General features: G+C 52.8%; 37 protein-coding genes, 1 tRNA gene and 3 pseudogenes. 26 read left to right on the plus strand and 15 right to left on the minus strand.

The features are described from left to right. Positions 1 to 43: 43 nt before the first annotated feature. On the minus strand, positions 44 to 1,096 hold the full coding sequence (gene phoE, locus ENTMO_RS0105385) for a phosphoporin PhoE (RefSeq protein ID WP_010427906.1): 1,053 nt from the start codon (positions 1,094 to 1,096) through the stop codon (positions 44 to 46). A gap of 304 nt (positions 1,097 to 1,400) precedes the next feature. Between phoE and proB the strand changes: the two genes are divergently transcribed. The 6 genes and pseudogenes from proB to ENTMO_RS0105420 all read left to right on the plus strand — a co-directional run bounded on the left by proB (position 1,401) and on the right by ENTMO_RS0105420 (position 6,013). Then, on the plus strand, positions 1,401 to 2,504 hold the full coding sequence (gene proB, locus ENTMO_RS0105390; RefSeq protein WP_010427908.1) for a glutamate 5-kinase: 1,104 nt from the start codon (positions 1,401 to 1,403) through the stop codon (positions 2,502 to 2,504). 11 nt (positions 2,505 to 2,515) lie between these two features. Then, positions 2,516 to 3,770 (plus strand): annotated as a pseudogene (gene proA, locus ENTMO_RS23860) (glutamate-5-semialdehyde dehydrogenase). A gap of 111 nt (positions 3,771 to 3,881) precedes the next feature. Beyond that, a tRNA-Thr gene (locus ENTMO_RS0105400) sits at positions 3,882 to 3,957 on the plus strand. A 314-nt stretch (positions 3,958 to 4,271) separates the two neighbouring features. Further along, positions 4,272 to 4,814, plus strand: coding sequence for a type IV secretion protein Rhs (locus ENTMO_RS0105405; RefSeq protein ID WP_010427910.1), 543 nt, complete (start codon positions 4,272 to 4,274; stop codon positions 4,812 to 4,814). Positions 4,815 to 4,816: 2 nt separating this feature from the next. Further along, the gene (locus ENTMO_RS0105410) at positions 4,817 to 5,173 is read left to right on the plus strand and encodes a putative T6SS immunity periplasmic lipoprotein (protein ID WP_010427912.1); all 357 of its coding nucleotides are present in this window, start codon (positions 4,817 to 4,819) and stop codon (positions 5,171 to 5,173) included. 525 nt (positions 5,174 to 5,698) lie between these two features. Further along, a complete protein-coding gene (locus ENTMO_RS0105420) occupies positions 5,699 to 6,013 on the plus strand; it encodes a hypothetical protein (protein ID WP_010427914.1) in 315 nt (104 codons plus the stop codon). Here ENTMO_RS0105420 and ENTMO_RS25080 read toward each other — a convergent pair. Continuing rightward, positions 6,010 to 6,357 (minus strand): annotated as a pseudogene (locus ENTMO_RS25080) (DUF4225 domain-containing protein); the annotation flags it as partial. The gene ENTMO_RS0105420 and the pseudogene ENTMO_RS25080 sit on opposite strands and share 4 nt — an antisense overlap. A gap of 238 nt (positions 6,358 to 6,595) precedes the next feature. On the opposite strand from ENTMO_RS25080, the gene ENTMO_RS0105425 reads away from it, so the two are divergent. Beyond that, positions 6,596 to 8,110 (plus strand): RNA-directed DNA polymerase, encoded by a 1,515-nt coding sequence (locus tag ENTMO_RS0105425; RefSeq protein ID WP_010427918.1) that lies wholly within the window; start codon positions 6,596 to 6,598, stop codon positions 8,108 to 8,110. A gap of 3 nt (positions 8,111 to 8,113) precedes the next feature. Beyond that, positions 8,114 to 8,707: a hypothetical protein gene (locus ENTMO_RS0105430; protein ID WP_010427919.1), complete on the plus strand. Its 594-nt coding sequence runs from the start codon at positions 8,114 to 8,116 to the stop codon at positions 8,705 to 8,707. Between the two features lie 174 nt (positions 8,708 to 8,881). Here the strand turns inward: ENTMO_RS0105430 and catA are convergent, their stop codons facing one another. The 7 genes from catA to ENTMO_RS0105465 form a co-directional block, all read right to left on the minus strand. Then, positions 8,882 to 9,559: a type A chloramphenicol O-acetyltransferase gene (catA, locus tag ENTMO_RS0105435; RefSeq protein WP_029484988.1), complete on the minus strand. Its 678-nt coding sequence runs from the start codon at positions 9,557 to 9,559 to the stop codon at positions 8,882 to 8,884. Positions 9,560 to 9,615: 56 nt separating this feature from the next. Further along, entirely contained in the window at positions 9,616 to 11,547 is a 1,932-nt protein-coding gene (locus ENTMO_RS0105440; RefSeq protein WP_010427921.1) for a bifunctional diguanylate cyclase/phosphodiesterase, read from the minus strand. Positions 11,548 to 11,564: 17 nt separating this feature from the next. Beyond that, the gene (locus ENTMO_RS0105445; RefSeq protein WP_010427922.1) at positions 11,565 to 12,059 is read right to left on the minus strand and encodes a putative pterin-binding protein; all 495 of its coding nucleotides are present in this window, start codon (positions 12,057 to 12,059) and stop codon (positions 11,565 to 11,567) included. Between the two features lie 318 nt (positions 12,060 to 12,377). Continuing rightward, positions 12,378 to 12,962 (minus strand): cytochrome b, encoded by a 585-nt coding sequence (locus ENTMO_RS0105450; RefSeq protein WP_010427923.1) that lies wholly within the window; start codon positions 12,960 to 12,962, stop codon positions 12,378 to 12,380. Next, on the minus strand, positions 12,959 to 14,032 hold the full coding sequence (locus ENTMO_RS0105455; protein ID WP_010427924.1) for a catalase family peroxidase: 1,074 nt from the start codon (positions 14,030 to 14,032) through the stop codon (positions 12,959 to 12,961). The genes ENTMO_RS0105450 and ENTMO_RS0105455 overlap by 4 nt, the downstream gene beginning before the upstream one ends. A gap of 342 nt (positions 14,033 to 14,374) precedes the next feature. After that, positions 14,375 to 16,159, minus strand: a complete 1,785-nt coding sequence (locus tag ENTMO_RS0105460; RefSeq protein ID WP_010427925.1) for a diguanylate cyclase — start codon at positions 16,157 to 16,159, stop codon at positions 14,375 to 14,377. Between the two features lie 112 nt (positions 16,160 to 16,271). Continuing rightward, entirely contained in the window at positions 16,272 to 17,381 is a 1,110-nt protein-coding gene (locus ENTMO_RS0105465; protein ID WP_010427927.1) for an AI-2E family transporter, read from the minus strand. 167 nt (positions 17,382 to 17,548) lie between these two features. Here ENTMO_RS0105465 and ENTMO_RS0105470 point away from each other — a divergent pair, with 167 nt between their 5' ends. The 14 genes from ENTMO_RS0105470 to ENTMO_RS23865 all read left to right on the plus strand — a co-directional run bounded on the left by ENTMO_RS0105470 (position 17,549) and on the right by ENTMO_RS23865 (position 30,301). Next, a complete protein-coding gene (locus ENTMO_RS0105470; protein WP_010427929.1) occupies positions 17,549 to 17,932 on the plus strand; it encodes a GFA family protein in 384 nt (127 codons plus the stop codon). Positions 17,933 to 18,185: 253 nt separating this feature from the next. Then, positions 18,186 to 19,586 carry an S-methylmethionine permease gene (gene mmuP / locus ENTMO_RS0105475; protein WP_010427931.1) on the plus strand — a complete coding sequence of 467 codons (1,401 nt, stop codon included), beginning with the start codon at positions 18,186 to 18,188 and terminating at the stop codon, positions 19,584 to 19,586. After that, positions 19,573 to 20,505, plus strand: a complete 933-nt coding sequence (gene mmuM, locus ENTMO_RS0105480; protein WP_010427933.1) for a homocysteine S-methyltransferase — start codon at positions 19,573 to 19,575, stop codon at positions 20,503 to 20,505. The genes mmuP and mmuM overlap by 14 nt, the downstream gene beginning before the upstream one ends. Positions 20,506 to 21,100: 595 nt before the next feature. Continuing rightward, on the plus strand, positions 21,101 to 21,616 hold the full coding sequence (locus tag ENTMO_RS0105485; RefSeq protein ID WP_010427936.1) for a fimbrial protein: 516 nt from the start codon (positions 21,101 to 21,103) through the stop codon (positions 21,614 to 21,616). Positions 21,617 to 21,827: 211 nt separating this feature from the next. Beyond that, on the plus strand, positions 21,828 to 22,256 hold the full coding sequence (locus ENTMO_RS0105490; protein WP_237702312.1) for a fimbrial protein: 429 nt from the start codon (positions 21,828 to 21,830) through the stop codon (positions 22,254 to 22,256). A gap of 1 nt (position 22,257) precedes the next feature. Next, the gene (locus ENTMO_RS0105495; RefSeq protein ID WP_010427940.1) at positions 22,258 to 24,741 is read left to right on the plus strand and encodes an outer membrane usher protein; all 2,484 of its coding nucleotides are present in this window, start codon (positions 22,258 to 22,260) and stop codon (positions 24,739 to 24,741) included. Between the two features lie 30 nt (positions 24,742 to 24,771). Continuing rightward, positions 24,772 to 25,518, plus strand: coding sequence for a fimbria/pilus periplasmic chaperone (locus tag ENTMO_RS0105500; protein WP_029484989.1), 747 nt, complete (start codon positions 24,772 to 24,774; stop codon positions 25,516 to 25,518). Positions 25,519 to 25,534: 16 nt separating this feature from the next. Continuing rightward, positions 25,535 to 26,116: a fimbrial protein gene (locus ENTMO_RS0105505; RefSeq protein ID WP_010427944.1), complete on the plus strand. Its 582-nt coding sequence runs from the start codon at positions 25,535 to 25,537 to the stop codon at positions 26,114 to 26,116. Further along, a complete protein-coding gene (locus ENTMO_RS0105510; protein ID WP_010427946.1) occupies positions 26,109 to 26,585 on the plus strand; it encodes a fimbrial protein in 477 nt (158 codons plus the stop codon). Before ENTMO_RS0105505 ends, ENTMO_RS0105510 begins: the two co-directional genes overlap by 8 nt. A 13-nt stretch (positions 26,586 to 26,598) precedes the next feature. After that, the gene (locus ENTMO_RS0105515) at positions 26,599 to 27,465 is read left to right on the plus strand and encodes an MrpH family fimbial adhesin (protein ID WP_029484990.1); all 867 of its coding nucleotides are present in this window, start codon (positions 26,599 to 26,601) and stop codon (positions 27,463 to 27,465) included. A gap of 5 nt (positions 27,466 to 27,470) precedes the next feature. Beyond that, a complete protein-coding gene (locus ENTMO_RS0105520; RefSeq protein ID WP_010427950.1) occupies positions 27,471 to 28,271 on the plus strand; it encodes a cyclic diguanylate phosphodiesterase in 801 nt (266 codons plus the stop codon). A 163-nt stretch (positions 28,272 to 28,434) separates the two neighbouring features. Beyond that, the gene (locus ENTMO_RS0105525; protein ID WP_010427952.1) at positions 28,435 to 29,172 is read left to right on the plus strand and encodes a winged helix-turn-helix domain-containing protein; all 738 of its coding nucleotides are present in this window, start codon (positions 28,435 to 28,437) and stop codon (positions 29,170 to 29,172) included. Next, a complete protein-coding gene (locus tag ENTMO_RS0105530) occupies positions 29,135 to 29,620 on the plus strand; it encodes a hypothetical protein (protein WP_010427954.1) in 486 nt (161 codons plus the stop codon). The genes ENTMO_RS0105525 and ENTMO_RS0105530 overlap by 38 nt, the downstream gene beginning before the upstream one ends. Positions 29,621 to 29,710: 90 nt before the next feature. Next, positions 29,711 to 30,301 carry a hypothetical protein gene (locus ENTMO_RS23865; RefSeq protein WP_041951368.1) on the plus strand — a complete coding sequence of 197 codons (591 nt, stop codon included), beginning with the start codon at positions 29,711 to 29,713 and terminating at the stop codon, positions 30,299 to 30,301. A gap of 46 nt (positions 30,302 to 30,347) precedes the next feature. Here ENTMO_RS23865 and fbpC read toward each other — a convergent pair whose 3' ends face one another. The 6 genes and pseudogenes from fbpC to ENTMO_RS0105565 all read right to left on the minus strand — a co-directional run bounded on the left by fbpC (position 30,348) and on the right by ENTMO_RS0105565 (position 38,145). Beyond that, the gene (gene fbpC / locus ENTMO_RS0105540) at positions 30,348 to 31,394 is read right to left on the minus strand and encodes a ferric ABC transporter ATP-binding protein (RefSeq protein ID WP_010427958.1); all 1,047 of its coding nucleotides are present in this window, start codon (positions 31,392 to 31,394) and stop codon (positions 30,348 to 30,350) included. Between the two features lie 4 nt (positions 31,395 to 31,398). Continuing rightward, positions 31,399 to 33,477 (minus strand): ABC transporter permease, encoded by a 2,079-nt coding sequence (locus tag ENTMO_RS0105545; protein ID WP_010427960.1) that lies wholly within the window; start codon positions 33,475 to 33,477, stop codon positions 31,399 to 31,401. Positions 33,478 to 33,542: 65 nt separating this feature from the next. Continuing rightward, positions 33,543 to 34,574: pseudogene (locus tag ENTMO_RS23870) on the minus strand (ABC transporter substrate-binding protein). Between the two features lie 13 nt (positions 34,575 to 34,587). Then, complete coding sequence (gene uhpC / locus ENTMO_RS0105555) at positions 34,588 to 35,889, minus strand: MFS transporter family glucose-6-phosphate receptor UhpC (RefSeq protein WP_010427961.1); 1,302 nt, start codon at positions 35,887 to 35,889, stop codon at positions 34,588 to 34,590. An 85-nt stretch (positions 35,890 to 35,974) separates the two neighbouring features. Next, positions 35,975 to 37,516, minus strand: coding sequence for an MASE1 domain-containing sensor histidine kinase (locus ENTMO_RS0105560; protein WP_010427963.1), 1,542 nt, complete (start codon positions 37,514 to 37,516; stop codon positions 35,975 to 35,977). Further along, positions 37,516 to 38,145: a response regulator transcription factor gene (locus ENTMO_RS0105565; protein ID WP_010427966.1), complete on the minus strand. Its 630-nt coding sequence runs from the start codon at positions 38,143 to 38,145 to the stop codon at positions 37,516 to 37,518. The genes ENTMO_RS0105560 and ENTMO_RS0105565 overlap by 1 nt, the downstream gene beginning before the upstream one ends. Positions 38,146 to 38,385: 240 nt before the next feature. Between ENTMO_RS0105565 and tauA the strand changes: the two genes are divergently transcribed. Genes tauA through tauD form a run of 4 tightly spaced genes read left to right on the plus strand, consistent with a single transcriptional unit; the run spans position 38,386 to position 41,795 of the window. Then, positions 38,386 to 39,348: a taurine ABC transporter substrate-binding protein gene (gene tauA, locus ENTMO_RS0105570; protein WP_010427968.1), complete on the plus strand. Its 963-nt coding sequence runs from the start codon at positions 38,386 to 38,388 to the stop codon at positions 39,346 to 39,348. A 10-nt stretch (positions 39,349 to 39,358) separates the two neighbouring features. Continuing rightward, the gene (tauB, locus tag ENTMO_RS0105575; protein ID WP_010427970.1) at positions 39,359 to 40,126 is read left to right on the plus strand and encodes a taurine ABC transporter ATP-binding subunit; all 768 of its coding nucleotides are present in this window, start codon (positions 39,359 to 39,361) and stop codon (positions 40,124 to 40,126) included. Beyond that, positions 40,123 to 40,950, plus strand: coding sequence for a taurine ABC transporter permease TauC (tauC, locus tag ENTMO_RS0105580; protein WP_010427972.1), 828 nt, complete (start codon positions 40,123 to 40,125; stop codon positions 40,948 to 40,950). Before tauB ends, tauC begins: the two co-directional genes overlap by 4 nt. Next, positions 40,947 to 41,795, plus strand: a complete 849-nt coding sequence (gene tauD, locus ENTMO_RS0105585; protein ID WP_010427974.1) for a taurine dioxygenase — start codon at positions 40,947 to 40,949, stop codon at positions 41,793 to 41,795. Before tauC ends, tauD begins: the two co-directional genes overlap by 4 nt. Positions 41,796 to 41,817: the final 22 nt, after the last annotated feature.

Consider the following 41,817-nt stretch of genomic DNA (forward strand, 5'->3'; position numbering starts at 1 on the left):
ATAAAAAAACCGGCATCAAGCCGGTTTTTTTATTTCCACAAAATCAGAACTGGTAGGTCATACCCAGCGCGACGATATCATCGCTGCTTACACCCAGTTTATTGTCGTCATCAATCTGGTTGATTTTATAATCAACAAACGCGGACATATTTTTGTTGAAATAATAGGTTGCGCCCACGTCGATATATTTCACGATATCTTCGTCGCCAATGCCTTCGATGTCTTTGCCTTTAGATTGCACATAGCCAACGGATGGACGCAGGCCAAAGTCAAACTGATATTGCGCAACCACTTCGAAGTTTTGCGCTTTATTCGCGAAACCACCGGAGATTGGGGCCATATTGCGGGTTTCTGAATAGATAGTAGCCAGATAAATATCATTGGCATCATATTTCAGACCGGTTGCCCAGCCTTCGGCTTTTTTACCTTCACCGCGCGTCAGCAGGTTCTGCTCGTTGGTGCGATCGGAGTTAGCATAAGCACCAATGACAGAGAAATCGCTGCCGCCGAAGTCATAGCTCAGAGACGTACCGAAGCCATCCCCGTTCTGCTTTTTCACGTCGCGGTTTTCATTTTTGCCCTGGTATTGCAGGGTCATATCCAGACCGTCCACCACGCCAAAGAAGTCGGTGTTACGATAGGTGGCAAGACCGGAGGCACGCTTGGTCATAAAGTTGTCGGTTTGCGCCAGACCATCGCCGCCGAACTCAGGGAACATATCGGTGTAGGATGCGACGTCATACAGCGCCCCGAGGTTACGACCGTAATCCAGAGAACCAAAGTCTTTTAATTTAAGACCGGCAAACGCCAGACGCGTTTTCTGAGAAGAGTCGCTCTCTGCTTTGTTTCCGGCAAATTCTGCTTCCCAACGGCCATAGCCCGTCAGCTGATCGTTAATCTGCGTTTCACCTTTAAAGCCGAAACGCACGTAAGTCTGGTCACCGTCTTTAGCGTCATCATCACTGAGGTAGTGCATTGCTTTTACTTTGCCGTACACGTCCAGTTTATTACCGTTCTTATTATAAACCTCTGCTGCGTGAACAGATGCGGAAGCCACAACGCCCATTACCACTAATGCCAGAGTGCTCTTTTTCATTTTCAATCCTGAGTTTTATATACGCGCTAATATTCGCTGAACGCTAAGCCGACGCTTATGTTCCGTGAAAAAACAGGAAGGGTTTTATCGTCCGCGGGTGAACGTTTTATGACAATTTAAGAATATGTTTAAAAAAGTATGTTTTAATTTTTCAGTAATAAATTTGTCAAAATCAGCCGCTACGCTTCCTGATCCCGCGCAACAAAGTGTTTTGCTTTGTGCTAAGGCAGTTGGCAACGGGGCTGAGTCCTGTTAAAACGTTCGTTCGACATCATTTTCCCTTATCGTTGAACGGCAGAGAATCATGAGTGACAACCAGACGCTGGTGGTAAAACTCGGTACCAGTGTGTTAACAGGCGGATCGCGCCGCCTTAATCGCGCCCACATTGTTGAGCTTGTACGTCAGTGCGCTCAGCTGCATGCCGCAGGGCATCGTATTGTTATCGTGACCTCCGGGGCGATTGCCGCCGGGCGTGAACATCTGGGTTACCCCGAACTCCCCGCGACGATAGCCTCTAAACAGCTGCTGGCCGCCGTGGGACAAAGCCGACTCATTCAACTCTGGGAACAGTTGTTCTCTATCTATGGTATTCACGTCGGGCAGATGCTGCTGACGCGTGCAGATATGGAAGACAGAGAGCGTTTCCTGAACGCCCGCGATACCCTGCGCGCGCTACTGGACAACAATATCGTTCCGGTTATTAATGAAAACGACGCCGTGGCCACCGCTGAAATTAAAGTGGGTGATAACGATAACCTCTCTGCGCTGGCGGCGATTCTGGCCGGTGCCGATAAACTCCTGCTTCTGACCGATCAGCAGGGGCTGTTCACCGCCGACCCGCGTTCTAACCCGGAAGCCGAACTGATTACCGATGTTCACGGCATTGACGATGCCCTGCGCGCCATCGCCGGTGACAGCGTTTCAGGTCTCGGAACCGGTGGAATGGGCACCAAGCTGCAGGCCGCCGACGTCGCGTGCCGTGCCGGTATCGACACCATCATTGCTGCGGGCAGCCGTCCGGGCGTGATTGGCGACGTGATGGAAGGCATCTCTGTCGGCACCCGCTTCCACGCCCAGGAATCCCCGCTGGAAAACCGCAAACGCTGGATATTTGGCGCGCCTCCTGCGGGTGAACTCGTTGTCGATGAAGGGGCCACTGCCGCGATTCTGGAACGAGGAAGTTCATTACTTCCTAAAGGAATTAAAAGCGTGACAGGCAACTTCTCCCGTGGTGAAGTGATCCGCATCCGTAGCCTTGAAGGCCGCGACATCGCACACGGCGTAAGCCGCTATAACAGCGACGCGCTGCGCCGCATCGCGGGACACCATTCGCAGCAAATCGATGCCATTCTGGGCTACGAGTATGGTCCGGTTGCCGTACATCGCGATGACATGATTATTCGTTAAGGAGCCAGAATATGCTGGAACAAATGGGCGCAGCCGCGAAGGCCGCCTCTTACAAACTGGCGCTCCTTTCCAGCCGCGAGAAAAACCGTGTGCTGGAAAAAATCGCTGATTATCTGGAATCACAGTCCCAGGAAATTTTGCTCGCCAACGAGCAGGATCTGCTGGAAGCCCGTCGCAACGGTTTGAGCGAAGCGATGCTTGACCGTCTGGCGCTGACGCCGGCACGCCTGAAAGGCATTGCCGACGATGTCCGTCAGGTCTGTAATCTGGCCGATCCGGTAGGGCAGGTCATTGATGGTGGGCTGCTCGACAGCGGTTTACGTCTTGAGCGCCGCCGGGTGCCGCTCGGCGTTATCGGCGTCATTTACGAAGCCCGCCCAAACGTCACCGTTGACGTCGCCTCTCTGTGCCTGAAAACCGGTAACGCCGCTATTCTGCGCGGTGGAAAAGAGACATGGCGCACCAATGCCGCGACGGTGAAAGTAATTCAGCAGGCGCTGGAAGAGTGTGGCTTACCGGCGGGGGCCGTACAGGCGATCGAGAGCCCGGACCGCGCGCTGGTCAACGAAATGCTGCGCATGGACAAATATATCGACATGCTGATCCCACGCGGTGGCGCAGGCCTGCACAAGCTGTGCCGCGAGCAGTCGACGATTCCGGTGATCACCGGAGGTATCGGCATGTGCCATATCGTGGTCGACGACAGCGCTGAGATTGAACCGGCGCTGAAGATTATCGTAAATGCCAAAACCCAGCGTCCAAGCACCTGTAATACGGTAGAAACGCTGCTGGTGCATCAAGATATTGCGAACACCTTCCTGCCAGCTCTGAGCAAGCAGATGGCAGAGAGCGGCGTGACGCTGCATGCTGACGCCAACGCGCTCGCGCTGCTGCAGGATGGCCCGGCTAACGTCGTTCCCGTCAACGCGGAGCAGTACGACGACGAATTTCTGTCGCTGGATCTGAACGTGAAAGTGGTTGCGGATCTTGACGACGCCATTGCGCACATTCGTGAACACGGCACCCAGCATTCGGACGCGATCCTGACGCGCACGCTGCGCAATGCCGATCGCTTCGTGAACGAAGTGGATTCCTCAGCGGTGTATGTGAATGCCTCCACCCGCTTCACCGACGGTGGACAGTTTGGTTTGGGCGGCAGAAGTGGCGGTCAGCACGCAAAAACTGCACGCGCGCGGTCCGATGGGACTGGAAGCGCTGACCACGTACAACTGGATCGGCTTCCGTGACGATACGATTCGTGCGTAAATAATCACGGGTGATGCAAAAGTAGCCGTTTGATTCAAAAGGGCATTGACGCATCACCCGGATAGATCTAACCTTTTGCCCCGTGGTTACACTCGTAACCGGCCTCTCAGGGCCGATATAGCTCAGTTGGTAGAGCAGCGCATTCGTAATGCGAAGGTCGTAGGTTCGACTCCTATTATCGGCACCACCTAATAAAATCAATCAATTAGCGTAAAATATCTCACGGATTGTATCTTCAATTATCATCCTTGATAACATTTGGTAAGCGCTTTTGCGTTGTATCGGCTCAAGTATTGTACAACGTACTGGCGGGTAGTTACGAGGCTCAAGCCCAAACAGCATTAGAAATTATGCTATCCGTTGAAGCTGAAAGAGTTGCCGCAAGCGGTTAACAACATGTTTTAAACTACTGATCACTACGCTAAATGGCTAATGTTCGCGTATAGACTATTTCGACTTATGATTTTACGATGTAGATAAATCATACAAGGAGGATAGTTTATGAGCGCACAGGCAGAGGAAGGAACATTACGCCGGATGACCTTAGGCGAGATTGCAATGGCTCGCAGAGTGTTCGGTGATTCGATAGTGTATAGCCGTGTCTGGATTCATTGCGACAGCTATTTACCGTTCGGCCTACAGAAACAGAACTACGCGATGACTCCCAACGGGGAGTTGTGGTACAGAAAATCGATGTACAGAGAAGACTTTTCCGCAAATTCGGTTTTCGTCGAAGATAAATACGTTTTCATCCATGAATTGGGGCATGTGTGGCAACACCAACACGGACAATGGGTGAGAATGCGGGGGGCGTTTAGCTGGGCTGCTGAATATACCTACATGCTGGATAAAGAAAAGCTCACTGATTACTCTCTTGAGCAGCAAGCCTCTATTTTAGCTGATTACTGGTTACTGCTGGTTTATGGAATTAGTAAGTGGTCTTACTATCAGAGGCCTGGGCGCATGGGGATGTACAGAGGCGTAGATATGTTGCAGGATGTCCCTTCGCTTTACCAAAAAATCGTAACAGGGAAGGGGCGTTAAACATGAAGAACAAAATGTTGCTGGGTGTTGTATTCCTCTTAACAGGATGCCCCGGGCCTGGTGATCGAATGGTAGATCGTGAATCTACAACGGCATTTATCAAAGGTAATCAAGTTTGTGTGGTGTCGCCACTGGAGCCACAGGAACGGATCACTGCTATCCAAATCAACAGCGATAGTAGCGACACCCTTCACAAGATTTTTGATGACAAGCCTGTGTATGTTCAAAAGGGTGACTGTCTTCCTGTATTCGGATTTAAGTTTACACCTGGAGAGCGGTATAACTTCGCGTATGACGTCCAATCTGGTAAATCAGAATCGCATTTAGTCACCGCTGAATTTTCTTATCCCAAAAAATAAGGGGGCAAATCGCCCCCTCTGTGTCACTTCAACGCACGTATGTAATCAAGCACTCGATCAGGTACAAAGCGTGAGCAGTCTACACGAATCGCTATCAACTCGACGCTGATGACGCTGCCAACGTCTCTAAATCCTCCCGAAACAGATTGATCACACACATTTAAGCCCGATGTGTGGCCTTGGTTGTCCGGTCACGAAGTGATGACGCTTTGTGTCACCGTAGAACGGCCTTGTAGCTGCGTAAACAGGTGAATAGTGGAAACGACATGCAGGCTCTGCCAGCGCTTCACTCACGCTCTGAAAGGTACACGAGCATCCTGATAAGGTGTGATCCCTCTGACAATCTGATGAAGTCGCTGCGCTCCGCTTGTTGCTTGTACCACTCACGGGGCTTTATGGCTTCTATTGTCTGAAATCTGATACATTGCACAAACATCATGTGGATTGCTTTAAAGTTCATCAGTATGATTGCTTACACAATCAGCGATTGGGAAAACACTTCTGGAAGATAAGGGACGAGACGATATGAAAGTGACTGATGAGGCTTTGTTACGTTCAGGGTTTACGCAGCCCGAATTGCAGAAGATAAAAAGTAATATTGAAAAATATGGAGGAACGCTTGGAGAGGCTATAAATGACCTCGCCAGGCGATTTGTTACCTTGGCGGGAGTAGTGGCTGTGTGTGCCTTAATCCTACTGCTACTTATCATCTTCATCTCACCTGATAGAGCAGTTGCATGGGGGCTGGCGATGATCTTTGGGGCTGCCATTATGTCCTTCGCACAGCCGCCGGTAATTTCCTATAAATCCTGGCGTTACCGAAAAACTATCAAGGATTAACTAGTTCCATTTTCTGTTGTCAATAGATCGAAAATCACTTTTGCTTTAACACCATAACCGACAATCTTCATTGTTAGCTTAGGAGTGTTCATTGTGCTGACTTTGCGATAGTAATCGTGTGGAAGCCAGCGGAATAATCTCTAGGCTCCAGTTTTTCGAGCAAGTCCTACAATGCTGTACACATTGGCACCAAGAGAAACACCATTATAGAGAGCCAAGCCCGTGTTAGGATTAAATCCCATGAACTGGGCCGTATGCATCGCGGAGTCAGCAATGATACCTTGCGAGGGTTTATGTCCTGCTGGCTGATCAAAGTTGAGCACTTCTTTCGTTAATCCGTTCATTTGTAAAAAATCCTAGCTGAAAAATTTTTGCGAACTAAAAACCGCAGGCGGGTGCGGTGTAGTGCGATTTTGGTCAGGGAAGTATTTTTTGTCAGTATGACGCATTGCATGCTTTTAATGTGTTGATAAAAAATCAATGTCCGTCAGTAACTATGGTGATGTGTCACTTGAAAAATGTTGTAGAATAAAACTACCATTTTCATGTTAAAACAATAACGTTTTAGTAGGCGGGGGTTGTATGCTGGTTAGGGAGCACTATCTTGAAACTAAAAAGCTTCTCAATAATATTAAGCCAAAAGTAGTTGGTCGATGGTTATTGAATGATGGCTATTTTCCAGAGGAATACGTTTTACCCCCTAGTTTCAAAGTCGGAGGGGTTAAACTAAATCGAGAGCCGTATTTTGATAACCTAAATAATCTCAAAGAGAAAGAGATTGTTAATGTGTCATATCCTAAAACATCACTCACTCATCGTATTTTTGGTATACAGCATCCCAAGTTTTATCATGATATGGTCTACTGGCTTGTCAAAGATTGGCAGTTAGTAGTGAACCATCTTTTTAATGATGAAACTAAAATTTTTACATACAGTTTGCCTATTCCTGTTACTAAAACTGAGGGGGGGGCTCTGTCACCCATACGTTCTGGAAGGATGATATATGAGTGGATTGAGATGGCTGAAAGGGATCTGATTGTTGATGCAGTAAACTATAGTTACTTAGTTAGAACTGATATTACCAATTTTTATGCCTCAATATACACTCACAGCATCCCTTGGGCATTACATGACAAAAATATATCACGTAACGATAAAGAGTACACTCTGTTAGGTAATAAGCTTGATAGATTGCTACAATACTCAAATGATAAAAAAACAAATGGTATATCAGTAGGGTCTGCTCTAAGTGATTTGATTGCGGAAATAATTCTTTCCAAAGTTGATAGAGATGTATCATTAAAGCTCAAGGATATCGACTTTGTTGGTGTTAGATTTAAAGATGATTATCGAATTCTCTGTAATAGTGAATCTGATGCTAAGAAAGTATTAAAAAATATTTCTGATGAACTGAATAAGTACAACTTAAATATCAATGAGTCCAAAACAAAAATAAATAAGCTACCAAATGGGCTTTACAGAGAGCATTCTAAAAAATATTACCCGTATTCATTGTCAGGAGCAGAGTCTTTTTCATTCAGAGAGTTTGAGCAAGCGGCACTCAAGGCGTTGGATATTCATTATGAGTATCCTGGCACAAGTATACTAAATAAATTTATTTCTGAATTAACTAAAAAAGATAGATTGAAGATTATTTTCTCCAAAGATAAGGCCAAGAAACTCAAGGAAATCAAAAAATTAATAAGCCTGCTTTTTATGATAAAAAGAGAGTCTGAAAAAGTAATGGGGAATGTTCTTGCTATTATCGATCTTGTTTTTCTAGAGCATAAAAAGTCACACCCTGAAATAAAAGAATTTATTAAAAGCATTATTATCGATGATGTTAAACGTTCCTCAGCAAAAGATTCTGTTTTCGATGTACTTTGGTTAGTGTTTTTTACCAAGTTCAGGCAATTTGGAATGGGTGATGTATCTAAGTATGTTGATAGTGTGCTTATCAATAGCAATAAATTTTATCAATGCCTTGTTAATAATAAACCCATTTTTAATGATGACAAATACACATTATTTAAAAAACCTAAAGATCTTAATGAAATCATGTTGATTGAATATGTTGATTTGTTTAAAAGGGATTGATCAATGCATAACGATGAGAATTATAAAAAATGGGCGAGAATATTAGAGCCAAAAGCATTAAAGGAAAGAGTTATTTCTTATTCTATTTTTATTGCATCCTTTGAACTTCTAAAAGAAATTGTAATTGGAAAGTTAGAGCGCTTTTACTTAAGTTTTGGAAACGAAGATGAATTCGTAGAGTACAGGGAAAAAGTTTTAAATAGAAATAACAGTAGGCTTTATGCATCGATAAGCTGGTTGACGGAACATAACGCTTTAGAACAGTGTGATATCGAAACATTTGAACGCCTAAAAAAAATCAGGAATAAACTTTCTCATGAAATGTTTGATTTAATTCCTGAGGCTGATTTACTTAATGTAACCGATGAGATTAATACAATAATTTCTCTCACACGAAAGATTGAGTTATGGTGGTTTTATAATCTTGATATGGCCATTGACCCAGATAGCTATCCCGCAGATCTGGATCTTGATGAAGTGATGCCTATGACCGTACTTCTCTTACAGGTCATGCGCGAAGTTGCGTTAGGAGATGAGCAGGCTGCTCACAATATGTTTGTCGAGTTTACCCGCAACTACAAGAGAGACCATACTTGATCATAATGCCCCTAAGCAGTAACCCATCGGGGGCATTTTGAAGGTGCGTAAATTAAAAATATAATAAAAACAATTGGTTAGATTGGCGTTTTTGCGCCTATTATCTTTTTAACGCAGCCTTCTGACAATCAAATAAATGACATTTTCCCCCTTGTCAAAGAGATTTATGGCAACTCAGCCATTACATCCCACTGACAGCTCCGGCAAACCATCACACATCTCCTGCAACTCATTAAACATCCTTGCCACATGGAAACCATCGCACACGGAATGATGGACCTGTACCGCCATAGGCAACAACACTTTCCCATCCTGCTCGTAGTATTTTCCAAACGTGAACATAGGGGAGAAGAAATTCTTCATGTGCGCAATGTTCATAGTAAAGTTAGTAAACGTTACCCAGGGAATTGACGATACGAAAAAGACATTTTCCCGTGACTCTTCTTTCGGCCAGTAAGAAAGGTTATTGCCATAGCGCGCAACGTCTTCTGCATAGGTGTTCTGGAAGTGTTGCATATTGCCGTCGTAGTGGCTCCACAATGACGAAAAGGTCTCCGTTTCGGGATGGAAAATGGTATAGCTTGGATGGATTTCATTCCATATAACCAGCTCATTGTCCTTCATGGCCATACGGAATTCCGGATGCCGGTTCATGATTTTAGAAAGGAGGAAAATAATCGTCGGGTAAAACTTCCAGCCGACCTCTTTGATATGTTTTCGCAGCACGGTAATGTCGATCAGAACCGTTTGGTTAATTGTACACTCAGCAAATGACTGGAATACCTCAAAATGTTCTTTCCTTGCCCAACGAGATAAATCAACAGGCGTATATTCCGGCATTGTCTTTTTCATTTTTAACCCTTTGATTATTAAAATGGATTTAGGTCATAAACAGCCCTAACACCCATTCAACTGCACCTGATTACCTCGTTAACCTCAGGCTGAGGTTTTCCGAACAGGTATCCCTGCACGAGATCGCAGCCAAGCACCTGAAGACGTTCAAGCTGCTCTTCGGTTTCAACGCCTTCAGCAATGACCCGCATATTGAGGCTCTTGGCCATGCCGGTAATCAATTTAACGATATTCAGTGCTTCATTTTGCGTGGATATAGAATTCACAAAGGATTTGTCTATTTTGATTTTGTCAAAATTCAGTTCACTCAGTCTTGAGAGTGAAGAATATCCCGTCCCGAAATCATCGATAGAAATTTTTACCCCCAACGATCTCAGCTTTTTAAGAATACTGATCGGCATGTTGCTGTCGCTGAAGAGCGAAGACTCGGTAACCTCTAGCTCAAGGCGGTTAGCCGGTAGTCCTGTCTCTTTTAGAATGGACTGCACCATCGTCGTAAACGATTTGCTGCCCAACTGAATCGGTGAGACATTCACAGAAATTCTCGCCGGAACGGCCCAGGAAACCGCTTCACGGCAGGCAATCTCAAGCACAATTTTGCCAATTTCATTGATCTTGCCGGTTTTTTCGGCAACGGAGATGAAGCTATCCGGCGACAGAATTCCCCTCACAGGGTGTTTCCAGCGAATAAGCGCTTCATAGCCGTAAATTTCATTGCTGAATGAATCGACAATAGGCTGGTAATAAACAACGAACTCATTGTTATCAAGTGCCAGCGCCATATCATGTTCGAGGGTTCTGCTTTCCTGCAATTTTTGCAGCATCCACTGACGGAAGACTTTTATCTGCTGTGAACCCTCTTTTTTGGCCTCGTAGAGCGCCAGATCGGCAAATTTATAAAGATAATCAGAGCGCCGTTCATTATCAGATAAAACGATACCCACACAGGTGGCAATTTTTATCAGTTGGTTATTAATGGTATAGGGCTGGCTAATATGATTACTGATTTCTTTTGCGCGCGAAACGGCTGCCGTTTCGGTGAGGCCACTCGACAGAAGGGCAAATTCGTCTCCGCCCAAACGGTAAAAGGTATCAGTGGCACTGCTCATTGAGGTGAGCCGTCTGGACACCTGATTCAACAGTAAATCACCGGCATCATGGCCATAGGTATCGTTGACCTCTTTGAACCGATCTAAATCAAATAACATCACCGTGACAGGGATGTGGTTTTTGTCTGCCTGAAGATTAATTTTGCTGAGATCGTCCCAGAAGAAAAGGCGGTTTTTCATGCCGGTCAGGGAATCATGATAAACATCATACTCCAGCTTCGCGTTCTGTATTTGCAGCTTTTCTTTTGATATCTGAAGTTCGTCAGCAAGGCTTTTAACCTGCATGTGTGCTTTAAGAATGTTTTTATTCTGGTAGATCATTAAGAACCCCAGAATAAAGCTTAATATCACCAGAAGTAATGAAAGTGCAGAATAGATATAATAGAGTATTTGTATTTTTCTATTGGATTCATTAATCGTATTAATATCTTTTGTTAACGCACTTGAAGAGAGTTGGCTGAGTGGCGCGTCGAGCAGATGCATATTAGACAAATATTTTTTTAACTCTGCATGGCTCATTTTTTCCAGATGACTATCCAGATAAGAAAGTATTTCTTCCAGGCGCGCAGCGAGCGCCTGATGCGTTTTATCGCTTTCAATATAGCGACCTAAATCTCCCCCCTTCATTAACTCACCCTGGCTGAGCATAATTTCGAGGCGCATGCGGGCCTGGTCTATCGTAACCTCATCGGTATCGGTTGCGTACAGACCAAGCCATGATTCAAATCGGTAATACTCTGATACCAGTTGAGCCACGGACCAGGACTCAGTGTAGTGAGTCAGTTTTTGCAACTCTTGCTGACGATCGTAAACAAGAAATGCAATGTATCCTGTCGTGATAAAAAGAGAAAAAATGATACCAACCAGTATCCTGTTCATTATGTTCTCCCGAACTGCTATTCAATCTTCATTTTGCTAACCTGCCATGCCGAGCGCGAGTAATAAATCTGATTATTCAATTCAGGAAGACTGTCATAAGGGTAAACAATGAATGATGGGCCTTTATCGCGAATGCGCATATATTCGCCATTGATCTTTAAAGCAAGTATGGCATTGTATTTTTTAAAGTCGCTGAGAGGGATCTCGGTAGCGTAATCATTGAGCGCAATAACATTAACGACAGAACCCTTCGCGCCAACATAATCCATGAGTTTGCCCATTGGGACACCCTCAAATTTTGTACGACCAGTGTACCAGGGAGATGTCGTCTCAAAACTCACCATACCCAGTTTTTCAAGGCTGGCGAGATCAAACACTGCTTTTCCCTCTTCATTGGTATTTTCTATATTACCGTAAATCGTCAAAATGGGTTTTCCAACGGGTTTTGGCAGTTCGCCAGCCCAGGCTAAACTCTGTACCAGACAGCATACCAACATTAGGGTTAATCGCATTATGGCCTCCACTTTTGAACAGAAGTATAAGAATTATAATTTAGATATCACACTAGTTTTTATATTTTGTTGATGAACAATGATTTTTACAGAACATGGCTCATGTAAATGCTGTAAAATCAATTGGTTATGTTTTTCGGAGACAGGGTGAACGCAGGGAGAGCTACGCTTAAGTTTTTGAATCAAGACAACGTGGTTTGAAGAAGCGCTCATACATTTAAAAATCGATCGCTTTAATTGATTAATATTTTCTCAGAGCGGATATTTTACAGGCAGGGAAAAGCCGGCTTTGCAGGCCGGACTTTATTAGCGTCGGTTTCAGGACTTCTGCGTTGGTTTTCTCACAGACTTGCCGCTTTTTGCCATGCTGGCAAAAACGCAGTCGCGATAGATCCACGCATGGACTAACGCTGCCGAGATATGCGCCAGCACAACAGCAAAGAGCAATTTTGCCAGAAGGCTATGTGCGTCGTGGCACCATGCATAGAGTGCCGGACTCGTCGGTACAATGGGAGGAAGGTTAATTCCATTAAACATTATGACCGGCGCACCTGCGGCCGAGACTTGTGCCCAGCCTAATAATGGCATGCTTAGCATTAATGCATACAACACCCAGTGTGAGGCCTTTGCGGCAAGCGTTTGCCAGTATGGCATCTCAACAGGAAGTGGCGGTGTCCGGCTAACGATCCGGTTGATCAGGCGAATCAGTGCCAGCAGCAAAATAGCGATACCCAATGGGCGATGCAGATTTATCAACTCAATCCGGTGATGTAATGATGTCATCACGGCGGCACCGATGAATAACATGGCCAGGATCATCGCCGCCATAAGCCAGTGCAGGCCACGCGCCAGGGTATTAAAATGCTGAGGTGCTTTATCCTGTCTGCTTTTATTGGAATTCATTTTTCCTCCTGCTTTTGAACCGCTTCGGTCGCTTTTCCATAGCCGATTTCCCGCTCACGGCGACTAAAAGAGTGCGAGTAGGCGCCAGAACGGGCATTCAGGACGGGATCGTCAGATACCTCTACACCCGCAGGAACGATTGAGGGATCAAAGTTAACGTCGCGGCAGGGCCCCTCTGCTTGCGCCTCGACGCGGGTCACTTCCAGCGTACCGGCCACAACTTGCTTACGTTCGTTCGGCCATGGTTGAGAAGGATCATCCACCGGATCGCCCGGTTGTGCGAGTTGCAATACCATATCCCAGTAGATGGGTTTCTGAGCCAGTCGCTGGCCGATGCTTTCGAACAGGAAGTCATGATCGACCTTCTGCCGTATTGTCTCATCCAGCGGCATAAACGGATCGTGCGGGCGCATCATCCAGCGTACCGGCTGTTTATGGCCTTGAGCGTCTACAAGGTAAAAAGCATTAATGCTGTTAAACGTCGCACCGGAAAAGCTACCGGGAGCCGGAGTTTGTGCCGCCCACGCGAGGTATTTCTTTGCTTCAGGGTACGCTTTTAAAAATGCAGCAAGGCGCTGTGGATCCGGTTTGCCGGTGGACTCATCTACCGCGAGCGCTTTTGGCATCGCGAGGAAACCTTCAGGATCCCGTGTTGCGAAGAAAGGCACGTTGTTCATTGCCATACGCCATTGCTGTTTGTCGTCCGTTTTAAGCAACAGCGCCATGCTCAGCGTTTTCGTAGAGGTGTCCGCGGCATGAGGGTTACCGGTGCCAATAGAGAATCGTCCTACAACGGGGGTTTTAGATTGGGAAAAGAGACGTGCGGTTGATAAAGACGATGCGGCACCGTCTGGCGTGAACGTACCCGCAAAGCAGATGCCTTTGCCGTGCGCACGACGAAAGCCGGCAGGAAACGGTTTCGGTGTTTCTGACACTAACGACTGACTGACGGTACGAGATCCGATCCATCCCGCAGTCCACGCAAATAGGGATGCTAATACCCCAGCTATGACAGCGATCGACGCCAGCGCTCCCCAGGTTTTTTTGGATTTGAAATCCAGCTTATACATAGACGTTTTTCCATAGCAGAAATGTAATACCCGTCACGCCCAATAATGAAAGCGAAACATTCATTAATTCAGAGGTAATAGAGAAGACGATTATGTGTAAATAATCGCAGTGGCACTTATGCTGAGAACGGATATATTCGTGTTAAGTATTTTATCGAACAGGTCACGGTTCTTTTCGAGTATATAAGCCAGGCAGGCAAAAAAAAGAATATCACGAAAAGTTTATACTTTGCGGCTGAGGGGGGGCGGTTTAAGCTTAGCGCTTAGCGCCCTGCTCGTGCCCTGGCAGCATTGAAGCGACTCGAGGTAAATATCTGCTCCCCTTCTGAAACTATTGGCCGGCTAACCCGCTTCCAGCATCCCAAAGCTCACAATCCGCGAGCGGCCTAGCTCTTTCGCCCGATACAAGGCCACGTCTGCAGCGCGCAGCAGGCTGTCACTCTGGGCATGTTGCGGGTAGCTGGCGATACCAATGGATACATCCACCGGACCAATCTCGGTCAGCCCATAGCGAAGCGACAGCTCATGCACGCCGTTGTAAATTTTCTGCGCACAGGCATGCGCTTCTTCTTCATCGGCACCGGAAAGAAGAACCAGGAACTCTTCGCCACCGTAGCGGAAGGCCATACCCGTATTATGCGTGGCGCGCTGAACAACCGACGCCACGCTTTTAATGACCTGGTCACCCGCTTCATGACCAAAGCGGTCATTAATGCTCTTGAAGTGATCGATGTCGATCATCAGGCAGCTTACCGGTTGCTCGCTTCGCATGGCCTGCGCCATTTGCGTCCGCAACGTATCTTCCAGGTGATGACGGTTACGCAAACCCGTGAGCGGGTCGAAGAGCGCTTTTTCCAGTAGAGCATCGCGTAGCTTCTGGTTGGCCAGTGCCAGCCCCAGCGCTTCAGCCATAAGTTCAAGATAAGCGCGGGAGGGCGCGGTTTCAGGGGTGATGTTCTGGAAAGAGAGCAGGCCGATGGCTTCGCCCTGCGCAATGAGCGGAACGCACAGGGACGAGTGTGCTTGCGATTCTGGCAGGTGATAACAACCAATGTCCGGCTCACCGTTCACCGGGGGATGGCTCTGCCCGCGCCGGACGGCCCAGCATTCATCCGGATGGAATGCGGGTGTGTCACCCTCCGGGGACAACCATTCTGCTGCGCAGCGCATCTGCCAGGGTTCGCGATCAAAAATATATAACCGCCCGGAAACGCCCGGCGCAATATTGGGCGCAAATAGCTCTGCCACATTAATAACGTCGGCGAGGTTTTCACAGCCCTGCAACCGCTGGGTCATACGAGCCAGCAGCGCGCGGATCGCCCAGTCGGCATCGCGCTCTTTTTCCAGCTGCTGTCGCACCAGCCCGTTCTCGCGGAAGATGCGGATGGCCTGGGCCATATCGCCTATTTCATCAATCTGGGTAAAGTTTGGCGTTTCAACGGCATAGTCCTGCGAAGCCAGCCGGTGTACGACGTCGCTCAGCCGAACCACCGGGTGAAGCACACGACGCTTGAGAATAAAGCCCATCACGAACAGGAAGAGCAGGGCCGTGAGGCCGACCATCACTTCCGACACCGTGCGCAGTGCTTTCGATGTTTTGGTGGCCGCCTGTACGTCGGCAATGATGCGCTTATCCAGTATTTGGCGGAAATGATTAATCTGGCTCTGCGCGCGCTCCATCTCTTGTTCGTAGACAGGGCCATAAAGCAGGGCAACGGCCTGCTGTTGCTCGCCACGGGCTATGCTGTCGAGTGCGGTTTGCTGCTCGTCCTGCAGTTCCTCAATGATTTTTAAACCTTCCTGAAGCAGCATGAGTTCTTCGCCGGAGGCGCCGTTATCTTTTAACTGCACCAGATGATGCTCTATGCTTTTTAATTCGCTCTCTTTTTGCCGATATTCTTCCCGAATAGAGGGTTCTTTTTTGATGACGAACAGGCGCGCTAAATCAGAGAGCATCCAGGTATTTGTCTCGATCTCTTCCGTAAGTTGATCAAACACCTGCCGTTGCTTAACGGCCTGACGTTCAACGTTATCAGCGTTGGATGCCATGAGCATAACGATGCCAGAAGCGAGGGTCAGGCACACCGTGGCACCGTAGGCCCAGTTTGTGATCGTGGCGATTCGCACCTGTGGGATCCTTCTACGACAAGAGTGGGGAGGCGTTTTTCAAATTATAGAAAATGTTTGATTTAGCGTGAAAAGAAAGGCGGCAATGAGCCGCCTGGAATGAAGAGAAACATCATAGATCTGGCCGGTTTTTTCCTTCTTCGATGAAGTCTGCGTCCAGCTCTTCGGCGTTACCTTCGTGATCGCGCCCTGAGAACAGGTTCCAGCAGGCGATAAACAGCGCGGCAATCAGCGGCCCGATGACAAAGCCGTTAATGCCGTACAGCTCCATGCCGCCGAGGGTGGAGATTAGAATCAGGTAGTCCGGCATTTTGGTGTCTTTGCCTACCAGCAGCGGGCGCAGAATATTGTCCACCAGCCCGACGATAATCACGAAGAAGCCGACAATAAACAGCCCTTGCCACAGCTGGTGGGTGGCGAACAGGAAGATGGCCGCAGGCACCCAGACAATCGCCGAGCCGACGGCTGGCACCAGCGAGAGGAAGGCCATCAGCGCGCCCCAAAGTATGCTGCCATCAATGCCTGCAATGGCAAACGCAATCCCGCCGAGCGTGCCCTGCACCACGGCGACCACCGCCGTGCCTTTTACCGTCGCCCGAGAGACGCCGACGAATTTGGCGAACAGGTGCTGTTTGGCAAAATCAGACAGCGGCAGGGAATCAAGGATCTGGCGCACCAGATAGGGGCCGTCCTTGAGCAGGAAGAACAGCAGATAGAGCATGATGCCGAAGCTGATGGCAAAACCGAACGTCCCCTTACCGATCAGGAACGCGCTGCCTGCCAGATACTGACCACCCTGCAACGCCACGTCAGAGAGTTTTTTCTGGATTTGCGCGGCGTTAGTCAGGTTGTGATCCGCCAGAAAACCGCTGGCCCAGTCCGGCAGACGGTTAAATATGCTCGCGATCACTTCCGGGAATTGCGTGTTGTTCGCTTGCAGCTTGGTGTACACCACGTTCAGCTCAATGGCGAGCGAGGAGAGGATCACCATCAGCGGGATAAAGACGATCAGGCAGATAATGCACAGCGTCAGGAACGAGGCCAGCCCGTTGCGATCGCCAAGCGCAGCGCGCAGTTTGTTTTTCACCGGGTTAAAGATAATGGTCAGGATGGCGGCCCACAAAATCGCGGAGAAGTAGGGCGACAGCACGTCGAAGAAGGCCCAGGTGACGAGGGCGAGAATAAAAATGAAGAAACCTTTGGTCAGTCCATTAAAGCGCATAGTGATTCCTGGTAACGAATAAGCAGTGTCGACTATAGAACTGATTTGAGGATTTACCAATAATTCTGCGGCTGGCGTGTAGGGCGATGGCTTCGCCTGACCCGGCTTATCAAACCTCAATAATGTGTTATGTTTTGACGAGATTTTAAACAGCTCAGGACGACAGCATGGAAAAGATCTTATCAGGCGGGTGCTTATGCGGCGCGGTTCGCTTTACCGCTGCCAACGGGGGCAATGTGCATACCTGTTCGTGCGATATTTGTCAGAAACACACTGGCGCACAAACCGTCGTATGGATTGAGTTCCCGGCGGAAGACGTGCAGTGGACCGGTCCGGGTGGACGTCCGGCGACATGGCGATCGTCGGACTACTCCAGCCGGGCGTTTTGCCCCACCTGCGGCAGTTCTATCGGCGCGATTGATGATTCACCCACCGTTGCCTTATTTACTGGCGTGTTTGACGATCCGGACCAGCCGGAGTTTGCCCCGGAAAATCACTCCTTCGACGACATGATGCCTGCCTGGTGGCGACATACCATGAGGGAAGCGTAAAAGTATGATCCGAGGGTTTGTCGATACCACTTTCGCCTGACCGAGAATCTCAGTTATTCACGCCATGCTGTAAGCATCTGCTTGCGGAGGTGCTTATGGCCTGGCGTCCGATTCTCTATGTGATCCTCACAACCCATCCCCGACTCAGCGCGCGGCGTGCCCGTCTGCGACTGGTCATCTAGCTTTTTATTAACAATCGCGGTATAACACACCTTCTTTGGATGTTTAGATGTCCATACGTTTAGAAGGTAATATGCAAACACAACAAGAAAATGGGCAGCTTAAGCGCACCATGAAAACACGCCACCTGATTATGCTTTCGCTGGGTGGCGTGATTGGCACAGGGTTATTTTTCAATACGGGTTATATCATTTCGACGACCGGGGCGGCGGGCACGCTGCTGGCGTACCTGATTGGCGCGCTGGTGGTCTGGCTGGTGATGCAGTGTCTGGGGGAGCTTTCCGTGGCGATGCCGGAAACCGGCGCGTTCCATGTCTACGCCGCCCGCTATCTTGGCCCGGCGACGGGCTACACCGTGGCGTGGCTCTACTGGCTCACCTGGACGGTGGCGCTTGGGTCGAGCTTTACCGCCGCCGGGTTCTGCATGCAGTACTGGTTCCCGCAGGTGCCCGTCTGGGCCTGGTGCGTGGTCTTCTGCGCGGTGATTTTTGGCCTCAACGTCATCTCGACGCGCTTCTTTGCTGAAGGTGAATTCTGGTTTTCGCTGGTGAAAGTCGTCACTATCATTGCCTTTATTATTCTCGGCGGGGCGGCGATCTTTGGTTTTATCCCGATGCAGGACGGTGCGCCCGCGCCGGGTTTGAGCAATATCACCGCCGAAGGCTGGTTCCCGCACGGCGGCCTGCCGATCCTGATGACCATGGTAGCGGTGAACTTTGCCTTCTCCGGGACCGAGCTTATCGGCATCGCGGCGGGTGAAACCGAAAACCCGCACAAGGTCATTCCGGTGGCGATCCGCACCACCATTGCACGCCTGATTATCTTCTTTATCGGCACCGTGTTTGTGCTGGCGGCGCTGATCCCGATGCAGCAGGCAGGGGTGGAAAAAAGCCCGTTCGTGCTGGTGTTCGAAAAGGTCGGTATTCCTTATGCGGCTGATATCTTTAACTTTGTGATCCTGACGGCGATCCTCTCGGCGGCGAATTCCGGTCTGTACGCGTCTGGACGCATGCTGTGGTCGCTCTCGAATGAGAAAACGCTGCCGCGCTGCTTTGCCCGCGTCAACAAAAACGGCGTGCCGCTGACGGCGCTGTCGGTTTCCATGCTCGGCGGGGTGCTGGCGCTGTTCTCAAGCGTGATTGCGCCGGACACGGTGTTTGTGGCGCTGTCTGCAATTTCCGGGTTTGCGGTGGTGGCGGTGTGGATCAGCATCTGCGCGTCGCACTTCGTTTTCCGTCGCCGTCATTTGCAGTCCGGCCAGCCGCTCTCTGCGCTGCAGTACCGTGCGCCGTGGTATCCACTGGTGCCGGTGCTCGGCTTTGTCCTCTGCGTGGTGGCCTGTGTCGGCCTGTGGTTTGATCCGAGCCAGCGCATTGCGCTTTACTGCGGGCTGCCGTTTGTCGCCCTGTGTTATGGTGCGTACTACCTGACCCGTAATCTGACATCGCAGGAGCCTGAACATGTCGCAGAATAATCCGCTTACCGCCCTCCTTGAAAAGCAGCCCTTCGTGGTGCTGGATGGCGCGATGGCAACGGAGCTGGAAGCGCGCGGCTGTAACCTGGCAGACAGCCTCTGGTCTGCCAAAGTGCTGGTTGAAAACCCGGATCTCATCCGCGAAGTGCATCTTGATTACTACCGCGCGGGTGCGCAGGTGGCGATCACCGCCAGCTATCAAGCCACGCCTGCGGGCTTTTCCGCGCGCGGTCTGGACGAGGCGCAGTCCCGCGCGCTGATTGGTAAAAGCGTGGAGCTGGCGCGTAAGGCGCGCGAAGCGTATCTGGCTGAAAATCCGCATGCGGGCACGCTGCTGGTGGCGGGATCTGTCGGGCCATACGGAGCCTATCTGGCGGATGGCTCAGAGTATCGCGGCGACTACGTGCGCAGTGCGCAAGAATTCACCACCTTCCATCATCCTCGAGTGGAGGCGCTGCTGGATGCGGGCGCTGACCTGCTGGCCTGCGAAACCCTACCGTCTTTTGAGGAGATTAAGGCGCTGGCGGCGTTGCTGTCTGAATATCCCCGCGCCCGGGCGTGGTTCTCGTTCACCTTACGCGACAGCGAGCACCTGAGCGACGGTACGCCGCTGCGTGAGGTGGTCAGCGTACTGGCGAATTCTCCGCACATTGTTGCCCTGGGCATTAACTGCATCGCCCTGGAAAACACCACCGCGGCGCTGAAGCATCTGCAAAGCCTGACGGCGCTGCCGCTGGTGGTCTACCCGAACTCGGGCGAGCACTATGACGCGGTAACCAAAACCTGGCACCACCACGGTGAAGCGTGCGAGACGCTGGCAGGGTTTCTGCCGCAGTGGCTGGCTGCCGGGGCGAAGCTGATTGGCGGATGCTGTCGCACCACGCCGAAAGACATTGCTGAGCTGAACGCGCAGCGGTAATCATGACTCCCGGTCAGCGGTTACGCAGGCCGGGAATAATTCTCTTAATACACTTCCCGATATTTCTTCCTGGCCAAATGAGATGCCTGTCCCAAATGGATAACATCAGTTCGTGCACGAATGATATTATCCCCTGACCTCGTTTCTTTTTGAATTAATGTAATTACCTTTCATACTCCAGCAACAAGTTTGCGTTGATAATTTCGTGCTTATGACTGTCATTGTGGGTTAAAAAGTTAAGTTTTAGATTGATAATCTATCATTCCTGGTTAGTTAAGTATAAAAATCTAACTGTTGGAGGATTTATTTTTATTATTCTAATTAAACCTCTTATTTAAGCATGTCTTTTGTTTTTGTTCTGGTAGGGTATTTTGCCTTTTATTTTTTCATCGTCGGGTTACTATTTATTGCATCAGCGAAGCGCAGGGAGATATGCGTAAGTTCAACTGAATTTGCTGATGACGATGTTTAAAAGATTATTTGATCGCTGAGTAATTTAATTAAGCCCAATTTTCGGGCGGGGCGCATATTGCCCAAATTCAGCCATCAAAAATCTTCTGTGTGTGTCATTCACTTAATTTACAGGACGATTTTTATGAAAATGAACAAACTCTTTACTGCACTGGTTCTGGCTTCTGGTATGGCTGCTTTCGGTGCTCAGGCAGACCAGGGCAGCGGCGTTGTGACCTTCACCGGTTCCGTTATCGACGCGCCATGTTCAATCGCGGCAGGTGACGAAGATCAGACCATTAGCCTCGGCCAGGTTTCCAGTTCCGCGGTGGCGAACGGCGGCACCTCTACGCCGGTTCCATTCTACATCCACCTGGAAAACTGCTCTGTTGAGACCGCTACCACTGTGACCACTACCTTCTCCGGCGCGGATTCCAGCGTTGACGGAGCGGTGCTGGGCGTGACCGGCAATGCAACCGATGTTGGCGTCGTGATGACCGACGGCGACAGCAACACCATCACCCTGGGTGAAGCCACTGTTGGCCAGAACGTCGTTAACGGCGACAACACCCTCACTTACTCCGCGTACATCATCGGTGGTGAAGCACCAACCGAAGGTGATTTCACCGCTGTGACTAACTGGACGCTGGCCTACGAATAAGCCCTGACCTTATTTCGATGACCCGTCAGACGGCCTTTGCTGGCCGTCTGATATTCGATACCGACTGAATAAGTGAAAAGGGTTTGCTATGGGTTATATATTTTCGAATACAACAAAAATAGTTAAAACACTCCCTTTTCTCCTGTCTGGTTGTTGCCTGCCTTTATTTGCTGCAAACCAGGGGGAGGGTGCCGTCCTTATTCAGGGGGCGGTGCTCTATACACCCTGTGCAATTGATCTTGGTAGCCGCGATCAAACCATTGATATGGGCGATACGCCCGTGACGGAGATTGCCACCAAAGGCTATGGCCCCACACGTGCATTCACCGTTCGCTTAATTAATTGCCTGATGCTGCCGACACCCGGGAACGGGAGATATGACTCCGAGTACTACCAGATAACGTTTGAGCCAATGACGGGCGCAGACCGGTTTTACGTGCGTGGAGACGCACAGGGAATTGAGCTGGCGATCCGCGATACCGACGGCAATATCGCCGCGCCCGGCGTGGCCTTTCCCGCCAGAGAGGTCACGGCGGGCAGCATGAACCTGAATTATTCGCTTCAGCTTGTCAGCAACGGACAGCCGCTCAAAGCCGGGGATTACCAGTCTCTGATCCGCTTCAGAATGGATTACAACTGAGATGAAAAAAACGATACGGACATTCCGACGCTCAACGCTTAGCGTGCTGATTTTGGCTCTAATCGTGCCGGTGGCGAAAAGCGGGGCCGACGATGACATTCAGTTCAATACTGACGTGCTGGACACGCAGGACAAGAGCAATATCGATCTTAGCCACTTTTCGCGTCGCGGCTATGTCATGCCCGGCGACTACACCTTCAGCATCATGGTGAACAAAGACATTCTGCGCGAAGAGCAAATCGTGGTGTATCCGGACGGGGAAAACGGCCAGGATAGCCTGATTTGTCTGACGCCGGATCAGCTCTCCCGCTTCAATCTGAAAGCCAGTGTCATGGATAATTTGCGCTGGCTGCGTAATGGTGAGTGTCTGGACAAAGCCAGCCTCGAAGGGCTGGATATGCGCGTCGACCTGGCAAAGGACACGCTCTATCTGGCGATCCCGCAGGCGTGGCTGGAGTATACCGCGCCAAACTGGGATCCGCCTTCGCGTTGGGATGACGGTATTCCGGGGGTGATTGCCGACTACAACCTTAATCTCCAGGCGCAGCAAAATCAGACCGGTTCTGACAGCCAGAATATTAGCGGGAATGGGGTATTTGGCGCCAACCTGGGGCCGTGGCGTGCCCGCGCCGACTGGCAGACTAACTGGAACAAACGTGACGGTTATACGGACAAGGATTTCTCCTTTAGCCGTTACTACCTCTACCGCGCCATTCCTTCACTGAAAGCAAAGCTGACGGTGGGGGAGGATTACCTCAGCTCCGATATCTTCGATACCTTCCGTTTTAGCGGCGTTAGCCTGAATTCCGATCTCAGCATGTTGCCGCCGAGTCTGCGCGGCTATGCGCCCGAAGTGACAGGGATCTCCCGATCGGGGGGTAAAGTCACTATCAGCCAGCAGGGGCGCGTGATCCACGAAACGCAGGTCGCCGCCGGGCCATTTCGTATTCAGGAACTGAATGATGCCATCTCCGGCACGCTCGACGTGCGAGTCGAAGAACTGGACGGCAGCGTGCAGGTTTTCCAGGTAACAACGGCGTCCGTTCCCTATCTGACCCGCCCGGGTGCCGTGCGCTATAAGCTGGCGGCAGGTAAACCCCCTGAGTGGGGGCACAGCATGACCGGGCCGATGTTCACCTCCGGAGAAGCCTCCTGGGGCGTGGCGAATGGCTGGACGCTTTACGGCGGCTCGGTTATTGGCGGTGACTACAATGCCCTGTCGGTGGGGATCGGGCGCGATCTCTTCATCCTCGGCGCGCTGGCCTTCGACGTAACGCAGTCGCGGGCGGTACTGCCTTCTGAAGGCACGCTGTCCGGTACCTCTTACCGGGTGAGCTACTCAAAAACTTTCGACGAGTATGACAGCCAGGTCACCTTTGCCGGGTACCGCTTCCCCGAACGTGACTTTATGAGCATGTCGGAGTACCTCGATACCCGCTACGGCAGCGGCACGTCGCACAGCCCGAAAGAGAAATACACGGTGTCGTTTAACAAACGCTTCCGTGATGTCGGGCTGAGCGCTTACCTCAATTACAGTCATCAGACCTACTGGAACAGCGCGGATAACGATCGCGTAAGCCTGTCGCTGTCGCGCTATGTCGATCTTGGTCCGTTCAAGAACATGAGCGTATCGCTCACGGCCTACCGCAGCGAGTACTACTCCCTGAAGGATGACGGGGCCTACATTTCGGTCTCGCTGCCAATAGGTAACGGCACCTCGCTCAGCTATGGCGCCACAATTAACCGCACCGATAACACCCACCGCGTGAGCTATTACGGCCGTGTGGATGAGCACAATAGCTTCCAGGTCAGCAGCGGCCTTTCCCGCAGCGGCCCGACGGCGTACGGCTACTACACCTGGCAGGGCGATAGCGCCCAGGTGCAGACCAATGCCAGCTACCAGTCCGGCAGCTATACCTCGCTGGGCATGAACGTGACCGGCGGCCTGACCCTGACTAACGAAGGGGGCGCAGCGCATCGCTCGAACGCGCGGGGCGGCAGCCGCGTGCTGGTGGATACCGCAGGCGTCAGCGGCGTGCCCGTTAAGGGATCCGGCGCCTCGGTGAAAACCAACCGATTCGGGAAGGCGGTGATTGGCGATGTGAACAGCTACTACCGCAATCCGATCCGCATTGACGTCGACAAGCTTGATGAAAATGCTGACGTCACCCGATCCGTCTCACAGGCCACGCTCACCGAAGGGGCGATCGGCTATCGCCAGTTTGACGTAATTGCGGGTGGTAAAGCGATGGCCTTTATCCGTAAGGCTGACGGGAGCTTCCCGCCGTTTGGGGCCTCGGTGATGAATGAGAGAAACCAGGAGACGGGGGTGGTGAATGACGAAGGAAGCGTCTGGCTAAGCGGCATTCAGCCAAACGGCAAAATGACCGTCAAATGGGATGGACACGCCCGCTGCGTGGTGCATTTGCCAACCGTTCTGCCAGCCGTGCTGGAGAACCTGCTTTTAACCTGTGTGCCGGAATAACCGGCCTGAATATAAGATGAGTGTATCAGGATGACAATTGTGCGAATTTCCGCCCTGACGGGCCTGGCGCTGATGATTTCAGGCGTGGCAACAGCCGCCGTATCGCTGGACAGAACCCGGGTGATTTTTGACGGCGCGGCAAAATCCGTGAGCCTGCGCCTGGCCAATGAAAACAAAACGCTGCCGTATCTTGCTCAGGGATGGGTGGAAGATGCTCAGGGTAAAAAAATCACCGATCCGCTGGTGCTGCTGCCGCCTGTTCAGCGCATTGAACCGGGCGAGCAGAGTCAGATCAAGGTGCAATCCACCGCAGGGATCCAGCGCCTGCCACAGGACAGGGAGTCGCTGTTCTATTTCAATCTGCGCGAGATCCCACCCAAAAGCAGCAAGCCTAATACGCTGCAGCTGGCGCTCCAGACCCGCATCAAGCTCTTTTATCGCCCGGCCGCTATTGAAGTGCAGCGTGCTGATTATTCCACGCCGTTTCAGGAACAGCTGACCCTGACGCGGGAAGGTGACAAGTACCGCGTGAACAACCCGACGCCGTATTACATCTCTCTGGTGAATGCGTCTTCGACGCTCACCGGCAAAGCAGCGGCAGGATTCAAACCGATCATGGTCGAGCCGAAAGGGCAACTGACGCTGGCGCCTTCGGCTTCTGCCCTGGGCGGTGCACCGGTGCTGACTTACGTCAACGACTTTGGCGGCCGCGCGAAGCTGGTCTTCAGCTGTGGTGGCAGCGAGTGCAAAGCCGTACCGCAGGAAAAGAAAAAGTAACCGTCGGGAGAGTGGCATGACTATCGCGTACTGGAAAAAGGGGAGCGGGCTCGCGCTGATGCTGCTGGCAGGATCGCTAAGTGCCGCGGACGAATTGGTCGATGGCAGCTATGGGCTGCTGCACGTGCGCGGTGCGCTGACGGAAAGCGCCTGCCGCCTGGAGATGGACTCCGCGTGGCAGGAGGTGGACATGGGAACGACGGCAACGGGGGCGCTTAAAAAACCGGGCGACCAGGGTACGCCGGTGCGGGTGGAGATCCATCTGGAGGATTGTATGCCGTCACCTACCTCTGTACGCGATGCGTGGAGTGGCGATCTGCTCTGGAGCCGGGATCAGCCCTCGGTCACGGTCAGCTTTGTTGCACCGGGAGAGTTGTTTAATCCGGGTTTGGTCCGCGTGACCGGAGCCAGCGGGGTGGGGCTACACCTGACCGACAGGCTGCACCGTTCGGTTCGTCTTAACGATGAGGGGCATCCGCTGCTGCTGGAGTCAGATGACAACACGCTTTTTTATTATCTCGCACCGGAACGTACCTCTGCACCGCTGGTGGCGGGGTCATGGCAGGCGCTGATCCACTTCAGGCTTAATTATGACTAGTTCACGTTTTGCTCTGCTTATCGCTTTGTTGCTGGTCAATCCGGCGGCCTGGTCATCCCTGACGGTAAACGTCACCGGCGTGGTCGTGGAAGGGGTGTGTGAAATCAACAATGGCGAAACCGTCCATGTGGATTTTGGCAGCAATCTACAGGCGCGCCAGATTGACGGCGAGAACTTTATGAAAACCATCGACTATTCGCTGGTCTGTGAGGATCTGACCTCTAACGATCTGGAGATGCAGTTTGAGGGGACGGCGACATCGTTTAACGATGACTATCTGGCCACCGACCGCGGGGGACTGGGGATCAAATTGTATATGAACGGAGAATCAATGCCGCTGAATCCCTGGATGCCGTTTACCTGGCCGGAGGTGCCCGTCTTGCAGGCTGCACCAATTAAAGATGATGCCACAGAAGTGGAAACCGGCGTGTTTAGCGCGTCAGCCACGCTGAAAATTCAGTACCAGTAACAGGCTAACCGTAATGAAAAAAATGCTCCTTATACTGCTTTCTTTGCTGGCATTAACCGCTGTTCAGCCCGCTTCAGCGTCTGTCTGGAGTTGGATTGACTCATTGAGTACCTGTTCAGCTACTCAGACATACTGCTACGACTATAACTTTACGATCGCGGACTGGGATGAGGATGATTCAACACCAAACCCATGTTATGGGCTCTCTGCATGTACGATTTTTATTGGCCACAGACACGATGCAGCGGGGACGTCAGGCAGTGGGATTGTCCGTTCATGGGGGGCAGGTACTTACCCGTTTATTATCGAATCAGAAACCATGGGTGATTTGGCAAAAAAAATTAAAGCCATTTTCTCGCTACCTTTTTCAAGTACGACGAATCATAAAGCAAATACCGTAGCGGCAGAGGAATGCGTCGGAATGTTCTATGCTGCGGGGAAAAACCTCGGGAGTAACTCGTCTGCGGTGAACGAAACTGCATTTCAAGGCCATCCCATGATGCCTGGCAGCATTTGCGGTACGGCCCCGCAGCCCAGCGGCTCCTGCGATTTCGATCAGGATGTTCTGACACTCGATCATGGTACGCTGACGCGCCAGGAGCTTGACGGGCATGAAGTCAGCGAAACGGTCAGTATTAACTGTACCTCTTCGCAGACGCTCAAGCTGTATATCTACTCCGCGGATAACGTGCAGTTGCGTGATGACGGCAGCCTCTATTCCGAGCTCTATATGAATGACAACGTGCTGGGCACGAATGGCTTCACTCTGGACGTCGCCGAACAGGAAAATGTCGTTGTGAAATCAGTTCTTCATACAAATGGCAGCGTGGCGGCAGGAGAGTTTTCCGGCTCCACTGTGATGCTGATTACGGTGGAGTGATGACAATGACTGCGTTACCCATGAACACAATCGATCTCTACTGCGCGCTTATGATGGGTGAGATCGTTCCTTATTATCAGCCGCTGATTAATAGCCGGACCCAGCGGTTGTACGGGCTGGAAATATTAATGCGTTGGTCACTCTCTGAGGAGAATGTCTCTCCCCTGGCGCTTATCCGCGCATTTGACGAGAACGGCCTGTTGCCAGAAATGACGCAACACCTGCTGCGCCAGGTTGCGGCAGATATTAACGAACTGGATGCAGTGCTGCCTGAAGGTCTTCATCTTTCGCTTAATGTGAGCCCTTCTCAGGTCGCGAAGCCCGGTTTTGTGTTTGATACGCTTTCGTTTCTGGCGGCTATTCCTCTGGAAAAATACTGTCTGGTGGTCGAGGTCACTGAAGAACAACCATTACCGCCTACGCCTGAGGTTACGGGCGCTTTTCTGAAGCTGCAGCTGGCGGGTGTCGAGATCTATCTGGATGATTTTGGTACCGGCTGCTCGAATCTGGAATACCTTGAGCAATTTAGCGTGGATGGGGTGAAGGTTGACCAGCTTTTCGTTAAGCATCTTTCCTCAGATAAAGCATCAACATCCATTGCAGCGAGGGTTGCGGACCTGGCGAAAGCGCGGGGTCTTGGCATCATTGCTGAAGGGGTTGAAACCCCTGAACAATCACAGCTGCTGCGCGATATGGGGATTGTTATTCAGCAGGGCTATCTCTTTTCCTGCGCATTGAGTCAATCGCAGTTACGGGAGTATCTTGCCGCCAGACGGTTACATTTCCAGATGAAAAATAGGGAATAAGAGCGTCGTTGGTTATTATTTGTCATGACGTGAGTAAAAATTTCCAGACGGTATGATACGCAATTGAACGGGTATTTTGTCGCTTTATCCCAATACGCTAAACTAGCTATCGGCATTAATGCCATGAAGAGTGTGGGTTAATATTGGAGCTGGTGGCAGTGTTATGCATTTCATAATAAACAATAATGTCTCTTTCAATGTTGCTGAAAGGACTGTGTCGGATGGAAACACGCAACATGTGCTTTCTAATCCGGCATGCAGACTTCTTCTCGTTCTCCTGGAGAATAATAACCGGTTAATGACCAGGGAGGATCTTTTGCAGAAGGTATGGGGCGATTTTGGATTAACCCCATCGAGTAACAGTTTGAACAATAATATCAGTATATTGCGTAAAATTTTCACAGAGTTTGAAATTCATGATGTGCTCAAAACTGTCCCTAAACAAGGTTTTGAGTTGGTGTTGGATAACCTTCAGTTCAACGAAAAGTCCAGGGACTATTTGGTGATGCAGGCGATTTCAACACCTGATAAAGAGCCCAATGTCCATAAGACAAGGTTGATTAAATGGACCGGCGTGTTGTTCATAATAATTGGATTAGCAATCGCTTTATATCTCAATTTTTTCGACAAACGCGAGGATGTCACGCTTTTAAAACAAGTTCAGCAGTGCAAAATCTTTTATCACAGCAAAGTGAATGTAAAGAGAGTGGAACACTATTTTTCTGAAGGCAACGGGATGAAGTTGCTGACGAAGTGTTCAACACCAGCCTTTATTTTTTACGATGACAGTAGAGTACATGAGAAAACTGAGCTTCTTGAAATCTTTGTCGCAAAATGTACGGTCGATAGTGAAGGGGAATTTAATGAATGTAAAAACTTCGTCTCGACTAAAGTGGGCTAGCCTTGCTGTGCTGTTGATTCTGATCTTTATTGGCGCGCTGCTGTACGTGCCCAAGGACACCCGTGCGCTGGATTGCACAACGGATATGAATCTTGAGCTGGGCAAAGACAATGACAAGATTGTTGCCAGCATCCACCTTGTTGTTCACTTCGTTCCAGATGCGCTCAGCTACATTACCGAGTATGGGGTCGTGACCTACAACAACCAGCGCTATATCGTCGATCGCTATGCCCGACTGCGTTATTCCGGAGATAACACTCACTCTTTTACTGAATTTAAAAGAGAAGGCATAGAGAAGAACAGTAGCGAAACACTACCTGAGTTTTTATCAGAAAAACTCACTTCAGCCCAAAAGGTCTTTTTATTTAAGGTGCGGAAGCTACAGGGTGAAGTATGGAGCATCAGCGATTTGCGGCGTACGGTATTAGTGTGCGCTAAATCAGACTGACGCCGTTATTTTTTTAAATTATCTCTCCGCCTCTTAATGTTAAGAGGCCGGAATCTTTTTGCCGGTAAAACGCATTTGGGTGTAAATTTCATGCCATTAAACGTTCTGATAACACAGGATAGTTATCTCTTCCAGGGGTTAAAGCACTGTATTCCTCTTGTGCATATTCAGGATCTTACGCTGTTTGAAACCCCTCATCGTGAGTGTGTGGTCCTGGTGGACAGCAGAATGCCGATGAACGATCTTGAGCACGGGTGGCGCGTTGTCTCGGCTATGTTTGAGCGTACTAAGGCTATTATGCTTTGTATGAATCAACCCGCAAAATTGCCCTTCAGCGTAACCCCCTGTGGGGACACTGTTGACATGAAAACCAGCCCAGAAAATATCACGCTAATGATCATCAATAAAATTCCTGTTTTAATGTCGGATAAAGGTTCACTGCCGGTGAAAATAAAAATAGAAGAAAAAGAGATGGCGTTAATTAATGCATTTCTGTGCGGAAAGGATATCGAAGAGATGGCAAAGATGTTTTGTTGTTCTCAAAAGCAGGTCTATAAGCTCAGAGACAAAATTTGCCAGCGGCTTAACGTCAGACATTTTTATCTTGCCTGCCTGTATATTTTTCGCCATGACTTATTGCAACAATCTTATACCTTACCCGAAACCTGGTTTCGGGATTAAAAGTGAAGACGCGAAACGGCAACCCGCGTTACCGTTTCGCATTTCATTAAGCCGCCTCCGCCAGTACAAACATCCCGTACGGGTGGATCTCAAGATAGTACGCATCGCCCACGTCCGGCTGCAGGCGCGTGGCGTTCACCTGCAGTAAAATCTCCTGTCCGTGCCAGTCGACAATCACCTCATACTGCGGACCCATATAGGCGACGTGGCGGATAGTGCAGCGCTGGCTCGCCTCGCCGTGCTGGCTGAGCGTAATCGCCTCCGGACGCACGCCGACGGTGCCTTCGCCCTGCGTAGCAAAGTGCAGCGGACGCGGCAGACGGTAGCCGTGGATTTCCACAGCATCCTCGCTGAAGCGGGCCGGGAAGAGGTTGGCATCACCCATAAAACTCGCCATAAAGCGAGATGCCGGCTGCCGATACAAATCCTGAGGCGAGCCAATCTGCATAATGTTGCCCTTGTTCATCACCAGCACGGTGTCGGAGACCGCAAATGCCTCGCTTTGATCGTGCGTCACGTACAGCGAGGTGATGTTGAACTGCTTTTGCAGCTCGCGGATTTTGTCCCGCATGCTGCGCCTGAGATTCGCATCGAGGTTGCTCAGCGGTTCATCGAACAGCAACACTTTGGGTTTGAGGATCAGAGCGCGGGCCAGCGCCACGCGCTGCTGCTGGCCGCCAGAAATCTGATCCACATAGCGATCTTCAAACCCCTCCAGGTCAACCATCGCCAGGGCTTCTTTGACCCGCGTTTTTATCTCTGCACGCGAAACGCCCAGCATCTTCAAACCGTAGCCCACGTTCTCGCCCAGCGACATATGCGGGAAGAGCGCGTAGGACTGGAACACCATACAGATATCGCGCTGCTGAATGGAGCGGTGGGTCACATCCTCACCATCGATGTAAATCTGCCCTTCGGTCGGTTTTTCCAGCCCGGCAACCAGGCGCAGCACGGTGGTTTTACCGCAGCCGGACGGGCCGAGCAGCGTTACCATTTGTCCCTGCGGGATCGCCAGGTTGATGTTTTCAATTACTGTGTTTGCGCCAAAGCGTTTGGTCACGTTGCGCAGTTCAACAAAATGTTTCTCAGTCATAGTGTTACCCCTGGTTTTTGGCTTTTGAACGGGAGATACGCGCCTCGCCGATCAGCCAGTCAAAGAGGAAAATGATCGCCAGCATGACCACAATCAGGATCGAGCCGTAGGCAATCGCCACGCCGTATTCGCCGTCTTCCACGCGGTTCAGAATGTAGGCCGTTGCTACGCGGGTGTCCGGCGTGACGAGGAACACAATGGCGCTGACGGTGGTAATGGCGCGCACAAAGCTGTAAATCAGCGCCGATAAAATGGCCGGACGCAGCAGCGGCAGCAGGATGTGGGTGATGGTGCGCAGGCTTCCGGCACGCAGGCTCAGTGAGGCCTCGTCCAGTGACTTGTCGATCTGCCCTAATCCCGCGATCCCGGCGCGAATCCCCACCGGCACGTTACGCATCACCATGGAGATGATCACGATGGCGGCGGTGCCCGTGAGGTACACCGGCGCGCTGTTAAAGGCCAGAATGTACGACACGCCCGCCACGGTACCCGGCACGGCAAAGCACAGCATGGTGGTGAACTCGATGGTCTTTTTACCCCGGAACTGCTGGCGCACCACAACCCAGGCAATCAGCAGTCCGAAGGCGGCGGTGATCGGCGCGGCAATCCCGGCGTAGAGCAGAGTATCGAGCAGCGAAGGCCACGCGCCATCGCTCATCCCCTGGCCGAACAGCTTGATAAAGTTATCCAGCGTCAGGGTGTAATCCACCCCCCAGTTGACGGTAAAGCTGCCATAGAAAATGCTGCCGTAGAGCAGGACGTTAAAGGCGATCCACACCGTCAGCAGGGCGATCACGCTCCACACCAGCGTCACCGGCAGCGGCTGCACGTCGCCCCGGTAAGATTTACCGGATACGGTGACGTAGGAGCGCTTGCCGATCCACATGTACTGGATGCAGAAAACCAGCAGCGAGAACAGCAGCAGGAACGCCCCAAGGGTACTCGCTGCCTGATAATCCAGCTGTGAGCCGGTAATGTAGAAGTAGATCTGCGTGGCCAGCACGTCGAAGTTCCCGCCCAGCACCAGCGGGTTACTGAAGTCGGCCAGCGACTGCACAATCACGATTAAGAACGCATTCGCCAGCGCCGGTTTCAGCAGCGGCACGAAGACGCCATTAAAGGTCTGCCAGCGGCTGGCGCGCAGGGTGTACGAGGCCTCTTCCAGCGACGGGTGGATGGTTTTGATCGCGCCGTCGAGGATCATAAAGGCCATCGGCGTGAAGGCCAGCACCTGCGCCAGCCAGATGCCGGTGAAGCCGTACAGCCAGTTGGTATTGGTTAACCCAAACCAGTCCACCATCAACTCCGTCATATAGCCAGAGCGCCCCATCATCAGCGTTACGCCCAACCCCACCACAAACGGCGGGGTCACGATGGGGAGAATCGAGAAGATACGTCCAATGATGGCGCTGCGTTTAGCGATGCGCGTGGTGTAGATCGCCAGCACCAGGCCAAAGAAGGTGCAGCCGACCCCGACGGCTATCGACAGCAGAATCGAGTTGATGATGACCTGGATAATGTGCGCCTGCGACAGCACGTTCATAAAGGCCAGCGGGGCGAATTCACCCGCGTCGTTGGTGAACATCGGAATGAAAATGGCGATGCTCGGCCAGACGATAAAAATGCCGATCAGCGCCACGATGGTAATCAGCGAGCCGATGACAAAGCGATCGCCGCCCAGCCACTCCAGGCGGGTGAGGGCCAGCGTCATGATGGCGCCCAGGGCAACAAACAGCACGATGGTGGCATAGCCTAAACCGCGTCCTTCCACGGTGGCGCTGATGACCACGAACGCCATACACAGCAGCGCCCAGCCCGCGTCAAGATAGTGGCGGCTGCGCTGCTCGCGCTTTGCTTCGTTAAACGGGCGCACCAGCAGCAGGCTCGGCAGCAGGTACCACAGCCAGCTGACGTTGACATGAGACCAGCCGTAGGCGTCGAGGATCTCATCCCCGGTAGACTCCAGCAGGCCGTAATCAAGGTTCCAGCTCGGCAGCAGGGCAAAGGCCAGCCAGCCGAGTAAAACCCACAGGAATACCGCATCCCGCTTTGTGGCGGAATGAAGAGCAAGTGTCTGTGACATAAGTTTTCCGGGTGTTGGATGCCCGGCAAAGGAATGCTGCCGGGCGATGACCACTGTTCGCGGGCTTATTTACCCATCTTCACGTCGCTGACCCATTTATTGATCAGCGCTTTACGCACGTCCGTGGAGCCGTACTTGTCCATGTCATAGCTGATGAGCTTCAGGTCATCGAGCTTGAGCGAGTTCGGCGAAGTTTCCGCCGTGGTATTGGTCAGGATTTGGTAGGACTTGCCCTTCTTCCACGCCAGCTCCTGCGCTTCTTTCGAGAGCACCCAGTCCACGAACAGCTTCGCGTTCTCTTCGTTGCGCGCGCCCTTCAGAATGCTCACGCCGCCAATTTCATACCCGGTGCCTTCGCACGGAGAGATCAGCTCCAGCGGCGCACCCTGCTCTTTTTCCAGGGAGTAGTCGTGCAGGAAGCCGATGCCGATGGCGGTTTCACCGCGCGCGGCGTTACGTGCCGGGGCAATGCCGGATTTGGTGTACTGAGACACGTTGCCGTTCAGCTGTTTCAGGTAGTCGAAGGCCTGGTCTTCCCCCCACAGCTGGACGAAGGTTGCCAGCGCGGCATAGGCGGTGCCGGAGCTTTGCGGATCGGCGATCTGGATCTCGCCCTTGTATTCCGGCTTGGTCAGATCCTTCCAGCATTTGGGGACCGGCAGGTTTTTCTCTTTCAGGCGCTGGGTATTGACGCCAAAGCCTCAGATCCCGACGTAGACCGCCGAGGAGAGGTTGCCCTTCACCTTGGCCGGATCGCGGAATTTCTCCATGATCTGTTCCAGGTTTTTCGATTTATAGGGCTGGAGTAGCCCCATCTCACCGGCCTGGGACTGCGGATCGAGCGTGCCGCCGTACCAGACATCGGCCTGCGGGTTTTTCTTCTCGGCATCCACCTTCGCCAGCGTGCTGCCGGAGCCGTTGCGGATAAACGAGGTTTTAACATCGTACTTTTCACCGAACGCTTTGGTTTCGACTTCGCACATTTCGTTGGTGGCGCTGCAGTACACCACCAGACGGCCTTTGGCCTGTGCGGCACCGGTCAAGGTAGCCAGCGCGACCCCGGAAGCAATGAGGGTAGAGAGAAGCGTTGTTTTCATTATTCAGCCCTTTTTATGACGTTATGTGACTGCGAGAAGCGGTGATGCCCGCCATCAGCAAGGGCATCAGTAATAAACCCATCAGGACGGCAGCAATCGAGAGCAAACTGAACATCCCCGACCAGCCGTAGCGTTCAATCACCTGCGACAGCGGCCACCCGGCCAGCGAGGCGCCCAGATAGGCAAATACGCCGAGAAAGCCGGTAATCGAGCCTGCCGCCTGTTTATGTCCACACTCAACGGCGGCAAGGCCAATGAGCATCTGCGGACCGAAGACGAAAAATCCGACCGTAAAAAAGCACATCGCCAGCAGGGCATAGTGGTGAACCGGTGCCAGCCACAGCGCGGCGACAGACACCATCAGCCCCAGCGTGAACAGCAAAATCATCGGTGCACGCTGGCCGCTGAACAGCAGGTCTGACCCCCATCCGGCAAACAATGCGCCCAGTAAGCCGCCCACTTCGAACAGCATCACCGTGGCGTTGGCGCTGAGCAGGTTCACGCCGTGGCTTTCTGCCAGCCAGATGTTGCCCCAGTCGTTCAGGGCGATGCGGATGAGATACACCAGCACATACGACGCCCCGAGCAGCCAGATCATCGGGTTTTGCAGCATGGTGGTGCGCAACATCTGCCATAGCCCCATCGCCGGGCTTTGCTGCTGCTGGCGCAGCTCCAGCGGATCGCTCCGCCACTCCCCGACCGTGGGCAGACCCTCTTCCTGCGGTGTGCCCCGCAGCTGTGTGGTCAGCCACAGGCCGAGCACGATGCTGATGATCCCCGGTGTCAGCATCGCCGCCTGCCAGCCCCATCGGTGGGCGGCAACGGCGCAAATCAACGGAATAATCGCGCCACCGATATTGATGGAGGTATTCCAGCAGCCCCACCAGAAGCCGCGTTCGTTACGCGAATACCAGTGGGTCAGCAGCCTGGCGCAGGGCGGCCAGCCCCAGCCCTGAAAGAAGCCGTTCAGCGTCCAGATAAACAGCAGCAGCGGGAACGCATCGCTAAAGCTGAACAGCACATTCAGCACGCCCGTTGCCAGCAGCCCGATGCCCATAAAGGCGCGCTGTCCGTGGCTGTCGTGCCAGAGCCCGGCGGCGAATTTGGACAGCCCGTAGCTGAGATAAAACAGCGAGCCGATAAGCCCGATATCGCCCTTGCTGAGCCCCAAATCCAGCTGCAGCGCGGGTAAAACAGTGTTCAGACTTTTTCGCGTCAGGTAAAACGCGGCGTAGCCAATCACCATACAAAGGAGCAGCCTGGGGCGCAGCGCCCGGTAACGTTGTGAAACCTCTTCAGCAGACAGTGCGTGCATGGCGTTCTCCGTTTGAGATGACTGTAGGGAAGTGCGGCATAAATGGGATGAGACAAAGTCTGGAGTGACTAAGACTTTTTCCTGGTCAGCGCGGCGTTTGTTGCAAATTTGTGGGCAGGTTAACAATTACGCGCGTCCCGAGACGGGATTCCAGCGTCAGTTCGCCGCCGAGCGCCGAGACGCGTTCGCGCATGCCCTGAATGCCGAAGCCGGGCTGCTGCTGCGGGCTGATGCCGTTGCCGTTATCGTGCACCTCGAGGTAGAGCCGCGCGTGACGCTGGCAGAGCAGAATCGTGACTTCGCTGGCGTTGGCGTGTTTGCAGACGTTGTTGAGTAGCTCCTGGAGCAGGCGATACAGGGTAAAGACCAGCGTTTCGCTCTCCGGCGGCGTGGGAAGCCGGTAATCAAAACGGCAGCGGATCCCGCGTTCAGCAAAGGCGAACTCGTTGACCAGATGGTGCAGGGCCTCCTGGAGCGACAGCTCGTCCAGCACGGGTGGGCGGAGCTGGCGCAACAGCTGGCGCGTGGAGTGGTGAATACGCCGCGCGAGATCGTTGATCTGTCCGGCGGCCTCAATGGCGAGCGGCGTATCGCTCGCCCGCTTCACCAGCTGAGACTGGATCTGGATAGCGGTGATGTTCTGGCCGATTTCGTCGTGAAGCTCGCGCGCCAGTTGCTTGCGGGTGTCCTCTTCGGAATGGATCAGCTTTTCCGCCAGCGCCCGTCTGGCCTGAAGTTCATTCTCAAGCCGGTGGCGATAGCGTTCGAGGTTCATCGCCAGATGCTGCTGGCGGCTGATGGCGATCCCCAGGCCAATCCCCAGCAGCGACTGGGTAGAGAGAAAAATTTCCAGTTCGAGAAGGTCGCTAAACCCGACGCCCACCTGGCGGGCAATGGTGATCATCATGCTGCCGAGCAGCCCGGAAAGGACACCGCCCTGCCAGCCGAATTTCCACGCCATCACCACGTTGGGCAGGAACACGACAATCAGCAGCAGTCGCTCCAGCGCCGGGGAGAGCACCATCTGCGTGCCGATGCCGATAATGAAAAACAGGCTGCACCAGATAATCAGCGAGGTGCGCAGCGGCGGATTGCTGGTGTCCAGCCCCAGCAGATGGTAACGATGCTGCTGGCGTAAAAATTCGAAGACCAGATAGACGAACGGCGTAAGCAGTACGCCACCGGTAAAGGAGCCGAGCAAAAGCAGCGTGGCCGGGCTGTCCAGAAAGGGCGACAGGAGCAAGGTTTGCAGCAGGGCATTCACCGTCACCGCCGCAATCAGCGTCGACAGCCGCTGCCAGTAGAGCGGGAAGCGGTGCCAGTACCGCTGCGCCAGCCAGGCGCTGACGATGCCGATAAGCGGCACGGCCAGCATCAGATAACGCGTGAGGAGCTGCTCACCGTGCAGCCACAGAATGGCGGCAAGGGGGGGAAGAATTAATGCAGGCCAGTAGCGGCGTGAAAGTAAAATCATCAGCGCCAGCCACACCCCCTGCGGCAGAAACAGCACCGCCTGCTGGCCGTTGTGGGTAAGGTAGAAGCTCAGCGTCCACAGCATCAGCCAGCCGGTTCCCCAGGCCAGCATAATGAACAGGGACAGGATCAGATGCCGGACAGCGCGCTGCATCAGTGGCCCGTGAGCAGTTGGTTATCCAGCGCGAAGTGCACCAGGTCGATGGTGCTGCTGCACTGAAGCTTGCCCAGCACGTTGGCACGATGGACATGAACGGTTTTATGGCTCAGCGAAAGCGTATAGGCTATCTCCTTCACGCTTTCGCCTTTCACCAGCAGCTCAAACACTTCGCGCTCGCGCGGAGTGAGCGCCTCAAGCACTTTTGGCATCGGCTCGCCGCCGCGCAGCGCTTTTACCGCATCGGCGCACAGGTAATGCCCGCCCATGCCGACGGCGCGCACGGCCTGCACCAGCTCCTCCGGGCCGCAGCGCTTGGTCAGATAGCCGCTAGCACCCGCGTCGAGGGCACTTTGCACAAAGGCCGGTGTGTCGTAGATGCTCAGGATGATGGCGCGAAACGTCGGCCGCTGCTGGCGCAGGCGCTTGAGCAGGCTAAGACCGTTTTCGTCCGGCATCGCGACGTCCATCACCGCCACGTCGATATCGTTGCGCGACAGGGCGGGCCACGCCTCCGCCGCGCTGCTAAACTGGCCCTCAACGATCACATCCTCTTCCAGATTTAACAGCTGGGCGAAACCGGAACGCACCACCACGTGATCGTCCACCAGCACCACTTTAATCATCTCGACACCTTTTGCTCATTCGTTGACCTATGATGCCCGTTGCCGGCGGGCTGGCAATCCTGCGGCTGCGGTTATGTAACCGATGTAACAAAATTGCAATAAAGCCACAGCCCACTTTTTAACTATCCTTTGCCGGTTTTTTTCTAAAAACGATTCGGAATGAGCGATACCTTTTTATTCCTTTATCAAAATTCCCGCGCCGGAAATACTGCCCTCATAACAACAAGGGGAGCAGGCACTATGGCAATTTCATCGCGAATCACATTACTCGGCGCACTGGCGCTGTGGGCTTTTCAGGCGCAGGCGGTAGACGTCACCGTTGCGTATCAGACCTCTGCGGAACCGGCGAAAGTCGCGCAGGCGGACAACACCTTTGCCAAAGAGAGCGGCGCGAAAGTCGACTGGCGCAAGTTCGACAGCGGGGCATCCGTCGTGCGTGCGTTAGCCTCCGGCGACGTGCAGATCGGCAATATTGGATCCAGCCCGCTGGCGGTGGCGGCCAGCCAGCAGGCGCCGATTGAGGCGTTCCTGCTCGCCTCACAGCTCGGGAACTCTGAAGCGCTGGTGGTGAAGAAAAATATCACCAAACCGGAAGATCTGATCGGCAAACGCATCGCCGTGCCGTTCATTTCAACTACGCACTACAGCCTGCCGGCGGCGCTGAAACACTGGGGCATCAAGCCGGGTCAGGTACAAATTCTCAACCTGCAGCCGCCGGCGATTATCGCCGCCTGGCAGCGCGGCGACATTGACGGTGCCTACGTCTGGGCCCCGGCGGTGAACGAGCTGGAAAAAGACGGCACCGTGCTGACCGACTCTGAAAAAGTGGGCCAGTGGGGCGCGCCAACCCTCGACGTGTGGGTCGTGCGCAAAGACTTTGCCGAGAAACATCCTGAGGTGGTGAAAGCCTTTGCGAAAAGCGCGATTGACGCCCAGCAGCCGTACATCAGTAACCCGGATGAATGGCTGAAGCAGCCCGCCAACCTGGAAAAACTCTCCCGCCTGAGCGGCGTGCCGGAAGCGGACGTGCCGGGACTGGTGAAAGGCAATACCTATCTGACCCCCGCGCAGCAGGTGCAGCAGCTGACCGGGCCGGTGAACAAAGCGATTGTGGATACCGCCACCTTCCTGAAAGAGCAGGGCAAAGTGCCTGCGGCGGCAGCGGATTACAGCCAGTACGTGACCGATCGCTTTGTGAAATAAGGAGTCCGCCATGCTGAATATTACGAACCTGTATGCCGATTACGGTGGTAAACCCGCGCTGGAGGACATCAACCTGACGCTGGACAGCGGTGAGCTGCTGGTGGTGCTGGGCCCGTCAGGGTGCGGAAAAACCACGCTGCTGAATCTGATCGCCGGGTTTGTCCCTTATCAGCATGGCACCATTCAACTGGAAGGCAAAAAGGTGGAAGGCCCGGGCGCCGAGCGCGGCGTGGTCTTCCAGAATGAAGGGCTGCTCCCCTGGCGCAACGTGCAGGAAAATGTGGCGTTTGGGCTGCAGCTGGCGGGTGTTAATCGTGAACAGCGGCTGGAAACGGCGCGGGCGATGCTGAAAAAAGTGGGGCTGGAAGGGGCGGAAAAACGCTTTATCTGGCAGCTTTCCGGTGGTCAGCGGCAGCGCGTAGGTATTGCCCGCGCGCTGGCCGCAAATCCGCAGCTGTTGCTGCTGGACGAGCCGTTCGGGGCGCTGGATGCCTTCACCCGCGAGCAGATGCAAACCCTGCTGCTGCGCCTGTGGCATGAGACGGGCAAGCAGGTGCTGTTGATTACCCACGATATCGAAGAGGCGGTGTTTATGGCGACCGAGCTGGCGCTGCTCTCGCCGGGGCCGGGCCGCGTGCTGGAGCGTTTGCCGCTGGATTTCGCCCGCCGCTACGTCGCGGGAGAACCCGTGCGCAGCATCAAATCCGATCCGCTGTTTATCGAACAGCGTGAATACGTCTTAAGCCGCGTGTTTGAACAACGGGAGGCTTTTTCATGAGTATCGTCTTCAGTGAAAAAACGCGCCGCACGCGTCTGGCGCTGCGCTGGCCTTTCTCGCGCCAAATCACCTTGAGCGTCGGTACGCTGCTGGTCTTACTGGCGGTGTGGTGGGCGGTTGCTGCCCAGCAGTGGGTTAGCCCGCTGTTTCTGCCGCCGCCGGGACAGGTGCTGGCCAAACTCATTACCATCGCCGGGCCGCAGGGCTTTATGGATGCCACGCTCTGGCAGCACTTAGGTGCAAGTCTGGCGCGTATTCTGGTGGCGCTGCTGGCGGCGGTAATTATCGGGATTCCGGTCGGGATCGCGATGGGCTTAAGCCCGACGGTGCGCGGCATCCTCGACCCGCTGATTGAGCTTTACCGTCCGGTGCCGCCGCTGGCCTATCTGCCGCTGATGGTTATCTGGTTCGGCATCGGTGAAACGTCAAAAATCCTGCTGATTTATCTGGCAATTTTCGCCCCGGTTGCCATGTCGGCGCTGGCGGGCGTGAAGAGCGCCCAGCAGGTGCGGATCCGCGCGGCGCAGTCGCTGGGAGCCAGCCGCACGCAGGTGCTGCTGTTCGTGATTTTACCGGGCGCACTGCCGGAGATTTTAACCGGGCTGCGCATCGGCCTCGGCGTGGGCTGGTCCACGCTGGTGGCGGCTGAGCTGATTGCCGCCACGCGCGGCCTTGGGTTTATGGTGCAGTCGGCGGGAGAGTTCCTGGCGACTGACGTGGTACTGGCAGGGATCGCGGTGATCGCCGCGATCGCCTTTGGATTAGAACTGGGGCTGCGCGCGTTACAGCGCCGCCTGACGCCCTGGCATGGAGAAATACAATGAGTGAACGTCTGACCATTACCCCGCTGGGGCCGTACATTGGCGCGCAGGTGTCGGGCCTGGATGTGACCCGTCCGCTGAGCGATAACCAGTTCGAGCAGCTGTACCACGCGGTACTGCGTCATCAGGTGGTGTTCCTGCGCGAACAGGCGATCACCCCGCAGCAGCAGCGCGCGCTGGCGCTGCGTTTTGGCGACCTGCATATCCACCCGGTCTATCCGCATGCGGAAGGCGTGGAGGAGATTATCGTTCTGGACACCCACAACGATAACCCGCCGGATAACGACAACTGGCACACCGACGTGACCTTTATCGAGACGCCGCCGGCCGGGGCGATTCTGGCGGCGAAGCTGCTGCCGGAGACGGGCGGGGATACGCTGTGGGCCAGCGGCATTGCGGCCTTTGAGGCGCTCTCCGCGCCGTTCCGGACGCTGCTGAGCGGGCTGCGCGCAGAGCACGACTTCAAAAAATCGTTCCAGGAGTACAAGTACCGTAAAACGGAAGAGGAACATCAGCGCTGGCAGGAGGCGGTAGCGAAGCATCCTCCGCTGCTGCACCCGGTGGTGCGCACCCATCCGGTCACGGGCAAGCAGGCGCTGTTCGTGAACGAAGGGTTCACAACGCGCATCGTGGACGTATCCGAGAAAGAGAGTGAGGCGCTGCTGGGGTTCCTCTTCGCGCATATCACCAAGCCGGAGTTTCAGGTGCGCTGGCGCTGGCAGGAGAACGACCTGGCGATCTGGGATAACCGGGTAACGCAGCACTATGCCAATGCGGACTATCTTCCGCAGCGCAGGATTATGCAGCGGGCGACGATTTTGGGGGATAAGCCGTTTTACCGTCCTTGAACCGTCGCACCCGTAGGCCGGG

Origin of the sequence: Enterobacter mori LMG 25706, from assembly GCF_000211415.1 — a bacterium.
Taxonomy (GTDB): domain Bacteria; phylum Pseudomonadota; class Gammaproteobacteria; order Enterobacterales; family Enterobacteriaceae; genus Enterobacter; species Enterobacter mori.

Excerpts from the sequence above, each read along its gene's own strand:
- fbpC (WP_010427958.1), bottom strand. The coding sequence starts at position 31,394 with ATGACTGAGAAACATTTTGTTGAACTGCGCAACGTGACCAAACGCTTT.
- ENTMO_RS0105465 (WP_010427927.1), bottom strand. The coding sequence starts at position 17,381 with ATGCGCTTTAATGGACTGACCAAAGGTTTCTTCATTTTTATTCTCGCC.
- ENTMO_RS0105500 (WP_029484989.1), top strand. The coding sequence starts at position 24,772 with ATGACAATTGTGCGAATTTCCGCCCTGACGGGCCTGGCGCTGATGATT.
- ENTMO_RS0105545 (WP_010427960.1), bottom strand. The coding sequence starts at position 33,477 with ATGTCACAGACACTTGCTCTTCATTCCGCCACAAAGCGGGATGCGGTA.
- ENTMO_RS0105525 (WP_010427952.1), top strand. The coding sequence starts at position 28,435 with ATGCATTTCATAATAAACAATAATGTCTCTTTCAATGTTGCTGAAAGG.
- ENTMO_RS0105495 (WP_010427940.1), top strand. The coding sequence starts at position 22,258 with ATGAAAAAAACGATACGGACATTCCGACGCTCAACGCTTAGCGTGCTG.
- proB (WP_010427908.1), top strand. The coding sequence starts at position 1,401 with ATGAGTGACAACCAGACGCTGGTGGTAAAACTCGGTACCAGTGTGTTA.
- ENTMO_RS0105420 (WP_010427914.1), top strand. The coding sequence starts at position 5,699 with ATGAAAGTGACTGATGAGGCTTTGTTACGTTCAGGGTTTACGCAGCCC.
- mmuM (WP_010427933.1), top strand. The coding sequence starts at position 19,573 with ATGTCGCAGAATAATCCGCTTACCGCCCTCCTTGAAAAGCAGCCCTTC.
- tauC (WP_010427972.1), top strand. The coding sequence starts at position 40,123 with ATGAGTATCGTCTTCAGTGAAAAAACGCGCCGCACGCGTCTGGCGCTG.
- ENTMO_RS0105450 (WP_010427923.1), bottom strand. The coding sequence starts at position 12,962 with ATGAATTCCAATAAAAGCAGACAGGATAAAGCACCTCAGCATTTTAAT.
- catA (WP_029484988.1), bottom strand. The coding sequence starts at position 9,559 with ATGAAAAAGACAATGCCGGAATATACGCCTGTTGATTTATCTCGTTGG.
- ENTMO_RS0105440 (WP_010427921.1), bottom strand. The coding sequence starts at position 11,547 with ATGAACAGGATACTGGTTGGTATCATTTTTTCTCTTTTTATCACGACA.
- ENTMO_RS0105445 (WP_010427922.1), bottom strand. The coding sequence starts at position 12,059 with ATGCGATTAACCCTAATGTTGGTATGCTGTCTGGTACAGAGTTTAGCC.
- ENTMO_RS0105505 (WP_010427944.1), top strand. The coding sequence starts at position 25,535 with ATGACTATCGCGTACTGGAAAAAGGGGAGCGGGCTCGCGCTGATGCTG.
- ENTMO_RS0105430 (WP_010427919.1), top strand. The coding sequence starts at position 8,114 with ATGCATAACGATGAGAATTATAAAAAATGGGCGAGAATATTAGAGCCA.
- tauD (WP_010427974.1), top strand. The coding sequence starts at position 40,947 with ATGAGTGAACGTCTGACCATTACCCCGCTGGGGCCGTACATTGGCGCG.
- mmuP (WP_010427931.1), top strand. The coding sequence starts at position 18,186 with ATGCAAACACAACAAGAAAATGGGCAGCTTAAGCGCACCATGAAAACA.
- uhpC (WP_010427961.1), bottom strand. The coding sequence starts at position 35,889 with ATGCACGCACTGTCTGCTGAAGAGGTTTCACAACGTTACCGGGCGCTG.
- ENTMO_RS0105560 (WP_010427963.1), bottom strand. The coding sequence starts at position 37,516 with ATGCAGCGCGCTGTCCGGCATCTGATCCTGTCCCTGTTCATTATGCTG.
- ENTMO_RS0105515 (WP_029484990.1), top strand. The coding sequence starts at position 26,599 with ATGAAAAAAATGCTCCTTATACTGCTTTCTTTGCTGGCATTAACCGCT.
- ENTMO_RS23865 (WP_041951368.1), top strand. The coding sequence starts at position 29,711 with ATGCCATTAAACGTTCTGATAACACAGGATAGTTATCTCTTCCAGGGG.
- ENTMO_RS0105405 (WP_010427910.1), top strand. The coding sequence starts at position 4,272 with ATGAGCGCACAGGCAGAGGAAGGAACATTACGCCGGATGACCTTAGGC.
- ENTMO_RS0105485 (WP_010427936.1), top strand. The coding sequence starts at position 21,101 with ATGAAAATGAACAAACTCTTTACTGCACTGGTTCTGGCTTCTGGTATG.
- tauB (WP_010427970.1), top strand. The coding sequence starts at position 39,359 with ATGCTGAATATTACGAACCTGTATGCCGATTACGGTGGTAAACCCGCG.
- ENTMO_RS0105565 (WP_010427966.1), bottom strand. The coding sequence starts at position 38,145 with ATGATTAAAGTGGTGCTGGTGGACGATCACGTGGTGGTGCGTTCCGGT.
- ENTMO_RS0105410 (WP_010427912.1), top strand. The coding sequence starts at position 4,817 with ATGAAGAACAAAATGTTGCTGGGTGTTGTATTCCTCTTAACAGGATGC.
- tauA (WP_010427968.1), top strand. The coding sequence starts at position 38,386 with ATGGCAATTTCATCGCGAATCACATTACTCGGCGCACTGGCGCTGTGG.
- ENTMO_RS0105530 (WP_010427954.1), top strand. The coding sequence starts at position 29,135 with ATGAATGTAAAAACTTCGTCTCGACTAAAGTGGGCTAGCCTTGCTGTG.
- ENTMO_RS0105470 (WP_010427929.1), top strand. The coding sequence starts at position 17,549 with ATGGAAAAGATCTTATCAGGCGGGTGCTTATGCGGCGCGGTTCGCTTT.
- ENTMO_RS0105510 (WP_010427946.1), top strand. The coding sequence starts at position 26,109 with ATGACTAGTTCACGTTTTGCTCTGCTTATCGCTTTGTTGCTGGTCAAT.
- ENTMO_RS0105520 (WP_010427950.1), top strand. The coding sequence starts at position 27,471 with ATGACTGCGTTACCCATGAACACAATCGATCTCTACTGCGCGCTTATG.
- ENTMO_RS0105455 (WP_010427924.1), bottom strand. The coding sequence starts at position 14,032 with ATGTATAAGCTGGATTTCAAATCCAAAAAAACCTGGGGAGCGCTGGCG.
- phoE (WP_010427906.1), bottom strand. The coding sequence starts at position 1,096 with ATGAAAAAGAGCACTCTGGCATTAGTGGTAATGGGCGTTGTGGCTTCC.
- ENTMO_RS0105425 (WP_010427918.1), top strand. The coding sequence starts at position 6,596 with ATGCTGGTTAGGGAGCACTATCTTGAAACTAAAAAGCTTCTCAATAAT.